Genomic DNA, 57,671 nt, shown 5'->3' with positions numbered 1-57,671 from the left:
CTACTAAGTCGGTTTGGTCGTACAGTATTGCTTTGGGAGGTAACTCGATGCGTCAAGAAAACCGATATGTGCAGACGGTGGCGCCACAATTGTTGATTCCGGGTATTTACAACTTTACCAATACTGCCGTAAATCTTCAGGTCGAACAGTTTAAATCAGAGAAGCGAATTAATTCTATCTACGGATTTAGCCAAATCGGCTTTAAGAATATACTATTCCTTGATCTGACAGGAAGAAATGACTGGTCCAGTACTTTGCCTGTTGATAACAATAGTTACTTCTATCCTTCGGCTACTTTAAGTGCCGTGATTTCGGATATGTTTGTACTGCCAAAAGCAATTTCTTTTGCAAAAGTTAGAGCAGCTTATGCCGAAGTAGGAAATGATACCAATCCCTATGCACTGACCAATGTTTTCAATTCAGGCGTTGCTTGGGGCGCCATTCAGACCAAAACAGAGTCCAATAGACTTTCCAATGCAGCATTGAAACCAGAGCGAACCGCATCGTTCGAGACAGGTCTGGATATCCGATTATTTGAAGGCAGACTTGGATTTGACTTCACCTACTTTGACAACAGAACAAGAAATCAGATCATCCCGATAGAATTGGATATTTCCACAGGGTTCGCCTCCAGAATCATCAATGCAGGTGAAATCCAAAATAAGGGAATCGAAATCGTATTAAGCGGGCGACCTGTTCAATCTCCTAACGGATTTACTTGGGACTTTATGGCCAATTTCACAAGAACAAGAGGGTATGTTCTGGAATTGACCGAAGGGTTGGATACTTACACCCTGACAGGAAGAAACGGTGCAAATATCCAAGCTAGAATTGGTGAGCGAATGGGAAATATCTACGGTGCAGGTTTTGCCCGAGTGGAAGATTCTGCTTCTCCTTACTTTGGACAAATCATACACAACACATCAGGAACACCGATTACCGACCCGAAACTGGTTAATCGAGGAAATTATAATCCTGATTGGATGCTGGGGTTACAGAATAATCTTAGCTACAAAGGCATTAACCTAGGTTTCTTATTTGACTTCAGATACGGTGGAATCGTGGTGTCTCGCACCAAAACTATCGGTTCTACATCAGGTCAACTTGAAGAGACACTATTCGGTCGTGAAAATGGCTATGACCTGACTGTAGAAGGAAATGGTATCGTATCGGAGGGTGTCATTAGAAATGCCGATGGATCATTTACTCCAAATACCATCAAAATCACTTCCAGAAACTGGCACAACCGATACTATGAGCGAAACAATGTGGAAGCCGCAATGTATGATGCCACTTTCCTAAAGCTAAGAGAAGTGACTATCGGATACACAATCCCAAGAAGTGTCTTAGGAAAAATGCCTATTCAGGATGTGAAGGTTTCGCTGGTAGCCAGAAATCTTGCCCTTTGGACAGAAAATCCACACTTCGATCCAGAAACCCTCGCAATGAGCGGAGCAACACTTATTCCAGGCGTAGAGGATATGGCCTTCCCATCTACCAGAAGCATAGGATTCAATATCAATGTTAAATTTTAATCGGCTGATTTTCAAACCATCATAAAAAAGAAATCATGCAATTCAATAGAAAATATTTTACAGTCTTCGCCCTCATTTTAGGGTTGGGAATGAGTAGCTGCGATAAAGATTTTGAAGAAATCAATGCCAATCCAAATAGTCCAGAGACCGTTTCCTCTGCTTTGCTTTTGCCTACTGTGATTCGTAGCACGACAAATCAGGTTGCTGATAATGCTTGGGGATACGGAAACGTAGTGATGCAGTACACTGCCAAAATCCAGTTTACAAATGAGGATCGCTACAACTGGGGCCCACAGGGTAATCCCTACAGCAACTTCTACAATGCAATGCGAGATATCAATAACGTCATTGAGATTTCAGGAGCGGCAAATCAGCAAAATTATGTCGGTATTGCTAAAGTACTTCGGGCGCATTTGTTCTCATACATGACAGATGCTTATGGTGAAATTCCTTATTCTGAAGCCTTGCAAGCAAAAGCCGGTGTTAATTATCCCAAGTTTGACTCACAGGAGTCAATCTATGCAGGAATCCTTGCAGAACTTGCGGAGGCAAATACCCTTTTGGGAACTACAGCTGAGCGTGTAGACGGCGATATCTTATTCAATGGAAATGTAATCCGTTGGAAAAAGTTTGCCAATTCACTTCGGTTAAGAATCCTGATGAGACTCTCCGACCGTCAGAATCCTTCTGCAGCAATGCAGGCCATTTTGAATAATCCGTCTCAGTCTCCGATTTTCGAGGGAACAAATGAAGAAGCAGCCTTGCAATATTTGGCAGATGTGCCAAATCAACATCCACTTTACACTACTAGATCAGGTTCCTTCGATGAGTACCGATTGAGTGTGAAAATGGAAAGCACACTGAAAGGTCTAAACGATCCTCGATTGTTTGCTTTTGCGCAGCCTACAAATGCTTCCGCTGCGGGAGTTGTTGGTGCAGTGACAGCTTATTCTGGAGTACCAAATGGATTGGGGGATGAAGAAGCACTTCAGTTTTCTCCATCAGGAGATCCTGCAAAGGGTGGATCAAACTATCTATCAAGAGTTGGATTGTTATGGGCTTGTTCAGCTTGTACTTCTTTGGCAAATCCTACCGGATATCAAGCGATTTTGATGAGTTATTCAGAACTGCAATTTATCTTGGCAGAAGCCAGAGAAAGAGGTTTCATCACCTCAGGTTCTGCTGAGGATTTTTATAAAAAAGGGATCAATGCCTCAGTTAATTATTACAGAGCTAGATATACACTGATCAATCAACCGAATATTGCGAGCAGATTAGTGTTGGATGACGCTTATTTTACTCAGGCAGGAGTAGCTTATTCTGGTACGACTCAAGAGAAACTTTCCAAGATTGGAACCCAGAAATGGCTAGCGTTATTCTTCACCGGGATGGAGGCTTGGCATGACTGGAAGCGAACTGGCTATCCTGACATCAAGCCGGGACCAGCTGCATTTATCAATACTGTTCCGGTGAGATTTATGTATCCTGGAAGTGCTCAGGCCTTGAATGAAGATAACTATAAAGCAGCTATATCAAGACAAGGTCCTGATGCAATTACCACAAGAGTGTGGTGGGATGTGAAGTAAATTCCTGTAAATTAATTCAATGATAGAGGCTGTCTCATAAGTACAGCATGTCACATTGAGCGAAGTCGAAATGTAGTGCTATTTCCTAAAAATGGCCTTCGTACTTCCCGACTCATGTCGGTAAGGTGCTCATACTGACACAGGAACTATTTTGAGACAGCCTCTTTTCATCTAAAAATCTACACCCAAATCAAAATGAAGCAATTCAATTTCCTCTTTCTGACATTGAGCTTTTTGGCTTTTCAATCGTCTTTTGCTCAAAAAACTTCCAAAACCGAGAATATTGTCCTGATATCCATAGACGGACTCAGGTGGCAAGAAGTCTTCAAAGGTGCTGATTCCTTGTTTATCGATGATACTGGACTAATCAAATCCGCCGGATCACTTTTGGATGATTTTTGGCATGAAGACCCTTTGGTTCGAAGAAAACTATTGATGCCTTTCGCATGGAGTACTATCGCATCACAAGGTCAAATCTATGGAAATCGGGCTTATGGAAATATGGCTAACAACGCCAATTCCTTCTGGTTTTCTTATCCCGGATACAATGAAATCCTGAGCGGGTTTGCTGATGACGAACGGATTAAATCCAATGCCAAAATCAATAACCCCAACGTAACTCTTCTTGAGTATTTGAACCAAAAATCGGAGTATAAAGGAAAAGTTTATGCGTTCGGCAGTTGGGATGTGTTTCCTTTTATCATCAATAAGGAGCGTAGTGGCGTGCCTGTTAATGCCGGTTTTGACAAGGCTGAGGGGGATGATTTGACTGACAAAGAGATCATGATCAATCGCATGCAGGACGAAATTCGCGGTCCATGGGATGGGGTAAGATTGGATGCTTTTACCCATCACTATGCGATGGAAACGATGAACAAATACAAGCCAAGGGTAACTTATATCGCTTATGGCGAGCCGGATGACTGGGCGCATGACAATGAATATGACCAATACATCTGGTCTATAAAACAACTGGACGCCTACATCGAAGAAATCTGGGAATTCATCCAGTCCGATCCTCAGTACAAGGATAAAACCACAATGATCATTACTACTGACCACGGCCGCGGTACCAACAAATCCTCTTGGAGAAGTCATGGTTCAAGTATCCCCATTGCTGGAGAAGTTTGGATGATGGCTATCGGACCGGATACTCCCGCTACTGGCGAAATGAAATCCAAAGGACAGTGGCAACCTGCCATGATAGCACGCACAATTTTCCAATTGCTCGGTATGGAATATCCTGATTCGAAAGCCTTTCCGGCAATCAAGGAGATGGTTCGGTAGTTGGTTTTGTTTTGTGAAAAGTAAAATGTAAGTGGTAAGTAGTGAGTGGTTTAGTGCACCCCCACAACTTACTGCTTACCATTTACAAATTCACTAGGATCTCAAATCTCCTTCCTATTCATAAAAGTTTCCCGCAGACCTGACTTCCGTCAGGCAAGTTTTGCACAGAAAAGGACACAGACCTGCCTGCCGCGGGCAGGTTTCCGCAGATTTTTTGAAACTCAAACTCATCGGGTTTGGAGAGAAGTAATTTCTTGGATGGATAAAATCCTTTTTACTGGACATGAAGGTGAGGTGTGAAAGGCTTTGTTTACCTATTCACAACTCACCTTTTACCATTTACAAATTCACAAGGATCTCAATCCTCTGTCCCTTTCTTGCCCATAAGGAGAAAGTCGCTGACGACGATCTCGGTCATGTAGCGCTTCTCACCATTCTTGTCGGTGTAGCTGCGGTTGGTAAGTTTACCTTCGATACCAACTTCCGAACCCTTGTCTGTGTACTTGGAAAGTGTCTCCGCCGGCTTGCCCCAGATGACGAGGTTGTGCCAGGTGGTTTCGGTGACTTTTTCGCCTTTTTGATTTTTGAAAGTTTCGTTGGTCGCCATGGTGACGTGGCCTACGACTTTGCCGGACTCTAGGGTTTTCAATTCTACTTTGGCACCCAGGTTACCGATGAGCTGAACTTTGTTTCTTAGCGTGTTCATGATTTTAAAATGTTAAATGTGAAAGATTTGATTAACAATTTCCGCTAGCCAATAACTGATGATCCAAAGTTGGGAGATGCCGCAAAAAGTAGTCGGTAGCTAGTCGTTTGTATTCGATTGTAGTCGTTTGTTGTCGGATAAAGTGGGTTTAGAGGGTGGAGTGGGCTTTTTTAAATGAGTGGGAATTGGTAGGTTGGGGAGGGAATAATTCTAAATAACCTGATCTAGCGGGTTTTTTGACGGGAAATCATCTTCGCAACTTGTAGAGCTAATTCCTTAGGATTTTCAAATAACTTATTTTTATCCAAGTCAGAATAGATGGGACAAATGAGATTATTAAATTTTGTAATTATCCTACTTAATAAAAAAAATGAAAAAGATTGTGAATTGGAAAAACTTCTCTAGATTTGTAGCGTCATTACAAAGAAATAAATTTGAAAAAGCTGTTTAACCAAATTACAAAGATCCAAACTGGACTCTTCGCCAAACCCTTAGGCGAAGGAGATGTAATTTATTTGCAGGTAAAACATTTTGACGAAAACGGCCAATTGCAAAGTGCTCTCCACGGAGATTTGCTGTCAGATTATATAAGTGAAAAGCATCTCTTAAAGAATGGCGATGTTCTTTTCGCTGCGAAAGGATCAAAAAACTTTGCAACTGTTTTCGAGGATCACAACAAACCTGCCGTTGCCTCTACTTCCTTTTTTGTAATTAGACCAACGAATAAAAAAGTATTACCGCAATATCTGGCCTGGTTTCTCAACAGTCATTCAACTTTGACATTATTGAAGAGTCAAGCAATCGGAAGCTCCATTCCTTCTATTTCAAAGCAAGTTTTGGAGAATCTGGAAGTAGCTGTTCCAAGTATTGAAATCCAAAAGACGATTTTGGAAATCGCAAAGCTTCGAATCATCGAACAAAAACTGAAGCAAGAGATTGAAGCGCTTCGTGAAAAACAAATTCAGCAACAAATAATCAACGCATTACAATAGTTATCATGGCCAAAATTACCCAAAAAGACATCAATGACGCAGTCTGGAAAGCTTGCGACACCTTTAGAGGAAGCATCGACCCAAGTGTGTACAAGGACTATGTGCTTACCATGCTCTTTCTCAAATACCTCAGTGATGTCCATGACGACAAGTACGAGGCGCATCTCAAAAAGTACAGTGGAGATAAGGAACGCGCACACAGAGCGATGAAACATGAGCGCTTTGTGGTGCCTGCACACAGCCACTTCAAATTCCTTTACGAATCGCGAAATGAAGGCAATATCGGTGAACTCATCAATATAGCCCTGACTGACCTAGAAGAAGCAAACCGTGAGAAACTATACAGTGAAGACGGTGCAGGGATTTTCCAAAATATTGACTTCAATACCAGTAAACTCGGTGAACCCAAAGACAAAAACACCCGATTGAAAAACCTTTTGTTGGACTTCAATAAAGAAGCTCTTGACTTACGTCCTTCACATCTTGAAGGCAATGATATAATAGGCGGTGCTTACATGTTTCTGATTGAAAATTTTGCCAGTGATGCAGGGAAAAAAGCAGGAGAATTTTTCACGCCAAAAGAGGTATCCACACTTATTGCAAAACTCACTAAATCTAAACCCGGATCACGGATTTGTGACCCTACTTGTGGATCAGGTTCTTTGCTGATCAAAGCATGCGAAGAAGTAGGTTCTGATAACTTCTCCCTTTACGGACAGGAAGCCAATGGCAGTACTTGGGCTTTGGCGGTGATGAATATGTTCCTGCATGGCTTTGACAATGCCACCATTCGTTGGGGCGATACGATCCGTAATCCTAAGCTGAAAGAAGGTGACATGCTGATGAAGTTTGATACTGTAGTGGCGAACCCGCCATTTTCATTAGACAAATGGGGAAAGGTAGAAGATAAGGAAGGAGACAAAACCACCATTAGCTATGATCCTGAAACCGACAAGTACAACCGCTTCTGGAGAGGTGTTCCCCCAAAAAGCAAAGGCGATTGGGCATTCATTTCCCACATGATCGAAACGCTGAACGAACAGGGCAAAGCCGGTGTAGTCGTGCCGCATGGCGTATTGTTCCGTGGTAGCAGTGAAGGACGCATTCGGCAACGCACAATCGAAGAAAACCTGCTCGAAGCGGTGATCGGCTTACCTGCCAACCTGTTTTTCGGTACAGGGATTCCGGCTGCCATTCTGATTTTTAACAAAGCAAAAGGTGTCAGTTCGAGCGCCAGCCTGTCCTGTAGGCAGGGAGTCGAGAACAGGAACTTCCTGTTTATCGATGCAAGCAAGCATTATGAATCTGCCAAAAACCAAAACAAACTCCGCCAAAGCGATATCGAGAAAATTGTGACCACTTATCGGGATTTTGCGGCAGGCAAGCTTCAGCCCGGGGTGGTTGAAGACAAATTCAGCTATGTGTCTACTGCAGATGAAATAAAAGAAAACGACTACAACCTAAATATCCCCCGCTATGTGGACACCTTCGAAGAAGAAGCCGAAGTTGACATTGCTGCGGTGCAAAAGGAGATAGAAAAATTGGAAGATGAATTGGTGAAAGTGCAGAAAGAAATCGACCAATATTTAAACCAATTGGTGAAATGATGGCTGAAACAAAAAACACCAAAGCGTTTTACAATACTGAAATTCCAATTGATTGGGAGATTAAGAAACTTGGAGAATGTTGTTTGGTAAAAGGGGAGTATGGAATAAATGCCCCAGCAGTTGATTTCTCAGAAGTTTTACCTACATACTTGCGGATAACAGATATTGACGATGCGGGGAAATATTCTTTGGATAAAAAAGCTTCCGTGGATGACCCGAATTATAAGCAGTTTATTTTAAATGATGGAGATATTGTTTTTGCAAGAACTGGAGCTACAGTTGGGAAAACATATTTATATGATCCTAAAGATGGAACTCTTGTATTTGCTGGCTTCTTAATTCGTTTCAGACCTATTGAAAAATTTTTGACTTCTGTACATCTTAAATATTTCACGGAAACAAAACACTATTGGGATTGGGTTAAAACTACATCAATGCGAAGTGGGCAACCTGGAATTAATGCAGAAGAATATGCCTCATTAAAAATCCCCCTTCCCCCACTCCCCGAGCAAAAAGCCATCGCGCAAATCTTAAGCACTGCAGATGCCTCCATACACACCACCTCCGCACTCATCGCCCAAAAAGAACTCCGCAAAAAATGGCTGATGCAGCAATTGCTAACGGGGAAGAAAAGGTTGAAGGGCTTTAATGAGGAGAAGTACAAAAAAGTAATTTTAGAAGAGATTTTAAGCCCAATCCGTAATCCACTTGTGCCTGAAGAAAAAACTCTTTACCAACAAATAGGCATTAGATCTCATGGAAAAGGCATTTTTTATAAAGATAAAGTTTCAGGAAAAGAACTAGGCAATAAGAGAGTATTCTGGATTGAACCGAGTTGCTTGGTTTTAAATATTGTATTTGCATGGGAGCAGGCAATTGCTAAAACAACAGATTCAGAAATTGGTATGATAGCATCTCATAGATTCCCGATGTTTAAACCCAAGGAAGGGAAACTCAATTTAGATTTTATCTTATATTATTTTAAATCACCAAGAGGCAAGCAGTTACTGGAAAATGCCTCACCTGGTGGAGCAGGAAGAAACAAGACCTTAGGTCAAGGTGAATTTATTAATCAAATTATTTCACTTCCATCATTCGAAGAACAAACCGCCATTGCCCAAGTGCTGAAAGCGGCAGATAAAGAAATCAGCCTGCTCAAAGCCAAAGCGGAGAAGTTGAGAGAACAGAAGAAGGGGTTGATGCAGGTGTTATTGACGGGGAAGGTGAGGTTGAAAGAAGAATTTTTTCAAAAAAATAATTTTTGAGATTTTATAAGTATTTATAGAAAACTAAGAAGAATATGAAACATGAATTAAATGAAAGAATCTCAGCAATCAACACCATCAAGTGTGGCAAAACACTTTCAGATGAAATCGTAAAAAAATTCCAGAAAAGACTTTCAATATTGAAATTCAACTTGAATCATCAAGAAACTCCAAACATAGAATGGGTATCTAAAGAAATTAGTGATTGGCAATTAGAATATCCTGCGGTTTCTAACGATGAGGTATTAAATGTCCTCCAAAATTGAAATAAAATCAGGCCTAATTCCATAAAAACCGCAGGGCTCGATACATATCGTGATGTATCGAGCCCCGAAACTCCTTTTTCCAATGGTAAAATAAGCAGAGCAAAAGTACAAGATATATTGATTTTAGAAAAAATGATAGTGACGAAGTTGTTATTGACTAGGAAGGTAAGGTTAAATAAAAATTCCATTTAAAAATGAATACATCCGAGATATTTTATGAATTCCTAGACAATATCAAAATTCGCGAAGAAAAAGCTGAAGATATTTCGTACCGCTATGGTCGGATTACTAAGGCTTTGAACCAGGAATTTCGAGATACAGATTCACAAACTGCGAATAATTTACAAGTCGGCTCTTATGGTAGGTATACAGGAATCAAAGGTATTTCAGACTTAGACATGCTGTATATTATGCCAGCTTCCAAATGGATTGAGTACAATAAATCAGGTGGGCAAACCAAATTATTGAGAGATATAAAGGCAGCAATCTCAAATACATACTCTAGTTCTGAAATAAAAGTGGATAGGTGCGTGGTTACTGTAACTTTTAATGATTCTCATATTGATGTACAACCGGTATTTGAATTAGAAGAAAAAGATTATAGGTACCCGGACACTTATGGTGATGGGTCTTGGAAAATCACCAAGCCAAGAAAGGAAATGGATGCCATGGTGGAATTTGAAACCAATAAAAATAGGAATCTGAGGCGCCTTTGTAAAATGGCAAGGTCATGGAAAAACAAGCATGGCGTATGCATGGGGGGACTTTTGATAGATACACTTGCATACAATTTCCTAAAGTCAACTGATTATTATGACAAAAGGAGTTTTGCTTATTACGATGAAATGTGCAGAGACTTTTTTGAGTACTTATACAATCAGCCAAAGGATCAAGCAGAATATGGTGCTTTGGGTAGTAAGCAAAGAGTGAGAGTCAAAAAATCATTTAAAAGGAAGGCTAAAAAAGCTTTTGATTTAGCATTGGAAGCGATTGATGCATCTTCTGATAAAAGACAACACAATAAATGGAGAGATATTTTTGGAAATGATTTCCCTAAATATGCGAGTGAAGAGAAGGAAGCTCGGGCTATTAATGAAAGTTATAGTAATACTGAAGAATTCATTGAATCGAAGTACCAAGTAGAAATAGCGTATGACTTAAAAATAGACTGCGAGGTTAAGCAAAATGGATTTAGGGAAGGGTCACTTCGAGACTATCTTCTTAGGAAAATTAAGTTGAGCCCTAACAAGTCATTAAGGTTTTACATAGAAAGAATAGATGTGCCTGCGCCATATTCTGTGAAATGGAAAGTCACCAATAGAGGCGAACAAGCTATAAAAAGAGATTGCATCCGAGGTCAAATCATTGATGATTCTGGGTTTCTTGAAAGAAAAGAAAATACAAATTTTAAAGGAAGTCATTTTGTTGAGTGTTATATCATCAAAAATAATATTGTAGTTGCAATGGATTCCATTGATGTTCCAATTTCAGAATAACTAATTTATGACAGAGCAAAGAAGTTTTCTTGAATCACAAATACGAGAAATTTATGGGAGAGTGGTCTACACTCACAAAACCCATGAAAAGTGTGCTGATCTTCTGAAAGAGCGGAGTGATTACCTGAAGTTTATAGAAATATTCCTTTCAGCTTTAACTACTACAAGTATCCTTGTTGTGGTTTTTGGAGATGGAGAAATTTTCCAGTTTATAGCAGCACTTTGTTCAACTTTAATGCTTGCTCTAACACTTTATTCCAAGGACTTTAATTTATTGGCTATTGCTGAAAAGCATAAACAAGCAGCATTAGACATTCTTGAAGTTAGGGAAGAATTTTTATCGTTGCTTGTTGACATACGAATTGGAAATAAAGATGTCGAGTTACTTCAATTGACAAGAGATGAATTGAACGAGAAACTTATAAACACTTATAGAGGCGCACCTAAGACAATTAATAAAGCCTATTCAATGGCTTCGAAGGCATTGAAAGAAAATGAAGAGTTTACTTTCACTGATGCGGAAATTGATAAATTTTTACCTGAAAATTTAAGAAGAACTTAATAACTCTAAAATCATTCAAACTTCAATACGTTTCCAGCGAGACCTGCACAATAAAGTGGACGGCTTTATTATGCAAAACGACAAATCCAATCGCCAATGACCAATTCAGAATTAAAAGACATCCTTCTATCACTTCGCAATCTCACTGCAGAGAATGAAATTGTGGAGTTTAAGGAAGCTAAAAATGGATATGACTTTACGAAACTGGGTAAATACTTTTCTGCTTTGAGCAATGAGGCCAACCTGAAAGGCAAGACTTATGCCTGGCTGGTGTTTGGGGTAGAGAATAAGAAGCACGACATTGTGGGCACTCAGTACCGCCCACAACGAAAGGACTTGGATAAACTGAAAAGTGAAATTGGAGATAAAACAACAAACCGGATCACGTTTATTGAGATTTACGAGTTGAAAGTGCCGGAAGGTCGTGTGGTGATGTTTCAGATACCAGCTGCTCCAAAAGGTTTCCCTATTGCATTTGATGGACATTATTATGGCAGGGATAATGAGGCACTTTCTCCGCTGAACTTGGAAGAAATAGAACGCATCCGTGCACAAGCTACTACCGAAGACTGGAGTGCCGCAATTGTTTCCGGCGCTACTTTGGATGATTTGGACGAAGAGGCAATTGCCTTGGCTAGAAAGAACTTTAAAAATAAATTTCCTGAGAAAGCGACTGATGTGGATACGTGGGATGAAATCACTTTTTTGAATAAGGCAAAGATTACCATCAAAGGAAAAATCACCCGAACTGCCATTATCCTCTTGGGCAGAGAGGAATCAGAACACTTTATCAATCCGGCCGAAGCAAAAGTAAGATGGCTGTTGAAAGATGCACTGGGCAATGATAAGGACTATGCCATCTTCGGTTGCCCAATGATATTGGCTGTTGACAAAGTGTATGCGAAAATTCGCAATCTGAAATACCGGTACATCAAAGAAGGTACTTTATTCCCCGACGAAATAAACCAATATGAACCTTACTCTATTCGTGAGGCCCTAAACAACTGCATAGCTCATCAGGATTACACCAAGCATGGGCGAATCAATGTAGTGGAAATGGATGACCAACTGATTTTTACCAACCTTGGTTCGTTCATCCCTGGTAGTGTGGAAAAAGTGGTAAAGGAAGATGCTCCTGAAGAGCATTACCGCAACCGATTTTTGGCAGCAGCCATGTTCAACCTCAAAATGGTCGATACTGCCGGAGGTGGAATCAAAAAGATTTTCAATTATCAGCGGGAGCGCTTCTTCCCAATGCCAGACTATGACCTTTCTGATGGCAAAGTGAAAGTCACCATTTCAGGAAAGATTTTGGACATAGAATATGCCAGACTTTTGGCACAGCACAGAGACCTGACTTTGGATGAAATCATCATGCTTGACAAGGTGCAGAAGAAGAAGCCTCTATCAGAGTTTGAGGAGAAACATCTCCGGGACAAAAAATTGATTGAAGGGCGAAAGCCAAATTATTTCATTGGAATAAAAGTAGCAGCAAAAACTGGTCAGAAAGCTGCTTATTCCAAAAATAAAGCTTTTGATAAGACCTACTATCTGGATTTGATAGAGAAGGCAATTAAGGAACATAAAAGTTTAGAAAGAAGTGATATAGATGAATTGCTCTGGAAGAAGTTGCCGGATTGGATGGATGAAATACAGAAAAAGAATAAAGTGAAAAATCTGTTGTTTGAACTGAAGCAATCCAATAGAATAAAGAATGTGGGAACATTTAAGAATTCAATTTGGGTGCAGAATCAAAAAGAAAATTAGAAGAAGAGTTAGAAGAAGATTTAGAAGAAGAATTAGAAGAAGATTTTCTCCATAATGATCAAAAGGCTGTAGAAGAAGCGATTCTCCATATTGAGCGATAAATTCTCTATAACAGGCTTCAATCAGTTAGAGATGTGCTAGGCAGATGAATTGTCAAAGAAAATGGAGCAAATGCCAATAAAAGAATTCTCCATAACGGGCGATGAATTCTCTGTAATTTATAAGAAACACTCACTGGAGGTTAGAATCGGGGTTTTTGATTAGGGACAATTCTCCATAACAGCTTAAAAATTCTCCATAAACTTTACAAAATGGTTGAACTAACCGGAGAACCTGTTAGAGATTGTGTTAGAGAACCTGTTAGAGATTGTGTTAGAGAACACAAGAGTTTAGCGCGAAGAAATACAGGGGATTGGCGTGGAAGGCATACTGGATTGGATGAATGTAAATCAGGAAAGAGTTAGAAGAAGAAATAGAAGAAGAGTTAGAAGAAGAACCAATAATAAATTGAGTTATGCATTGAAAAACAATGACTTATTAAAGGAATTGGAGAGTAAGGACAACTTTTAGAAGAAGTCTTAGGGAATTTATTAGAGGTAATGAAGTGGATATTTTCCAAAGAAACCCAACCTGTATAGAAAGCCGCAATTTCTATACATGACACAAATGAAAAGAGAACGTAATGGATGCGCCAAGTTTTAAAGAAGACCATATCAGTCTAAGAATTAGAAAATTAACTAATGGCTAGAGAGAATACACTGGATAATATTTTTACTGACTACGATGAGTCCATCTTTAGTGATGGATCTATTGACCCAATGGGCCTTAGAATTATATGGACTTCTATTGGAAGTAAAATATTTCATAATAAACTCAACACAATTAGTACCGATATTAAACTCTATACCCTCAACCTGTTTCATCATTACCTGCTTCAAAAATGTGCCAGTGAAGAAGAGGATGGTGTTAATAAGCTGATTCGTAAAAAACCCTATTTCAACAAATCAGATTTGTTTGAGGGAATGGTAATCTTTCTTGAAAATCTGTTGATTAATGCCACGTATAATCTGGGAGATAGTTCATTGGTTGTTCCCGGTAAGAATAAATTAAGCAATCTTAAAAACAATGAATCGAAAAGAAATACAATAGAGAAAATATCGGTCAACAGAGATAAAGGCATTCTGGTTCGTCAGTATTTATTGGGTATCCATGGCAGACATAAAGGTCCTTTTCTGCAAATGGGTGTATTTAAGCAAAACGAAGAGGATATCTACAATAACCCAGAGGTATGGAAAGAAGCATCTGAAATATTTAAAAGTTCCCCTTGGAAGGAAGCAGAAATTGTGCTTACAGAATTAATAAAAAACAAACTCTTAAACTTTACTATTAAAGCGAATGCATTTATTGAGTATAAAGTAGAAGATGTACTTACAAAGAGTATTGAAGAAAAATATGTGGCTCTATTAAAAAAAGATATCTACGTAGACGAAGCCATCAGGTCATTTTGGCTGAATCGATTAGGATTAAAAGAAGATACAGCCGGCATTTTGTACAAGGCATATTTAAAGCAAAAAGTCAAGGGTCTCAATTTTCAAAAGATCATAGTTAGTGCATACAGCGAAAGCAATGATCCTTATTTGGGTGCTATCAATGCCATTGAACCCTTGCTTACCCTCATTGATAAATGCATTAATAGAATATTAAGCTCTGCTACTTCCAAAATAGATGATGATTTAAAAGAGTTTATCGATCATTGGTTAAAAAACAATGAAGTAGATCCCGGTAAAATAACAGCCTATTTGTCTGTTGACTATATTAATCAGGAAGCCATAAACAGGCTGCAGAAATTATTGGACATTTATATCAATGCCTCGCAATCGGATAAATCTGCAGAGAATTTTATCATCAACCTGATAAAGTACCATGAGGATATCATGAAAACCCGTGGCAATTTAAATTGGGTGAGCATTGGTGCCGATAATAAAATATTCGTGCACAGATCAATTTATATATCAGACCCACACCTTACTTATTTAAAATCAATGACTTGGGTGAATTCTTATTATTTACCAACTGTAGACAGTTTGCATAAAGGATTGACTAATGAAGCTGCTTGAAACATTTAAACATATTGTCAATGATATAGCTCCAGAGCTATGTTGGTTTACTACGTTCAATCTCAATATTGAATTGCTTGAAAAATATGTACTGACTGCAATAGTTGGCAAAGAGCCAAGTGAATTAAAACGTGCTGAGGATTATGAAGCATTGAATTTAGAGTTAAGTAAATTCAAGATAAAAATCTGGTACGATTACAGAGCTTTGGATTTAAAACAAGGCAAAAGAACTAGTATTGACTTATACCCTGTTCAGGCATCTGTTGTTTTAAATTCAACTACACAAGAGCCAATCTTTCATCCTAAGGTGATTTTCTTAAAAGGAGCTCATACTGCTTATTTAATTACGGGATCATTCAACCTGACTATTGCAGGTTGGAGCAGTAACAGAGAGTGTATAGTGGTAAAAGAAATAAAGAATAAAGAAAACGCATTACAAGTAGTTGATTTTTTTGCAAGACTTAATCCTGCTCTGCCAGAATTAAAAACATTGGAAAAATGGGCTAATCAGCTGTCTGATGAAAAAGCTAACTGGAAATTTGCACACAACTTTAATACAGCTAACATTCTAGATGAAATTAAGGGCAAAGAACTGAATATCTGGTCTCCGTATTTTTCAAAAAGTACAGCAGTTTTAATGGGCGATATTAAAAAATATGGTTTCAGCAAAATCAATCTGATACCAGATATTAGCCCTTCACAAAAAGTAAAAATCATTCCAACAGAGTTAATAAAATTACAACAAGATGGAGACATACAAATTCAAATAGACAAGAATATAAATAAAGTAAAGCAAACGCTTTTCCATGCCAAAGTTTGGCTCACTGAAAATAAAATTGCTATAGGCTCCTGGAATTGCTCTTACCGCGCATTGGGAATAAAAACAGCAGCCAACGAAAAAAATATTGAAGCAGGTATCATTCAACCCATAAGCCCAAAACACCGCACAGCATTATTACAAAACCTCAAGCTAATACTCGGAAACACAATTTCTGGAACAGATGAAGTGGATATGGATAATGAGTGGAAGGAAGTACTGAAAGCCTTTTCAATTAGTTGTGACATTATCGCAAATTGGGATACATTTCAATACCAACTGGAATGGGATAATACTGATAAGAATTTCACAGTGGCTCTGCCTCATGAACCGAACAAACGTTACCCATTGCTTGCTATTAACGGCCTCAGCTTTTTAAATGGCTTTAACCGAATGTTGAAAAACAAACTGTTTACTGTTTATAATTCCCAAAACGAAGTTGTATTTGTAGGCTATTTGAATGAAGCAGGTAAGCAAAAACGCCCAATTGAAGGGTATGTTTCTTTCTACGATTTATTTGAATCCCTTACCATTAACCCTTTAGGAACTACTACTAAATCAAGAGTTAAATATCAGTTTGATGAAGAGGACAACAAAGGTTCTGAAAAAGAAGAGCTGCCATTCTTTGCCTACAGTGGTCACGAATCCTATTACTTGATGTTTGTAGCCTTTCAAAAATTAGCAGATACCTTAAATGAGAATCAAAACATTAAGCAAAAAATGGAAGAATTGGGCTACAGGCTCCCGGGTAGTTTAATCAATATTAAGTCGCTTTTCAAAACTTCCTTTCAAAAAGTATTAGAAGAAAAGAGGGAAGACGATCTGTTGTTTCATTATTTTATGGCAATGGAAATAAATGAATGTGTTCAACTATTTAATCTATATTCAGAAAAACCAATTGAAACAATATCAATAGTACAGTTTGAACAGCTATTAAAATTGGATAGGAAGGATTTGAAATTTATAAAAAAAGCTATGACCATAAAATGAAATTGATCACACCTGAACACATCAGCAATTATATTTCTTTTCAGTATGGTAAGACTGAATGGCAGTATGATGCCAAGAGCAAAAAGGATATTCCTAAGATACAGGCAGAAGGTTCAGCCAAACTCTGGAATATACTACAACAAAAAAATGTGGCATTATTGGCAGATGAAGTGGGTATGGGAAAAACCTACCAGGCATTGGCAATCATGATCACGTTGTGGTTGCAAAAACCAAATGCCAAAATATTATTATACGCACCTAATAAAACAGTTTCCGACCAATGGATTAACGAGTATGAAACCTTTATAAGGTATCATTATAAGTTTAATGATGATATCATCAAATCGTCTATCAACGGGCAACCATTGAGGCAAGCTATTTATTGCGAAAATCAATTGGAATTGTTGAATTATGTAAATCAGGGATGGCCTTCTTTATATGTCTGTAAAACATCTTCCTTAAGCAATTTTCTTTCTAAAAAAATCACCCAACAGGAATTAGATAAACTGCACATCAATATCATCAAAAATATAGATGAAAAATCCTGTGATGAAGAAAAAGCAAACTGGATGTACCGCTTCGCAAAAAAATGCAACGATTTTATTTATAAAAAACTGGCGATAGGTGATAATACTCCATTCGATTTAATTGTATTTGACGAAGCACATTATTTACGTAATGCCCATGCTGATACCAATAGAAGTTTGGTAGCTCATGCTTTTTTTGCAAAAAGAGACGTCAAGAATTACGAGGGGCAAAATGATCCAATGGCTTTCTTATCTGAAAAAGCTTTATTACTAACGGCTACTCCTAATCACTCCAGTTCAAAAAATATTGAAAGCATTGTCTCTATTTTTAATAACAATTTTAAAGGAATAGCTCCTGCCGAAATTCTCGACAAGATATGTGTCAGGCGATTTCGCAGGCTACACAATAAAACCAAGCACCAGTACCGTAAAGAACTAGATGAACCGGTAGAAATGATTAGCATTAAGGAAAAATTATTTTTTGCGATGTACCAACGATCATTGGTAAAACACAAAGCAGAGCAGTTTAAAAAACATAAGGACACTTCAAAAAGACAAAACCCCTATAAATTACTCTACGGCTACCTGGAAGGGTTTGAATTTTTACCTACCCGCAAAACTGAAACCGTTACCCCATCCAATGTTGAAAGCAAATCTACCGACTTTGATGAACGAGATGATAAGCATGTTATTCAGGAATTAGCCGAAGCTCATTACAGGGTGTATAAAAAATATCCGGTACATCCTAAGTATAACAAAACAGTGGATAATCTTTCACCTGACGATAACCACAGTTTGCACCCTAATAAGAAAGTGGTTTTTGTCCGCAGAATTCCTTCGGTATTTGAATTGAGCAGAAGAGTAATTGAGGCATACGACCATCAGTTCACCACATTGTTGTTAGATGCGAAAGCATTGGATGTTCCGAAAGATTTTAAATATTGGAATGAATTCAGGCTTAGAAAATATTTTGCCACCGAAGCGAAAAGTACGTTTGAAGACTCCGAAGAAATAGAAGACGCCAATACCGATTCCGGCGAAATTTCAGTGGATGATTCATATAATGTTTCATCAAAATACTATTCGCTTTTTACCATAAAAAAGGAAGGTAAATTTAAAACAACCGACTGCTCCAACTTCAGGAACCGGTTTCTGAAAGAGCTTCAACTGTATTCTGTATTTATGCATCCCGGTGCCGATTACATGGGGGTACCTTATACCTTCCATGATTATCAATACCAGGGCGAAAAAAGAAACTATGCTGTTACGGCCCGTAAGCTTCGCTTTCATGGGTTGAGTAAAGAAAAGCAGGATTACCTTTTTAATTACATCAGTTTTCCCGCTGATTTAATTGTAAAGAAGATTGCTCCTCAAACCTTTCCAACTTTATTTACTATTTGGGTGAATACGGCTCAACAATCAGATAATGAACTTTTGCGTGAAGGCTTAAACGATTACATTAAGTTTACAGAAATAGAGAAGGAAGCTTTTGCTAATTACCTTACCAAAGGATTATTTTTTGCAAGCAGTTACTTAATTGTGTTTTATGCCAGCTTCAAAAATATCAGTAAAAAGCAAAACATAAAACCTGATGAACTCTACGTGTCATTTTGCAAATCTGTCGAAAAAGATATGCTACAAAAAGGCCTGGCATTTTTAATAGCCAAAGCCGTTTCTACCTTCCAGATATTTTATAAAAAGGAATTAAACCTAACTGAGGAAAGTTTATTAACTGAAAAATGGACTTTCTTAAATAATACATCCCCTGTGTTTCCTGTTTGTGCCGATACCAACAGGAGCAGTATTTTAAAAGCCTTCAACACCCCTTTTTACCCAAATGTGCTTGTAGCTACTTCTGTATTGCAGGAAGGCGTTAACCTTCATTACCATTGTAACGAAGTAATTCACTATGGATTAGCCTGGACACAGGGTGATAACGAACAAAGGGTTGGCAGGGTAGACAGACTAAACGGAAAAATGGAAAACCAACTGCGCAAATCTGAAACCGCCGTTTTACCTATTCACTACCCCTACCTGAAAAACACCATTGACCAAGACCAGACAGCCCGTTTTATCTTAAGAAAAAAAGAAGCTGATAAATTGATTGATCAGTTTATCCAGATCGAACAGAGCAATGAGATAAATTATTTAGAACGGATGGACGAAAGCATCTGGAAAAAAAGCTTCAATAATCCGGCAGTGGCAGCTTACGAAAACAAAGATCCGTTTCCGGTGCTGTATGAAAACGATTTCAAAAATATAGAGGCGACTGCTCTGCAAGGACAACACTCTACTTCTAGTAAAACCATTTTAGAACCCGTACTAAGTGCCTTGGCAAAACATTATAAAACTGAGTTTTATATATATGATAATAACCTGCAATCAGCAGACAATAAAGTATTCGCCATTAAACATATACGAGCCAATAAACGCCATCAGCCGGTAATAGCAGAGTTTAACTATTATGAACCCGGACTGCACATTCTAAGCAAACCTGTATTCTATCTCAGAATTAAAACACCCATTTACCGCAGAGGTTTCAAATACGATAATCTTGCGCGGTTTGGCAAACAGAAAGAAATTTATGCCGCTAACCCTATATTGAAAATTGGTTTTGACAACAATCGCAGGGATGAGTTTAAATATTTTATTTGTGCCGATTTGCCTGTATTTTATACTGAAAATAAGCAACTTAATATTAGTGAGCGGGAACTTCTCAAGGTTGTGCATGATCTAATAGCATTTGCCGATGATTTGGAAGCCACATATATGCAGAATATGGATATCAGTAATGAGAGCATTATTGAATATAATTTACCAAAGTGGCTTAAGAAGACCACAAAATTAAGCAATAACAGAGGTAACAACGCAGACAGTAGATGGAAATCTATTAATTCATTTTTAATTCGGGAGAAGCCATGCGATTTTAAGGCAGAATTATTTAACCATTTATATTATATGAATAAGAATGAACCTTTTGTAAAATACTATCGCAAAATTGACGTAGACTTTCGTTGTGTAGGCTTTTACAAAAACGATGCACTTTCAGAAGAAACAAAATTATATAACTACATTTTTGAAAACGAGGAAATAAGAAATTAAAATGAATATGGATACGCCAAGTTTTAAAGAAGACCATATCAGTCAGATTCCTGCATTGAAGATGTTGGTGAATTTGGGCTATACCTATTTAAGTCCGTCAGAAGCTGAGCGTCTGAGAGGTGGGAAAACTTCAAATGTTTTACTGGAAGACGTGTTGCGAAAGCAGCTGAAGGAGATCAACAGCATCCGGGTGAGCGCTACCAAAACCAGCATTTTCACAGATGAAAATATAGAGCGGGGTATTTTGACTTTGAAAAACCTGCCCATGAATGAGGGCTACATTGCCGCCTGCGAAAAAACCTACAACCTGATCACTTTGGGTCATGCTTTAGAACAAAGCGTGGATGGAGATAAAAAGAGCTTCTCTCTACAATACATAGATTGGAAAAACATCAGCAATAATGTGTTTCATGTGACGGAGGAATTCGGCGTCATGCGAAGCACAAGCAAAGAGCATTACCGGCCGGATTTGGTCTTGTTCATAAATGGAATTCCGCTTTGCAATATTGAATGCAAGCGACCGGACATGAAAGATCCATTGAAACAAGCCATCAGCCAACAATTAAGAAGTCAACAGGAAGATGGAATCCGCAGCTTATATGTCTATTCCCAACTTTTACTTTCGATAAGTTGCAATGAGGCCTTATATGCCACGAATGCCACACCCGAAAAATTCTGGGCCAAGTGGCAGGAGAAATTTGAAAGTGATGAGGATGAGCGGAATTATAAAAACACCTTACTGAAACTTAAAAACCAACCGCTCTCAACCTCAGCTAAAGAGCAATTATTTTCGGATCGGTTTAAATACGTTCGCCAATACTTTGATGCTTTAGAGCAGGAGGAAATTTTACCCACTGTTCAAGATGAATACCTATTTGGTTTGTGCCGTCCGGAGCGATTCATCGATTTGATTTTCAATTACATTCTATTTGACAATGGAGATAAAAAGGTAGCGCGGTACCAGCAGTTTTTCGCCATCAAAAAATCGATAGAAAGAATAAAGATTCTTCAACCCTCCTCCAACTCCTCCCAGAGGGAGGAGAGAACTTATAGGGGAAACCTACAATTTACTGGGCTATTGAATGAGGCGAGGGAGCTTCGAAAAAATCAAACTCCTGCTGAAGAAATTCTTTGGCAACTTCTGCGAAACAGAAAGCTTAACAGCCTCAAATTTAGAAGACAGCATCAGATAGGCCATTACATTGTCGACTTTTATTGCCATGAAAAAAAGCTAATTGTTGAATTGGATGGAGAAGTGCATAATAATCTTGAAAGACAAAAACATGATTTAATAAGAGATAAATATTTGACCTCCTCAGGGTTCAACATAATTAGATTTAGAAATGAAAAGGTGTTCAGCAATATTGAGGATGTTTTAAGAAGGATTGATATCTACAATTTCCCCTCTCCAACAGGGAGAGGGGCAGGGGGTGAGGGTAACTTTTCCCGAAAGGGAGGAGTTATCTGGCATACACAAGGAAGTGGTAAATCTTTAACCATGGTCATGTTGGCACAAGCCATTGCTATGGAACCAAGCATTCGAAATCCCAAAATCGTATTGGTTACCGACCGAACCGATTTGGATAATCAGATCACAAACACGTTTCGCAAGTGCGGCAAGTTTGTAGAAAATGCCAGTACTGGACAGCGGTTGGTTGAATTGCTGGAAAGCAACAGCGATGCAGTCGTAACTACCATTATCAATAAGTTTGTCGCAGCAGTAAAGAAAATCGGCAAGCCCTTAGAGAACCATGATATTTTCGTTTTAGTGGATGAAGGCCACAGAACTCAGCATGGCACCTTTAATATTGACATGCAAAAGACATTGCCAAATGCGTGTTTCATAGCCCTGACCGGAACCCCACTTTTCAAAAAAGACAAGAGTACAGCAGAGAAATTTGGAGGATTAATCGATGCCTACACGGTTGACCAGGCTGTTAGGGATAAGGCTGTTGTCCCTCTGCTGTATGAAGGGAGGCTGGCATTTCAGAATGTGAATGCAAGTCCAATAGACACCTTTTTTGGAATGGTTTCGGAGCCACTTAGCGAATATCAAAAAGCAGATATCAAAAAGAAGTTTGCCAGATACGACCATTTGAATTCGGCAGAGCAAAAAATGCGCATGATAGCATGGGACATCAGCTATCATTTTCGGGATAATTGGCAAGGTAGAACACCTTTCAAAGGTCAATTGGTTTGCGACAAAAAAGTGAATGCAATTAGATATAAAGAATACTTAGATGAAATTGGAATTGTAAGTTCTGAAGTATTGGTTTCATCGATAGATGAACGAGAAGGCGAAGAAAGTGCCTATGCAAAATCAACCGAGAAGGAAAATCAATTTTGGAAAAAGATGATGGATGAACATGGCAATTCAAAAAGCTATGAGAAAAATATCATCAATCGATTCAAAAATCAGAATGAACCAGAAATCATCATAGTAGTTGATAAGCTCCTGACGGGATTTGACGAGCCAAAAAATACAGTTTTATATCTCACCAGAAATCTCCAAGGCCATAAACTTCTACAAGCCATCGCCAGGGTTAATCGCATTTATCCTGACAAGGAATTTGGTTATATCATTGATTATTATGGGGTAATTGAGAATCTGGACGATGCCCTACTGATGTATTCGACCTTCGAAGATTTTGATGAGGAGGATTTGGAAGGAACACTTACCAATATATCTGAGGAGATCAAAAAACTACCTCAGAAGCATTCAGAACTCTGGGATATTTTCAAAACGATTACAAATAAAAGAGATGCGGAAGCCTATCAACAATTATTGAAGGATGAGGCGATAAGAGTATTGTTTTACGATAAGTTGGCCTCTTTTGCGAAGTGTTTGAAATTGGCTCTTTCTTCTATGCAGTTCCATAAAGAAGCTGAAGAAAAAACCATCAATCGCTACAAAGAAGATTTGACCATGTTCCTAAAACTGCGTTTGGCGGTAGTGGAGCGATATAGTGATGTGATTGACTACAAACAATATGAAGGACAGATTCAAAAACTGATAGACACTCACATTACTACTGAGAAAATTGAGACCATTACAGAATTGGTGAATATTTTCGATAAGGACAAATTCCAACAGGAAGTAGAAAATACCACAGGAAAGGCAGCCAAAGCAGATAAGATCGCTAGTAGAACAGCTAAGCATATTGCAGAAAAAATGGATGAAGATCCAGCATTCTACAAGAAATTCTCCCAAATGTTGAAAGAGACTATTGCTGATTATGAAGCTAAACGAATAAATGAAGCACAATATCTAAAGAGAGTTCAGGAGATAATGGACAATGTATTGGCTCACACAGACACAGACATTCCCGAGCAATTCAATGAAAGAAATGTGGCAAAAGCATTTTATGGATTGACAATTGAAGCTCTTTCAAATAAAATTCAGGACATCATGGTTAGGAAAGAAGTTTCGACCCAAACCGCCTTGCACATTGATGACCTCATTCAGGCCTTAGTTCTCGACCATGGTAAACCTATCATTGATTGGCAATTCAAAACCAATATTACAGGGAAATTATTGATTGAAATTGGCGACTACTTGATTGATGAGGTAAGAGATAAATACCATTTGGAATTGTCATTCAAAGAGATGGACAAGATTGCAGAAGACTGTATTGAAGTTGCCAAAATCCGATACAGATAATGCAAGAAGCCATACAATTTGGCAGTAGAACTATTGATTTTCGATTGGAATATTCGGATCGGAAATCATTGGGAATAACTGTGACTCCGGAAATGGAAGTGTTGGTAAAAGCACCAATTGACACTTCTATTGAAAAGATTAAAGAGAAAATCAGAAAAAAAGCTCCTTGGATTATCAAGCAGCAAAGCTTTTTTCTATCCTTTCAACCAAAAACACCAAAACGCAAATACATAAGTGGCGAAACCCATTTGTATTTAGGAAGGCAATACCGATTGCAAATTCAAATTGGAAATGAAGAATCAGTCAAACTGAAAGGAAAATTCATTGAAGTCACAACCAATGAGAAGTCAAAAGCTAAGGACTTGTTGATTGACTGGTACTTACAGCATGCACGCTCCAAGTTCCATACTATAGCTCAACCGCTGATTGAAAAATTTAAAAGGCATAAAGTTGAGCCCAGTTCTATAGTGTTAAGAGAAATGCCAACACGCTGGGGAAGCTGTACGCCTAAAGGAAAAATCATTTTAAATCCGGAGTTGATTAAAGCTCCAAAAGGGTGTATCGAGTATGTTATCGTTCATGAACTTTGCCATTTAATCCATCATGACCACACGCAAAGATTTATGGATTTGCAGACCAAGGAAATGAAAGATTGGGAAAAGTGGAAAATGAAATTGGAGATGTTATTAGCATGAGGAGGTTACATAAAGTGTTGATTCAATTTATCGAAAAAGTGAATCAGGAGTTTCAGTTAAAATCAAAGGAAATTATTAGTTTGGGTTTAATTGCTCAACATACTTCCCTTACCGCTTTGGAGTTTAGCAGCATTTTGGGACTGGAAGAGAAGGAAGCGATAAGGACTTGGATGGGCAGGTTGGTAAATTTGAAGTTGGTAAAATCGAGAGGGAAAACTAAAGGGACTACCTACTTGGTTGAACCAGGGATTTTGAAAAAGCACAATTTTAAAGGTCAGACCAACTTAAAAAATATACAGCCATACAGGTTGGATGCTCTTATAATCGAGAATCTAAATAAAATCGAAAAAAGTGCAATAAGTGATATACAATAGCGCATTGGAAAAGAGATTCCACTGCGTATACTACGGTACCAGACAAATCAATTGATTGATAAACAGGAGGTTAAAAAGGAGAGGGGAGCGAAGAGATACCCGATATTTTATTGACAAATAACTGCGAAAAAAACATGCTTTTGTCAATAAATTGTCAATAACTATGTCTATTTATACCTTGGATTAAGGAGGTATTATTTCAAAACCAAATCTGTTATTTTTTTATAAATATGCAAGAAGAGGTATTGGGCAAGGATGATCTTATTCAATTCCCTTTTGACCAATTGGTAAATTTCCGAAATTAGGTTCTTTACCAACTACCTAACCCCATGAACCTCACCGAAAAACAAATCGCGGAAATTGCAGAATGGTTGGATTGCGGAATGACCTGTTACTTTCATAGACCTACCGGAGAGATCGAATGGCATCCTAGTCAGGAAGATCACATGTTTGATCCTGAACCTTGGGAGGAATTGATCGAGAAAATCGAAAATGACTGGGGGAATTATGAGCGATTTGAAAAATTGGACTCAAGAGAAGGCTTTGAAGTAATGGAAAACTTTGCTCATTTCATTTCTGACTTGAAGTTCAGAGAACGGATTTTAGACCGACTTTCCAATCGAAAGCCTTTTCAGAATTTCAAAATTCTAATTGACTCCTCAGCATATCGACAAGATTGGTTCGACTTCAAAAAGGAGGCCTACATCCAATATGTAAAAAGAATAATCGAGGAACGAGAATAAAAAGTCTGCGTAAAAAAAATAGGTCTAATCAAAAACCATTACAACTCAATACCAAACTCACCATGGGAAAACTGGCAGAAATAAAGACAAAAGAAAACGAGGCAAGTGTAGAGGACTTCATCAATTCGGTGACGAATGAACAGCAGCGAAAGGATAGTTTTGCAATACTCCAATTGATGGAAAAGTTGAGTCAGGAGAAGCCGAAAATGTGGGGTGCTTCGATGATTGGATTTGGCTTAAAAAGATATAAAAGTCCAAGTACAGGACGCGAGGTGGACTGGTTCAAAATCGGTTTTTCTCCCCGCAAAGCAAACCTCTCGCTTCATCTAGTTTTTGATGTGAATGCTCAGGCGGATGCACTTGGGAAATTGGGAAAACACAAAACCGGTGCTGGTTGCCTCTATATTAATAAACTGGAAGATATTAACGTTAACATTTTGGAGAAATTGATTGTTTCAGCCCTGAAAGAAAAGAGTTAAAGTCAATCCTCCGAATTTTATAAATGATCCAAACAGACAATTTCCTCAAAGTTGAAGTTTCCTCGAGTACTGAGTTGAGAGCTTGGCTGGAGAAAAATCATGGACAGATGGAGAGTGTTTGGCTGATAACTTTTTTGAAAATCGTCCCTGAAAAGTACCTTTCCCCTACTGAGGTTTTGGACGAACTCATCTGTTTTGGTTGGATCGATGGCATCAGAAGAAAGCTGGATGATTCACGGACGATGCAGTTGATTTCTCCTCGTCGAGTGCAGCATTGGGCGAAAACCTATAAAGATCGTGCAGCCAAACTGATCGAGGAAGGCAAAATGCATGAGGCGGGTTATCGATCTATTGAATTATCAAAGCAATCCGGTTTGTGGGATTTTATGGATGATGTGGATCAACTGATCGTGCCTCAGGATCTACAAGATGAACTTGAGAAGCATGCCGGAGCGAAAGAATTTTTCTATGCAATCAATGATTCCAGCAAGCGATTTGTCCTGCGTTGGCTGAAACTGGCCAAAACCGAAAAAACCAGAAATGCTCGAATTTTGCAATTGGCTGAGCTTTCCGCCAAGGGAGAGAAATTGAAAGGGAGTTAAGTTTTTTCGGGTATTTTTATTTGTAAAAGCTGATTTTTATAAGTGGTATTAGCCAATTTAATTAGAATGGATTGTTATGGATAATTTTCTTCTTTACAAAACTCAAACCGAGGAAGTGAGGGTCGAAGTGCTTTTAAAAGATGAAACGCTCTGGCTAACTCAAAAATCGATTGGAGTACTGTTTGGTGTTGAAGCAAACACGATCACCTATCATATCAAGGAGATTTATAAAAGTGGGGAGTTGTTGCCCGACTCAACTACTCGAAAAATTCGAGCAGTTCAAAAAGAAGGAAATCGTGAGGTGGAGAGAAGTCTGGATTTTTATAACCTTGATGTGATAATATCAGTGGGTTATCGGGTTAATTCAATCCAGGCCACACAATTCAGGATTTGGGCTACAAAAACACTAAAGGAATACATAATCAAAGGCTTTGTGTTGGACGATCAGCGCCTAAAGCAAGGAAAGCAGATTTTTGGAAAAGATTATTTTGATGAATTACTTGAGCGCATTCGAGAGATCAGATCTAGCGAGAGAAGGTTTTATCAAAAAATCACCGATATCTATGCACTGGCCTCAGATTATGAAAAAGATGCTCCAGATACCAAGGATTTTTTCGTAGCTGTTCAGAATACTTTGCAGTGGGCAATTTCCGGTAAAACAGCGGCAGAAATAATTTATACAGAAGCAGATGCGGCCAAAATTTACATGGGTTTAAAAACTTGGAAACATGCGCCTGAAGGGAAAATTCTAAAGTCGGATGTAAGTATTGCCAAAAACTACCTCAATGAACAACATATTGGAGAACTAAATAGAATAGTCTCTGCTTATCTGGATTTGGCGGAAAATAACGCGGTAAGGGGAATAGTCATGCGCATGAAAGATTGGAGAACTTTTTTGGAGAATTTCTTGAAACTCTCTAACTACCCCATTTTAACTAATAAAGGAAAAGTAAGTGCCATCGAAGCGAAGCTAAAGGCAGAAGGAGAGTTTGAGAAATATCGAACAATCCAGGATAAATCCTATGAATCTGATTTCGACAGGGAAATCAAGCGATTAAAAGGTAAATGACCTTACTGGCAAAAGATTGCTAATAAGACCTGTACTTGTTCAACAACCTGTTGCACAAATGGATACTAGGACTTCTGTCCTCAGGCAGTTTGTGGTATAGATTTGGTTTATGTTGATAAGTAAAATTCACCTATTTTCCCTTTCAATTCCAATTCCAAAACCCAATGCGCCTTTTAACCCTTTTCCTTTCCCTCCTTTCGTTTTCACTTAGCGCACAAACCGTCTGTTCTTTGGAAAGTCGGGAGCGATTGGATGCAGTTTTGACCGACCTTTCTCAGAAAGACCTTTCTGGGAAATCGATTCAGGAAATGACTTTGGAAATCGGTCAGAGTTTTCTTGGAACTCCATACGTTGAAAAGACGCTAGAACTACCCGGAGAAGAGAAGTTGGTGATCAATCTGACCGGCTTGGATTGCACGACTTATCTGGAAACGGTGGTGACTTTGGCTCGGATTGCCATGTTAGGGGATTTGAGTTTTAAGGGCTTTGAGCAGGAATTGGAGCGAATCAGATATCAGGATGGAGTGAGAAAAGATTACTCCTCCCGACTTCATTACTTCTCAGATTGGATCTATCAAAATCAGGAAAAAGGCATTATCCGGGATATTACAAAAGAAATCGGTGGGACTATATATCCGAATCAGCCAACTTTTATGTCTGAAAATCCGCAGTTCTATACCCAGCTTAGTAATTCTGATTTTTTGAAATCCATCAAGACTGATGAAGCTGAGATTGCCAAACGGACCTACCATTTTATCCCAAAGGCTGAGATCGAAAGTCTTGAGAAAAACATTCAATCCGGAGACCTGATTGCCATCACCACTTCCATGAAAAATCTGGATATCGTTCATGTGGGTTTTGCCATTGAAAAAGAAGGAAGAATCCACCTGATGCATGCGGGAACAGGAAATATGCAAGTTGAAATCTCTGCAAAACCACTCAGCGAATATTTAAAAGGCAGTAAATCCCAATCGGGTATTATGGTTTGTAGGCTTTTGGAGAATAAAATGCCAATCCCATACTCGAGTTAAAACATTTTGAACCATTAAGAAAATGAAGGGAATTAAGATCTTGTGGCAAATCAAAATCTGCTATCGGGGAAATAATTTTTGATTGGAAACCCTTAATTTTCTTAACTCTCTTAATGGTAAAAAAAAACTTTTTTGCCAATCCCATTCTTGGGTCAAAGCATTTTGAAGCATTAAGAAAATGAAGGGAATTAAGATATTGTTGCAACTCAAAAGCATTTAAGTGGAATTTGAGGATGGATTTGAAGTTCAACCTGAATTCCTTGGGAAGTGATATTTGGTTTATGGTTGTTGGATCAAAAAGCCTAATTTAAAAGCTCTTAGAAATCACAAGAATTCAAACCTGAAGCATTACGATAATTAATCTCATAAAATTACCCATTGACATCTAACTCCACCATGAATAAAATCCTACGCCCCTTACTTTTCGCTTGCTTCCTTGTAACTCATAGCCCTTCATTACTCGCCCAAGTCAAACCGATCTTCGAAAACGGAGAAGCTCAAATCCTGCCTGAATTGAAGGATTCTTCCAACTGGATTCGACATGATCTCTGGGTTGAAACGGAGTTTGACACGGATGGCGATGGGAAGTTGGATCGAATGCATGTAGATGTGACTCGTCCTAGGCAGACGGAGACAGAAGGACTTAAGCTTCCGGTCATTTATGCCAGCAGCCCATACTATGCAGGAACAGCTGGCAATGCGCCTGGGCTATTTTGGGATGTCAGACATGAGCTAGGTGCCACAGCTCCTCCTCGAACTCACGTAGAAGTGCAGCGAAGAGGTAAGCGTCCGATCATCTCCAATGACGAAATCATGGCTTGGGTTCCTCGTGGATATATTGTCGTTCATTCCTCTTCTCCCGGCACAGGTTTCTCTCAGGGTTCGCCGACTGTGGGTGGAGAAAATGAATCACTCGCGCCGAAAGCGGTAATCGAATGGCTAACCGGTAAAGAAAACGGATACACCACTCCGGATGGAAATGAAAAAGTGATGGCCTTTTGGTCGACTGGGAAAGTTGGGATGACCGGAACTTCCTATAATGGAACTTTGCCTTTGGCCGCTGCGACTACGGGAGTGAAAGGTCTTGAAGCCATTATCCCTATTGCACCAAATACATCCTACTATCACTATTACCGCTCAAACGGATTGGTTCGCTCGCCGGGAGGCTATCTAGGTGAAGACATTGATGTGTTGTATGATTTCATCCACAGTGGTGACGAGTCGAAAAGACCCTACAACAACAAAACTGTCCGCGATACCGAAATGGCGCAAGGAATGGATCGGGCCACAGGTGATTACAATGATTTCTGGGCTGGACGGGATTACCTGAATCAGATGGGGCCGATGAAAGCCGCCTTGCTCATGTCGCACGGTTTCAACGATTGGAACGTCATGCCTGAGCATAGTTACCGGATATACAACGCAGCGCGAGCAAAAGGACTTCCATCCATGATCTATTACCATCAAAATGGGCATGGTGGTCCACCGCCATTTTCGATGATGAATCGTTGGTTTACCCGCTATCTACATGGGGTTGAAAACGGAGTGGAAAAAGAACCAAAAGCTTGGATCGTTCGCGAGCAGGATGAGAGAAGCAATCCAACCGCCTATGCTGACTTTCCGAATCCGGAAGCATCAAATGTGAGTTTTTACCTTAAGCCTGGGGCACCGGCTGTGGGTTCGCTGGCGCTGGAAAAGGTAACTTCTAATGAAAGAGAAACCTTAGTAGACAACTATTCATTTCCCGGGTCGGTATTGGCGCAGGCTGAGTATTCCGAGCATCGACTTCTTTACCTTAGTCCGGTGCTCAAGGAAGCCCTGCACATTTCGGGAATTCCGAGAATCACCGTTAAACTTGCTTCCACTAAGCCCGCTGCCAACCTTTCGGTTTGGTTGGTTTCCCTGCCGTGGACTGAAGGCCGCAATTCCAAAATCACTGACAACATTATCACTCGAGGTTGGGCCGATCCACAAAACCATGCTTCTATAAGGGAATCAGAACCTTTGTTGCCTGGAAAATTCTACGAGGTCAGTTTCGATCTCCAACCGGATGATCAGATCATTCCAGCGGGTCAGCAGATTGGGTTGATGATTTTCTCTTCGGATAAAGAATTTACCATTTTACCAAAACCGGGAACCGAACTTACCATCAATTTGGACGGGACGGTGCTGACACTTCCGATAGTGGGTGGGAAAAATGGGTTGGAGAAAGCGGTGAAGTAGGGGTTTATAAATTGGAATGTGGCTTTAGCTCATTCTTATTGGAATTGAAATATCATTGAGCCTCTAGCCGAATTTTGACAAGTAAGCGATGAATGATTTGGCTAAAGCCGGGAATCATTAAGCGATTATTTTGGTCTCCAGCTGAAGCTGGAGGGAATTGATGTGGGTAATGCAATTGGATTCCTTCCCATATTTTGAACATCAGCTAGCTTTTATACGATTTATAGGAACCCATCCCGATCCGATAGAAGCAATCAAAATCAGAATGGAAGAAATGCAGCTCAAACAAGTTGATTTGATTTCTGAAATTGGAGGGAAAAGTCAAGTTTCAGAGATTTTAAATCGTATAAGAAGACTCACAGTCGACATGATCCGGAAATTTGCAGTTAGATTGAATTTATCTGCAAACCTCTTGATTCAAGATTATCAACTTGTTTGGTAACTATAGAAATCCAAGAGGGACGTTGAGGAAGTCCGTCGAAGTAGATTTAGAACTTCCAAAGTCTAGATATTTTTTACATAACTGTTTCCCAAAACCCTCTCTGCCATTTTCCGAAATTTCCCTAAGTCAGGAAGCGAAACAAACTCCAACTTCGCTGCTTCATCCCAAATTCTCATTTTCAGCGATGCCTCAAAAAGTGGGTCTGTTTCAAAATCAGCAGCTTCCAATTCCGTCATGGGTCCAGCTTGGTAGGCAAGGGTTTGACGGCTTGCTTCAGAGAGTTTTTCTAAATATTCAGGATATCTAAAAGTCAGGTAGCGCTTCGCTTGCACATGGTTTTCCACCAGTTTGGCGATTTTTTCAGGGAAACCCAGCTTTCGTAGATAGTCTGCGCCGATCTTTTCGTGTCGTTTGGTGCCAAATCCTCCCATCGATTCGGTGGCTTGTAAGTGCGAAAACAAATGGCCGATATCATGGAGAAATGCCGCAAGAACTACTTCCTCATCGAAACCTTCCTTTTCTGCCAATTCAGCCGACTGACACATGTGCTCGATTTGTGAAACCGGCTCGCCGATGTAGTCTTCCATACCGTATTTTTCATGTGTTTATAATTTGATTTTTATAGGCCACACCTGCCTGCCGGCAGGCAGGTGGAATCTTCGCATGGATTATAAACATCCCTCTGTGTGTCGCTTTGGGTCATGCTCGATTTCATACAAGCCAAATATCAAATCCAGTTTTTCGGAAGTGCTGAGCAGATTTAAGTCCATTTGCATTTTTGTTTACAAATACTAAATTCAAGAACTCAGCCCTATTTTTCAATGATCTTAAATTAAGTTTTTGTAAATCTTCAAAAAGCCTATCATTTCTTAAAAAATCATGTTTTTCGCTAAAGCTTCATACTTTTGGAAAACTTTTCTAAACAAACACTTAACAAAACCATAATCGGATAAATTGAAGTAATTGTAAACAACAGTCTAAGTTTGTCAACAGTAATTGAGTTGGTTTTGCACGATCAAGGGGGAGCGTGTTATGCACAAATCCTCCTTTTCGTACCGCCAAAAACCTGAAATAAAAACAATGTCTCAGATCAAACTTGCCATTTTTGATATGGCTGGCACGACGATCCACGATGAAAACAGCGTGGCAAAGGCCTTCCAAAAAGCCCTAAATAAACATGGATATCCTTCCGTGACTTTACAGGAAGCCAACGAAAAAATGGGGTATTCCAAGCCTCAAGCTATCCGAGAACTTTTAGAAATCCACGAGCCCGATAGCTCAAAAATCACGGAAGGCTTTATTGAGCAAATTCACGGTGCATTTGTGCAAGGAATGTTGGATTACTACGAAAATGATCCTTCCATTCGTGCGATAGCTGATGCAGAGGAGGTTTTTTCTGCCCTACATGATATAGGGATCAAGGTTGGGCTGGACACTGGTTTCAGCCGCGATATCACCGATATCATCCTGAAGCGTGTGGGTTGGGATAGTGGAAAGCACATTGATGCCAGTGCAGCAAGTGACGAGGTGGAGCGGGGGAGACCTTTTCCCTTCATGATTCAAAAGATCATGGGCGAACTTGGAATCACCGATCCAAAAACCGTGATCAAAATCGGCGATACCGAGGTTGATGTCAATGAAGGTCATAATGCGGGCTGCCTGATGAGTATTGGAATTACTTCAGGAGTTTTCACGGAAGAGGAATTGATTCCACATAAACCTACCCATCTTGCAAAATCCCTGACTGAAGTGTTGGAGATCGTGAGAGCTTTTGAACTCGCACAGCAAGCGTAACTATGTATCGGTTTCCTGCTTTTTCATCTAAATTATCCCAAGTCGGTTCCTTTAAAATGAGTGTTTTTGCGGCTCTAATGGGTTTTTTGGTTTACAGCAGCATGTATGCTTTTCGGAAACCTTTTGCGGCAGCGACTTTTGACGGGGAAAGTTTTTTAGGATTGGACTTGAAAGTTTGGCTGATTTTGGCGCAGACTCTAGGCTACATGGCGAGCAAGTTTTATGGGATCAAGATGATCTCCGAACTTAAGGACAAAGGTAGAGCTTGGCTGATTGTCGGTTTAATCGCTGTTTCTTGGTTTGCGCTACTCGGTTTTGCCGTTTTGCCTGCACCATTCAATATCCTTTGTTTTATGATCAATGGCTTTCCCTTGGGCTTGATTTGGGGGATAGTTTTTCATTACATGGAAGGTCGAAAATTCACTGAGATGATGGGAAGCATGCTCGCAGCGAGTTTTGTCTTTTCCTCGGGATTTGTAAAGTCAATAGGTACTTTTCTAAATCAAAATCTTGGTGTTAATGAATTTTGGATGCCTTTTACTACTGGAGCATTCTTCTTTCCGCTGCTTTTGGTTGGAGTTTTTCTTTTGAATCATATTCCTTATCCTTCAGCAGAAGACAGTCTGATGCGTAGTCCAAGACCGCCTATGAATAAAGCTGAGCGGAAGAAGTTTTTTAGGGAATTCAGACCAGGGATCATCATTTTGATTCTTGTTTACATGATGCTAACGGGTCTTCGAGATTTGCGGGACAATTTTGTGGTGGAAATCTGGCAAGGACTAAATATCTCCGTGCCACCTGAACTGCTTACTCAGACAGAAATTCCAATTACCCTTTTCCTTCTGATTCTGATGTCCTGTTTGGTTTTGGTGAAAAGTAATAAAACCGCCTTTTTTCTTAATCATTGGATGATTTTAACTGGTTTTGCAATCGCAATTTTGGCGACACTTGGAATTCAGGCCGGAATGGTATCTCCATTTAGTTGGATGATTTTGGTTGGGACAGGAGTTTACATGGCATATATTCCATTCAATAGCTTACTTTTTGACCGCTTGATCGCCACGTTCAAGCATGCCGGAAATGTTGGGTTTTTGATGTATCTCGTGGATAGTTTTGGTTACCTTGGCAGCAGCATGATTATGGTTTTCAAGCAGTTTGGAGGTATGGGAAATATCAGTTGGCTGAACTTTTACATTTCTGCGATTTTAATCTTCCTCAGTCTTTCACTGGTACTAATGACTGGCTCATTTATTTATTTCCAACGAAAATTAAGGCGACAGGAAAAAAATTCTTCATTTAAACTTTCGATTACTAATTCGATATGAACCAACCTTCTGCTATCGTGGTCGGTGCCGGAATTGTCGGCATGGCCATCACTCGCGCACTTCATGCCAAGGACTGGAAAGTCACCGTTATCGAGCGTCATCCGAAAGCTCAGGGAGCTTCAGTTCGTAACTTTGGGATGGTTTGGCCAGTGGGTCAGCCACAAGGTGTTGCATTTGATCGGGCCATGCGATCTCGGAAAATCTGGTTGGAGATGAGTGAGAAAGCGGAGTTTTTTGTAGAAAAGACCGGTTCGCTACACTTGGCTTACACAGATTTGGAAATGCAGGTTGTGGAGGAGTATGTCACAGCTATGCAGGGAATCAAATCTGCGGAAGTTCTCAATCCCGAGCAAACCAGACAGAAAAGTCATGCTGCCAAACCTGATGGACTCAAGGGTGCACTTTGGACAGCTGATGAGGTGATTGTGGATCCCATAGAGGCGATATACAAAACAGGAAAATACTTGGAAAGCCTCCCGGGAATTGAGTTTGAATGGAATCGGGCGGTCTCAAGAATTGAGGGAAACACAGTTTACTCAGGTCAAAAAAGCTGGTCAGCAGATCGGGTTTTTGTTTGTTCTGGAGCTGATTTTGAGACGCTTTACCCTGAGCTTTTTGCAGCTACATCCATCACCAAGTGCAAACTTCAGATGATGCGACTGGTTCAGCAGCCTGAAAACTGGAGGATTGGACCTCCGCTTTGTGCCGGTTTGAGTTTTATTCATTATAAGGGTTTCCAAGTGGCTCCTTCTTTGGAGAAATTGAAGGAAGTCTACCAAGATCAATATCCCGAACTGATCGAATGGGGAATTCACGTGATGGTTTCCCAAAATGGCTTGGGTGAATTGACCATCGGAGACAGTCACGAGTATGGCATTGATCTTTCCCCTTTTGACCGGACAGATGTCAATGATATGATTTTGGACTTTTTGAAAGGTTTTGCTCAGTTTAAAGACTGGAGAATCGGCTCCACTTGGCACGGGATCTATCCTAAAATGACCAATGGGGCAACCGAATTCATCCATCATGTCGACGATATTGTCACGATTGTCAATGGACTAGGAGGAAATGGAATGACGCTTTCCTTTGGATTGGGAGAGGAAATTGTCTCGGGTTTATAGATGGATTAGTTGAAACTAGCAAAAAATTCGATTGAATTAAGGATAAAATACTGTCGAAATACAATTGAAATATTGTGGAAATACTGTTGAAATACAATTGAAAAACACCCTCCTTCGTCGGGTGAAATAAGTGGGGCTGAATGTGCAAATTGGATTTTCTAAACAGATCCAACACCCAGTGAATACTTTTTTTGAATTGCTCGCCAAATCTCATGAGCTGCTAAACGATGTTTAAAGCCCACTTATCTCACGACCGCAGGGAGCTTATTTCACAGAGTATATTTCGCGTAGCGTATTTCACGAAGTATATCTCCCGAAGTATGTTTTGCGTAGCATATCTCCCGAAGTTTATTTCGAGACCGAAGGGAGCTTATCTCGCGTAGCATATCTCACGAAGTATATCTCACCAAGTATATCTCACCAAGTATATCTCCCGACCATAAGAAGCTTTATCTCATTTTTTATTAGTTTCCTTTTTCAAATCGCCCAATAAACTCTCCATGGAACAGGAAGTGATAGTACAAATCAGTAACAAGCTGAGAAGCATCCGAAAAGAAAAAAATCTCACGCTACAAGATATCGCAGACCGCGCTGGAGTGACCAAAGGTCTGATTTCCCAGATTGAAAACAGCCGTACCATTCCTTCACTTTTGGTTTTGATCCAGATTGTCAAAGCCTTGGAAGTAGGTTTGGATGACTTTTTTAATGATTTGAGTTTCTATGGAAAAGAAGGTAAAATCCTTATTCAGCGGAAAGCTGATTACCAAAAGTTTGAGAAGGAACCTGCATCAGGCTATGAGTATTCTCGCATTTTCACAAAAAAAGTAAATCAATGCACGATAGATATTGTCGTGCTGGAGATTCAACCGGGTTCAGTCCGTGATTTTGTCCAAACAGATGCATTTGAATACAAATTCATTATTTCCGGTTCGGTTCGCTACATTTTCCGCGATCAGGAGATCGAAATGAACGAAGGCGATTCCATGCTTTTTGATGGCATGCTGGAGCATAATCCGGTTAATTCGGGGCAAACCCCCGTCAAGATGCTAGTGGTTTACTTCTTTGAAAACAAATGATTTGAAGCATTTCCTAAATGGAAGTTGGTACGAGAAGGTCACCTCAACCTTGAGGATATCTGAAAGACTGTCTCGCAAGTAATTTCCAAGCTCCTTTTTCTTTCACCCAAATCATCATCAGGCCCATATTGAGATTATTTGTTGTCCCGTTAGTCAGTGATAGTATTTCTGCCAGAATATTTTGTCTGACTATGGCCAATTTTTTTCCATGGAATGAAATCGTTTGATCGCTTACCTCCCAGGTTTTATAATCGGATCTTTTGGAAGTAAATACTTCTACAAACTCGGCCTGACTCTCGATTACTCCACCAGAATGACCATAGCTAAGATTCGCTGAGGTAAGGCTTTTAAGCGCATTGGCATCTTCAGCAAGCAAAGCTGTTCGAAACTTCTGCACGGCATCTTCCACTTCTTTTTCAGATTGAGAAAAGGCCAAAGTAAGCGTCATGGCAAAGAATAAAGTAAGGGCGATTTTCATGTGTTTTTAATTTGATTTTGAATTGTCACATGGAATGCCCTGAATAATCATCCCCCTGGGTGAGAAGTATTTATCATGGGCATTTCATGATAATTAATGTTTGATTTGAATTTAAGTGATTCTATGTCAATTTAAAAAGGCTTTGGATTATCGGAATAATCGCTGACAATCTTACGGATCGGTTGATCGATGTCGGTCATTTGCCAAGTGCCGAGAGAAATCGGAATTCCACCGATAGCGTTGAGCTGATCAAAAAAGTCTTTCATCTGGAATTCAACCCCTTTGGCTTCATGGAGTCTGGAAAATTCTGCCATAGCATTTTCCAAAAGGTATTTTCCGGTAATGTAGCTGGTACCATATCCCGGCTGACGGAGGTAAAGGTGCTGCTCGAAGATCAAAAGTTCCTTTTCAGTTTTCATCCAGCCTCTAGGCGTGTATTCAGAATGAATTCCTCCTGCTTCTTCCATGCTCATCTCATTGGCATGGGCATAGAGCGAACCCAATCCCCTTGCCGCTCTTTGAGCGATCATGATGTAGACAATTTCTCTGCTTCTGGGACTGTCATCGTAGAGGCCTGCATTCATCCACATTTCTTCCACAGCAGTGGCTGTTCCCTCATTTCTGGAATCAAAAATATTGTAGAGTAATGGTCCCCTCCGAATTTCGGAGGGGTGGGGATTATTGTCCATTATAGCCAACTCAAACCAATGGTAGAAGTGCGAGTAAAGTGGTCTCGGATCCAAATGAGCACCGATCCAAAAGAAATTTCGTTTTTCCTCCTGTACGAAACCGCCCAAATGGTTCCTCAGAGCAGGATCGAAATAATCTTTGACCGTTACGATTTCCTGCTCTTCAAGAAATTTCATCAAACTTTGAGCGCCTAGTTCTGCCTGAGCCATGTAAGCCTCAGGCGAATCAGCTGCTTTGAGTACTGGGAGATTTCGGTTTCTGTGTTCTTCTAGTTTAAGTGTAGACCATGCTCGAGCAAGTTCCCGCTTCAGAATCATGACTTCGTCCTCCCATGTAAGTGGAATCAGATGGACATTTTGTAGGTACCAAGTATAGTTTTCTTTGCCTATTCCCGATGGACCGTTTTTGGAAGATGCCTGATCTTTGAGCCAGGAGACCAATTCAGAAGTGGAGTTTTTTGCAGCTTGAATAGCAGAACTTAGCTCGGAGTCTTGGTATACTCCAGGGAGATCCAAAATTGCATCCAAGTCCTTAATTTGAAATTCTATGTCTCTTATTCCAGCTACCCAGAGGTCTTTTGCATTTCCGGTAAGGTTCAGTTTGGCTTGTTCGTTCAGCCTGGGGATGAGGCTTAAGTCTTTCAGGAATTTAGCTTTTTCTTCAACAGAAAGCGGGAATGAGTAGGCCCAAACTTCTGTAATCCCATGGTGAGTCGGGCCTTCGTGTGCTGGGACATCGCTTCTTTCCATCCAGATGGATTTGTAGTAAGTCGGATCCCTTTCCCAAGGTTTCAAAACCCTAAAATTGAACTCAAATCCATTCATCTCCGCCCAGACAATATGCCAATCTACTTGCTGATCTACAGGCCAGTTTTTGAAGTCGATAGCATTCAGTTTACGCTGCAGATTCTGGAATTGAGGATACCTTTTTTGAAAGGTTTCGGTGGTATAGTCAGGAGCTCCTTCTCGCAGAGGGGGAGTTTCAAAAGTTCTCCACTCTTTGAATAGGCTAACCAAATCCGCATAGCTTTCAGTTTTGGAAATTTCCGGTGAAGATGATTCTGTCTTACAGCTGACAAGTAGAATAATTCCGAGACAAATCAGATAGTGGCGCATGAGATCTTTTAATGAGGATAAAAAGATAGGAAATTGAAAGGAAAATGTTTTCCTCGATTTAATTTCTGAGCTAGACGTTTGTTCCGCTTGATTTTTTCACCAATTTAATTTGTCTATTGCCAGAGCTTATTATGCTTGTGACTGGATTCACGATAAACCCATTTTATTATGCTGACCTCGGATCTAATTGCGGACTATCATTGCGATGGATATATTATTTATCAGGGACTTTTTAACCCTGAGGAAATCGCATTACTTCATTCGGTAGCCACAGACGAAACTGTGACTTCAAATTCATTTGATCTCAATGATCAGGATGGGAAAAAGACCAAATTGACGCTTTGGTTTACAGCGGGCGATGATTCCTTTGGGCTGATGTCTCGCTGCAAGCGGATGGTAGAGTCTGTTCAACAGCTCTTAGGTCCCGGAGAGGTTTGCCATTTTCACTCCAAGATTATGCAAAAGCAACCTAAAGTCGGTGGTGCTTGGGAATGGCATCAGGATTATGGGTACTGGTATAAAAATGGATTTCTTTTCCCCGAAGCAATGATTTCCGTGATGCTTGCCTTAACAGATGCCAATAAAGAAAATGGCTGCCTTCAAGTCTTGAAGGGGACTCATAAGATGCAGCGAATGGAACATTCCTTTATCGGTGAACAGCAGGGTGCAGATCCGGATTTTGTGGCAGAGGCTGAGAAAATCTCCGAACTGGTGTATTGCGAATTGAAAGCTGGTGATGTGCTTTTTTTTCATCCTAATATTCTTCACCGCTCTGAAGCAATTCTATCTGAAATGCCACGTTGGTCGGTAATTTCGGCTTACAATCTCTCTTACAACAAGCCTTTTAGAGAAAAACACACCTCTTGCATTACTCCAGTTTCAGTAGTAATGGATGAGGCGATTTTGGCCAGCGGCCAAAAGAAAGTGTCCGGTGCAGACTTCTTAGTCAAAGAGAAAGAGATCACGCTAAACGTAAAATAAGTGAAAGACCAGGCAGGTTTTTAAAACCTGCCTGGTCTCCAATAAATCCCAAATAATCATGGTGAAAATTTGCATCCTCGGAGGAGGCTTTATCGGTCGTTTCTATGCGGAATCTTTGATTGGAAGAAGAGGTCGAGATGAGGTAAGAATGATCTATGCGAGGAGGGAGGAAACTGCTCAGCGGTTTGCTAGCGATTACTCAGTTCCAAATTTTTCTACTGATATGGAAGCGGCAATCGCTCATCCTGATTCGGACGTGGTGATCATTGCCCTTCCCAATTATGTGCACGAAGAAGCAGTGATGCTTTGTGTAAAACATAAGAAACCTGTCTTGTGCACAAAGCCCCTGGGACGAACTGCCGAAGAAGCACTGAGGATGACATTGGCTTGCGAGGAGGCTGGAGTTTTTGCAGGCTATCTGGAAGATCTTTGCTATACGCCTAAGTTCCTGAAATCTGTAAAAAGCGTGGAATCCGGAGCCATCGGAAGAGTGCTTTGGGCCAAATCTCGCGAAACTCATCCGGGTCCTCACTCAGATTGGTTCTGGGATATTGAAAAAGCCGGGGGTGGAGCAATCCTTGATTTAGGCTGTCACTGCGTAGAGATTTCTAGAAATTTCATCGGGAAAGACGTGCTACCTGTCGAAGTGATGTGTTGGGCCGATACTCAGGTGAAGCCGATTGATGCGGAAGATCATGCCATTGGGCTGGTCAAATATGAAAATGGAGCGATTGGACAATTTGAAGTTTCCTGGACCTTCAGAGGTGGAATGGACCTCCGAGATGAGGTGATGGGGACGGAAGGTACGATCTGGATTAATTCATTTCTACGCACGGGGTTCGAAATGTTTTCCAGTGGAAATGGAGGAGATTATGTAGCCGAAAAGGCCGAAACTTCATCCGGCTGGTTATTTCCGGTAGGCGATGAAGCGCATGAATTGGGCTACCCGAATATGTTCGTGGATATGTTTGATGCCTTCGAGAAAGGGACGCAACCCCGAGAGACTTTTTATGACGGCTATGTGGTCAATGCAATTATTGATGCGGCCTATAAATCTGCCAAAACCAAGCTTTGGGAACCTGTTCAGCTACCGATTTGGCGAGGAAAGAGAGGACTTACAAAACCATCAGTTTATCAGGAATTTGATGAAAACTATTGGTTGATAAAAAAGGAAATCTTACCCAACGGTGACCTAAAAGCCATTCTGAAAAATAAAAAAACCGGAGAAATTACTTCTCTTTAATGTTGAGTGAAAGTTTGCTACTTGAACGATCCAAATTTTTTAACCATTAAGGCAATTTAGAAAATTAAGAGATAGGTAATTTTGTATGGAGAGTTCTTCTTACCGATATGGAATTTTTGTTTTTTAAAGCTGAATTGTTCTCAAAAACTTAATAACCTTCATTTTCTTAATGGTTTAAATTATAATTTAATTTAAAGTGCGAGGTGAAGGAGCGTATAATTAGCCTTTTTTTACTTTTAAGAGCATTTAGGACATTAAGTGCTGATATTTGAGCGGTTGTAACCTTCCATTTCTGTTATTTTTATTGGAATGTTAGTTTTTATGCTCTCCAAAACTTAATGTCCTTCATTCTCTAAATGTTTTAAATTATTTGAACTTCATAGCCTGTTGATCTCCTTTCGAGTCAAATTTTTTATTTCGCAATAATTTTGATCAAAGTTCCTTTTTCCAGTTGATCAGTCATGAGCATTCCGTTTAGAATAGCTATTTCATCAAAACGTTCTGTGGGCATTTTAGCATTCTGCAAAGCAGCTTCAAGACTCATTCGCTGCGGAACTGTATGTAGTCGAACGACATCTGGCTTGCGGCCGAGCTTTTCAGCATCTTTCAATTCTTTGAAATTCCTTGCGGTAAATAGGAACACTGGCTGATATTGAGGGAAGTTTGCTAGCGTTGTAACACCTAAAATATGGTAGGTATTTCCTCCAAACTCGATCAAAGTGGATTGAACCCGAATAGTACCCTGCTCTTGTTTTTGATCCGCAACCGTTAGTAATGCAGGTAAGCCATTTATGGTTTCTCTTTTGGATTCAACTCGTTCCAATTTGAATTGCGTCAGTATTTTCTGGGCAATCTCTTCCAATGTACCAGTCCCAGCAAAAGAGAAAGAAAGTAGGGCATCACCGGCTTTTGGACCCATTTGTACTTGCTGTGGAGAGTTTTGGAAGTTCCAGTCCTGGGGAGTAGGGAACTGGAATTTCAACACAGGATGGTAGAAAATATTGTTTTCTACAAATCCTTGTTTTGGATCTTCACCGATTACAATTCCTTCAATCAATTTCAAATAGGAATCTCTATTGACGGCGGGATTAGTCAACTTTAATTTCGTTTTCCACTGCTCTGCTAATTTTGCAACGGTAGCATTCCGCTCTGCGGGTGAGGGGTGAGTAGACAGAAATTCAGGGATATCGCTACCGCCTTGTTTTGCACCTTGTCTTTCGAGTGTGTTGAAAAATCCGGCCATCTCGGTAGCATCGTACCCAATTCGAGAAGAATATTCCACACCTAGTTCATCGGATTGCCGCTCAGCATCTCTGCCAAAACTCAAAAGTGCTACTTGCATTCCTTGAGATAGAGGTTCGGCGAAATTGGCCAATTCAGGTACGAGTACCATTCCTGCGATCATTCCTATCTGTCCCAGCATTTGATTTCTTTGCTGAATGACCGAGTGGCGTGCTGTGACGTGGCCAATCTCGTGACCCAAAACTCCGGCAAATTCTGCCTCATTGTTGAAGTGAGCCATGATGCCGCGGGTAAAATAGACATAGCCACCAGGTACAGCAAAAGCATTGATTACGGGTGAATCCACCACTTTGAATTGGTAGTCGAGTTTAGGCCGATGGGAAACGGCGGCCATTTCAAGCCCTTTTTCGGTGATGAATTTTTGAATTGCCGGGTCTTCATAGACTCCGAAAAATGCGGTGATTTCAGGGTCAGACTGCTTTCCCATTCCAATTTCTTGGTTTTCGGACATCAGTACAATCTGCTTTTTTCCTGAGACAGGATTGACGGCACAACTGGTAGTAAGTGCGAATAAGGCAGCCAAGCAAAGCTGTCCGAATAAGGGTATTTTTTTCATGTGTTTATAATTGATTTTTAGAAGCCATATGGAATGCCCAAAATTATCATTTCCCTGTGTGAGAACCTTTTCTCATGGACATTTCATGTGTTTATAATTTGTTTTTTAATGGCCATACCTGCCTGCCGGCAGGCAGGTGGAATCTCGCATGGATTCCCCGATAATTATCGGAGCATCCCTCTGTGTGTCGCTTTTGGTCATACCTGTCTACCTCAGGCAGGCTCGATTTCATGTTTTGGCAGTTGATTGGTTTGGTATACTTTATAAGATTTCACTATCTCAAAAAATCAGCCTAGAATCAGAATTCTATCAAATGAGTTGATTTGGGACTCGTTTGGATGCAAATGTATACGCATGCTTTTTATCTACCAGATTCTAGCAGATAGTGAGTAAATCTGAAAGAAATGATTTTTCGGTCTCGGTGCTTCCTTTCAGGGCTTTTTCTTACCGGAGAAAGTTCCCGTAGCCATATCTGCCAAATTCACTTTTCCGCTCATTTCTGTAGAGGATGTTACCGTGCCATCATATTTGATGAGGTTTCCCTGTATAGAGAATTCGAGATGAATTACATTTCCTTTTAGGGTTCCGGTGACAGCTGAATCTCCGAGTTGACCTGTGTAGGTTCCTGTGATTTTTTCAGCATCCTGTTTCAAGACAAAAGTGGGAGAACCACTTCCTGCATCAGTCTGAACATTCATGATCCAAGTTCCGGAAATATTGATTCCTTCTTGAGCTTTTGCGGAAAATCCTATAAATAGGAGGAGAACCAGTGTTGAAAGTAAAGTTTTCATGATGGATTTTGATTAACATTTATTAAGGTATTGAAAATTGGGCAATTCGATCAAAAATTCTAATTCTTAAGTCCAAGTTTTTTTTGTCTTTCTTCGGCAACGCATGGATCTTTCGATCAATCAGGACACAAAAGAAAATTCATTTACTTGTAGCATGCCGCTAACCAAAAAAATATGATTAGGGATGATCTTTATCAGGATATTTCCAAGATTATATGTCCTATTTTGAGGAGAATTACTTCTTCGTACCTAAGTTATTTACTAGCCAACTATGACTAATGCCATTTATCTCACCACTACTGAGCCTTTCTCCGGAAAATCCATCTATGCACTCGGTTTGGTAAATCTACTTGCCTGCAAAACAGACAAGATTTCTTACTTCAAGCCGATCATAACTGTTGGTAAAAAAGAGAAGGATCGGCGTCTTACACTCATCAAGGAGCACTTCAAACTTGCCCAGCCTTATGAGGACATGTATTCTTTCACGATTCAAAAAGCCTTTAAGGAAATCAATCGTAAAAATGAAGCCTTTCTCCTAGATACAATTATCGAGAAATTTAAGCGACTTCAGGAGAATTCTGATTTTGTGGTGGTTGAGGGGACAGATTTTGCAGGAATGAGTACTAATGTGGAGTTCAATGGCAATGTGTCCATCGCAAAAAACCTGGGAATTCCTGCGGCAATCATTTTGAATTGTGCCCACAAATCAGATAGTCAAATTATCGAGCAAGCAATTTCTACAACTAATGCATTTTTATCTAACGGGGTTCAGGTTCTGACGCTAGTTGCCAATAAGGTTGTAATTGGAAAAGAAACCGAGCTGACAAGAAAACTAGTTCAGGCTCTTCCAAAAGAAATTTTGATCAGTGCTATACCTGTTCATTTGGAACTGAGTAATCCAACGATGGAGGAAATCCGTGACTCAATGGGAGCCAAGGTCTTTTTTGGGGAAAACCTTCTCACGAATCGGGTAGATCATGTGATTGTGGGAGCCATGCAATTGCGAAATTTTCTCCAACGCGTTCAAAACAATACGTTAGTAATCACTCCGGGAGACCGAGGTGATATCATTATTGGCGCTTTGCAGGCAAATATTTCAAAGAATTTTGGAAAAATTGCAGGTATGGTCCTTTCAGGAGGAATGCTTCCAGAGGATTCTATCGTGCAATTGGTGGAGGGTTTGGAAACAGTGGTGCCGATACTTCAGGTGGAGGAAGCGACTTTTGAGGTGGTCACGAAAATCAATGATATCAAAGCGAGAATTTCTGCAGATGATAAGGAGAAAATAGCATTAGCAGTCAGACTTTTTGAGCAGGCAGTGGATGAAAAAGCCCTTACTGACAGGATCGTAGCATTTCACTCCGAAGTGCTCACACCAAGAATGTTCCAATACCAACTTGTAAAACGTGCCAAATCGAGTAAAAAGCATATCGTTTTACCGGAGGGAGAAGATGATCGGATTTTAATTGCAGCTGATCAGCTAATCAAGCAGGATGTAGTTGCGTTGACGATCTTGGGCAACAAAGAGTCGATCGAACTTGCCATCAAGCGTCTCAATCTTTCTTTGAATTTGGAATCTGTCACTATAGAAGCTCCAGTAAGTTCACTGCGATTTGAGGAATACTCTCAGACCCTCTTTGAGCTGCGCAAAAGCAAGGGATTAACCATTGCAATGGCAAGAGATCTGATGATGGATGTTTCCTATTTTGGAACGATGATGGTATTCAAAGGTCATGCGGATGGAATGGTCAGCGGTGCAGTTCATACCACTCAGCATACAATTAGACCAGCGCTTCAGTTTGTCAAAACCCGCCCGGGAGTCGCTACTGTTTCCTCCGTTTTCTTTATGTGCCTGCCCAATCGAGTATCAGTATTTGGCGACTGTGCGGTAGTCCCAAATCCCACTTCGGAGCAGTTGGCAGATATCGCAATTTCTTCTGCGGAATCAGCCATGATGCTCGGAATTGAACCTAAAATCGCTATGCTATCCTATTCTTCCGGTTCGTCAGGTGAAGGTGAAGAAGTGGAAAAAGTCCGAAATGCAACTGTCATGATCAAAGCTCGACGACCCGATTTGAAAGTTGAAGGCCCAATCCAATACGATGCGGCAGTTGATCCGGAAGTGGGTCGAAAGAAATTGCCCAATTCGGAAGTTGCAGGTCAGGCGAGTGTTTTGATTTTCCCGGATCTCAATACCGGTAACAATACTTGTAAAGCTGTTCAGCGGGAAACAGGCGCGATCGCCATCGGTCCGATGCTCCAAGGCCTCAATAAGCCTGTTAATGATTTAAGCAGAGGCTGCACTGTGGTCGACGTGTTTAATACGGTGGTGATTACGGCTATTCAAGCGCAAGAAAATTGATTTTCGATTTATGATTTACGGTTTACGAGATCTTGGAGTTATTTTAACCTTAAATCAAGATCAGGCACGGCTATCTGGTTTTTAAAAAACCAATACAACATATTTAAATCGACCAGACAGCACACATAGGTCATCGGTTATCCGACATCGGTCTTTTGATTTACGATTTAAGAATTACGATTTACGAGATTTCTCATAACTTTTTAGCCTCAATCCAAATCAGCGCTTAGTTTTCGGTTTACCGAAACTAAATAAGATATATAGAAAACGAACCACACATCGGTCATCGGTCATCCGACATCGGTCTTTTGGTTTACGATTTACGATTTACGAGGGACATTTCTTCGTAATTCTTCATTCAGCATTCGATATTCATTATTTCATTAAATTTCGAATGTCGAACATCCAATGTTGAAGTATGAAGAAAGTCCAACTTCCAAACTTCCCAACATCCCAACCTCCAACTTCCAATGAACATCTTCGTTATCAACTCCGGCTCCAGCTCGATCAAATACCAACTCATTTCCATGCCGGATGCAAAAGTCATTTGCACCGGAATGGTAGATCGGATCGGTTTGGAAAGTTCCAAAATAGAATACAAGGCATTTCTTGAATCCGGTGAAGTCAAACGAACTGAGATAAAATCTTTACCAGATCACGCATCAGGATTGAAAGCAGTTGCTGATTTCTTGACCGATTCAGAAGTAGGAGTCATTTCTGATCCCGATCAGGTTCATGTCGTCGGACATCGGGTGGTACATGGAGGTGAGCGATTCTCCAAAACTCAACTCATCACGGAAGAAGCCAAAGCCAAAATCATGGAGCTTTTTCCTTTGGCACCGCTTCACAATCCTGCGAATTACCTCGGGATTGAGGTTGCTGAGACCATTTTTAGAAAAGTCAAACAAGTCGCTGTCTTTGACACAGCTTTTCATCAGACCATGCCAGAAGTAGCCTTCAGAATGGCGATTCCCAATGAATTCTATGATAAACATGGAATTCGAGCCTATGGCTTTCATGGGACAAGTCATAAGTATGTTTCTGAGCAGGCGATTGAGTTTTTAGGGAAAAAAGATTCCAAAATCATCACCATTCATTTGGGAAACGGCTGTAGTATGGCTGCGATTAAGAATGGAAAATGCATTGATTCCAGCATGGGTTTGGGTCCGATGAATGGCTTGATCATGGGAACTCGAACAGGTGACTTAGATCAGTCGGTTATTTTCCATTTTGTCAATCAGCTAGGCTATTCTTTGGACGAAGTCAATACCATTCTCAACAAGAAAAGCGGAATGCTTGGATTGACGGGTTTCAGTGATATGCGGGACATCCGCAAGCTGTATAACGCAGGCGAAAAAGCGGCAATTCTAGCTTATGATATGTATGCGTATCATATTAGGAAATTCATCGGTTCTTTTGCGGCTGTGCTCAATGGCTTGGATGCCATTGTCTTTACCGCAGGAGTAGGGGAGAATGATGATTTGACGCGAAAGCTGGTTTGCCAGAACATGGATTTTCTTGGGATCCGACTGGATGAAGCGAAAAATGAAACTCGCCAAAAAGGAATTCAGGAAATCAATTCAACCGATTCCCCGGTCAAGGTTTTGGTAATACCTACTAATGAAGAATTGGAGATTGCCAGGCAGTGTTTTGGGTTGGTAAATGTCTATTGAATAAGAAGATATGAGATTGTAATTTGGTACAAAAATGTAGTTGAATAATTTATAGGATTGTCGGTAAAATCACAGGTTGCGGAATTTCATTTTGACTACACCTCGACTTCCCACCACGGCGGGCAAGCTGCTCGGTGTCCGTTGGTTTTGTATTAGCGGGAGGGGAGGAAAATGCTGCTGTGCCGCATTTTCCTCCCCTCCCTTGTTATAATCAAAATTCGGTGGCCGAGCGAAGTCGAGGCCATTTTGTTAAAAAGAGTTAGTTGAAGAAAAGTGGATGTACTTATAAATCAAACCTCATTCCCCATTTTCAAGGTTATATCACCAATATTATAAGCGTACACAGCTGCTGGTATGAAAGTGAACTTGATTGAATCCACTTCTTTTACACCTGACTGATCAAGTGAAGTTACCAGTGCTTTCTGAATGTTATTTGCCTTGCAAAACTGAAACAAGCTTTTTAATTCAGTGGGCTTATCAAAATACCGGTTACTCCATTTGATTTCGACACCCCAGATAGGTTTGAAATTTTTCTCATCCACCAGGACTAAATCAACTTCTCCTTCATTTCTGCCATCTCTCCATCTGGCATAGGTTAAGTCAAGTTTTTCTCGATGCATCCATTGTGAAAGAATTGCAGTTTCCACCATATTCCCCATTTCATTGTCAGTTTCAGCTATGGGTGAAAATAAGGCAGTTCGCAACGAAGGATTAGTTAAATAGACCTTAAAACTGGTTATGCGTTTTAGTCTTTTGGCATTTACATCTACCTTATTGAGAACTTTAATCAAAAAAGCAGCTTCCAGATATTCAAGATATCTTTTCAAGGTTTCCTTTAAAATTCCACTTTCCCTAGACATGGTTTCATAAGAAAATTCATTCCCTGAATTATAAGCGAGGTAGGTGAAAAAGCGATTCAACTCCTGAACATCTTTAATTCCATATAGGCTAGGCAAATCTCTCAATAGCACTTTGTCAACAATATCGCAATTAATATAACGGCCCACATCGCTCTGGATTTTTTCGGAAAACACCACTTCAGGGTATCCACCAAAATTCAGGTAATGCAAAAATTCAGTGTTAAGGGCCCTGATATCGTGGGTTAAGCAGTATGAAATGGCTTGATTGCCATATTCAATGCTTCCATTATAAATCAAATGATCCAGCTTTTTAAGGTGAATATATTCTTGGAAAGTAAGGGGCGGTAACATGAAATCCGTAAATCGACCGGCACCACTTTCGGTGCTATGCCATTTAAGGGCAGCAGCTGCCGAGCCGGAAGCAACAAATTTGGTATCGGGATACGAATCCACTAATACCTTTAAATGACGCTCCCAATCTTTCAAATACTGGATTTCATCAAAAAAAACATAGCAGTCTTTGAAATGGTCAAGCTTGAGGGCTTCCTTACATAGCATCATGATATCTTCCAATCCTAAATGCACATAAATAGGATTATCAATCCCAATGAAAAATATTTTTTGAGGATTTACTTCTTCCTCAAGTAACTCATTGATAGCATGAAAAATCATGACCGTTTTTCCTACTCGTCTTGGCCCCATCAGTACCACAGCTCTGCGGATATGATTTTCCTTGACATAGGGATAAAACATATCAAAATACAATCGTTTCGACAGGCTACTGTAGGAAACAGGTATTTGACGAGAAACCCACCATGGATTTTCATACCGTAGCCGCTCAATAATTTTTTCTGAAGGAATAAGGAATGAATTATTCATAATTCCGTTTATTTGATACAAATATGTAAAAATAAGTATTGTTAAACAAGTCTATTTTGACATATTATGCATAAATAAGAAGAATTTCTACTTAAAATAAGCTTATTTATACAGAGCTTAAGATGTTAATAAGAATTGGAAATTGAGAAGAAGTGCTTCGGTTCGATGGAAAAGTAAACAAAGGATTAATTGGTCATTTTCTAATTTCCTTTTTGACGAGACTTGGAGAGAATACCTTTTGAACCTATTTTTCAGTCCTAACTCATCACAGATTGAATATCCACACTAGAGCGTTCCTGACTTCAGCTGTTTTATTGTCCATTGGCTTGGTTTATTCGATTTCCGGCCAGCTTCATACCCTCACTGGAATATTAACTGTCGCCTTCCTTTTATTGCTCAGCATCTATTTTCAGAAAGTTAAAAGCCTAAAGGGCTACAGCTTTCCAATTGTGATTTTCGGTATGGTTGCGCTTGGGATGTTTTTTCCAAGTTATTTCCAGGAATACAATGGATACAAATTCTCCAACCTGATCACTCCATTGATCCAAGTGATCATGTTCGGGATGGGGGCGACATTGAGTTTGAAGGACTTTGCAGCAGTGGTCAAAAGTCCAAAATCAGTGGGGATAGGAATTGCAGCTCAATTTTCCATTATGCCTTTGATCGGGTTTGGATTGGCAAAGTTTAGTGGTTTGGAACCTGAAATCGCCGCCGGAATTATCTTGTTGGGTTGCTCACCAAGTGGGACAGCATCCAATGTGATGGCGTTTCTGGCCAAGGCCAATGTTGCACTTTCGGTGACCTTGACTTCTATTACGACCTTACTTGCTCCACTGCTTACTCCGCTATTAATGAAGTTGCTGGCAGGACAATTTATCGAGATCGATTTGGTGAAGATGATGTGGGATATATTTAAGATTATCCTGTTGCCGGTAGGAGCAGGATTGATTGTACATCGGCTTTTGGGTAAAAACACCAAATGGCTGGACAATTTACTCCCATTGATTTCCATGTTGGGAATTGCCTTGATTATCTTGGTGATCACCGCAGCAGGACGGGATAGCCTGTTGGAAATCGGTCCACTGTTGATTCTGCTGGTCTTGATTCACAATATGGCTGGCTATGGCGTGGGCTATGGTTTTTCCAAACTGGTCGGAATGAATGAGCAGGATTCCAGAACCTTAGCGATCGAAGTTGGGATGCAAAATGCAGGTTTGGCTTCCGGCCTTGCCAATATGCTCGGCAAAATCGCAACTGTAGGCCTTGCTCCAGCAGTTTTTGGCCCAATTCAAAATATCACCGGATCGATCTTGGCGACGATTTGGAGTAGAAAAGAGCCGGGAGGGAAGGTTGATAGCCATGGCTAGTTCGGGGATTAAAAATCCCTAAACAGGGCTTCAGAATTTCAAATTCTGAAGAACTGACTTTGTCCAATTGCTCCCGATAATGATCGGGATGGTAATTATAGGAGGGTGTAATGCTCCCGATAACTATCGCGGATTTCACCCAGCGTCCATTGGAACTTCAAAGAATCAAATCAGATTCTACGCCCATGAGGAGTTTTAAATAACTAATAATCATATCACTAATGGTGGAATAATTATTTGACTTAAACAATCGTTCAAGCTTTTTTTTAGAGCCAATTCCTCTTTATTCTCCCATAAGAAATTCTTATATTGTTTTAAATTAGGAAGTTTTATTAGGCTTAAAAGTTATCGTAACCATTTTATTAATCAATAATGTTAGATATGAAAAACTTAACCGGAAAACTGATTTTGAGCTGCCTGATTCTATTTTCAGGTGCTTTGTTTAGTGATCTTCAGGCACAAAGACCTGCAAGAGTTCAGCCAGACCAAGCAACTATTAAACCCTTGGATGCTAATGATCTGAAATTGAGTCCAGCAGCGACCGCCACACTAAAGTTGTGGATGACAACTAAGCACATGATGCTTAAACCAGATGGAAATTTTGTTCCAATGTCCAGAAATATTCCTGGTGGGGGGAAGGGACCAACCAGCTTTGCTGACGCAGAGATCAATTGTGCAAAGATTAAATGTCCAGATGTTTTTGGACCAGATGTCACTTGCTGGGAATGCCATTAATTAAGGTGAAAATTTCTTTAGTTATTTTTAATATTGAAGAAATTTTATGGGTATAATTTTTTTTGGATGGACTACTCGATAGACCATTCATTTTTGTTTTAGTTCGTGCCTATCGTGACTACCAATTAATTCGTTTAATGTGCTTTGTTTTAGGAATAATATCATTATTTCACTGAAAGGCACAAAGACAGATAGTCTCTTAAACCATCAATATCTTTCCGTATTCTGGATGAATACAAGTTCTTTTGAATCGTTCTTCTGGTAGTTTTTGAATATGGTTATACGCTTTCCTTTCGGTATGTTTTTTTATTGCAGGTAAGAGATGAAATTAAGATGGCCAAAGAGTGCTTGAATTTTAGAATTTCAATCAGTTTCTAGAACCTGATTTATATGCTTTCAAAGTAGTTAAATTGGTTTAACCATTTGATTCCAAACTATTATACATCCTTTATATCAATTAAGTACTAAAAAACTTTGCTCTCGTCCTAAATTTCAAATTACTTATCCATCTCCCGATATATATCTACCTTTGTAAAAATTATAAAGCGGTATCAATGAAGCGGATTAACGAATACAAGAAACTTTTTAATGTGGAAGGTCCTATTGATCTTAAGCAACTGAAAACCACCTACCGAACGCTGGTAAAGGAATGGCATCCGGATAAATTCCAAGCTGGTGATGAAAAAGCATTGGAAGCTGAAGAGAAAAGCACCAAAATCATTGATGGATATCACTTTTTGGTAAGTATCGCTCCGGAAACCGCCGAAGCCAATCTCGAGGAATACACCAAGACAATCACTCAATCGGGTATCGGAGACTTTCATTATAAGAATCAGGTCCTTGAGATCACCTTCTTGGATGGAAGTACTTACGAATACTTTGGAGTGTCAAAGAATATCTACACCAAGTTCCTCAATGCTGACAATGCCTATCGCTTTGCCAGAAGGAATATCCTAAGTGATCACCTGTATCGAAAGTCGAAGAAGACTTTGGAGACGGCGTAAGATTTCAAACTGAAATAGAATAAAAGGGCTGAGGGATATATCCTTCAGTCCTTTTTGGTTTCTGAATCTGCCTTTTATTTTTACTCCAATTTTTATTGGCTAAGTGTTTTTTGGAAATTCGATTTTCTGGCAATTAAAATTTCAAAATCAAAAAGCAGAAATATCAAGGAGTAATCCGTCGCGCCAGACATCCAGTTTAATCCCTGGTGAATTTGGGCTAAACCATCAATTCAAGCCGCGCTCTTTCAGCACTTCTTCCAAGTCCTTGTTTTGCTTCGGGTCTTTCATCATTCGGTAGATCATCACCACGGGTATGATCATGGGAATCAGAAATCCCATCTTTCTGTCAGGAGAGAGTATCCATGCCACCACTCCAAACAAGAGTATTCCTCCGAGAAATCCAATTAAAGTAGCATGCATGATTTTGGAATTCTTCAACTTCTTTTTTTCGAGCAAAAGCTCCTGTTCAGTAAGCAGGTTAAGATCCTTTTTTTCCATGTGAATTGGGCAGAGTTAGTTTGGAGTTATGAGTTAAGAGGGATTTTTAGGGGGGATGAGGGAAAGGTATAAAACAGTTTTCATCTTTTAAGCCACCAAATCCTGATGCAAATACTGCTAAAATTCAATAAACTGCTTTCTGAAATCTCTTTTTTTTTCAGCTTTTTTGGTTTTCGCTTTTTATTAAACCGAAAATCAACTCGGCTCAATATGAATCAGCACATGTCCAAGTTGTGGGATTTCTTTGCGCAGCGTGTCTTTAAGCTTATGGGCGATGTCATGTCCTTCCGTTACGGTCAAATCTCCTCTGACATGCGCATGTAAATCGACGTGATAAGTCATTCCTGCTTTGCGAATAAAGCACTTTTCTGTCCCCTCAATTCCCTCGACACTCAGCGAAATTTCCCGAATCTCTTGAGTGAGTTCGCTGAAGTTATTTTCATCCATTACTTCTCCAAGTGCAGGTCTGAATATTCCATAACAGTTGTAAAGAATAAATCCACAAGCCACCAAAGCAGCATAATCGTCTGCTGCCTCAAATCCCTCTCCTCCAAAAATAGCAATGGAAATACCGATAAAGGCCGCGACCGAAGTGATGGCGTCTGCTCGATGATGCCAGGCTTCCGCTTTCAATGAAGAGCTTTTGAGCTTTTTGCTTCGACTCATGACCACCTGATAGGAGATTTCTTTCCATAAAATAATTCCCGCTAACGCATACAAAGTCCAAGATGCAGGAAGTGCGTGCGGAGTTTGAATATTTTTGATTGCTTGCCAAGCAATCGTAAATGCTGAAATAATCAGAAAAGCGACCACTACAAAAGTGATTAAAGGTTCGGCTTTTCCATGACCATAAGGATGATTCTCATCCGCCGGCCGCTCGGCATATTTCAAACCGACAAGTACCAAAAAGGAGGAGAAGATATCTACTGTGGACTCGATTCCATCCGCAATCAGTGCATAGGAATTCCCAAAAATCCCAGCAAGAAATTTGATCACCGCCAGAAAAGCATTTGTGAAAATGCTGAAGATGACTGTACGGATGGCAAGGGTTTGCTTTGGCATGGGTCAAAAGTATGAAATCTAAAATTAGAAGGCTGAAATGAAAAGGATGAAAGCTAAAGTTTGAAGTCTGAAAAATCTAGATGTTCGATTTAGAACTGGGTGCATTTTCTTAAGAAAAATTGAATATCGAACATCGAATTTTGAATGATGAATGTCGAAATTGAAAAATCCGAGATCCGAAATCCGAAATCCGAAATCAAGCCCTTCCCTTTCTCCCCAGCCAATACAAGCCCGAACCTATCGCAATAAACAAAGCCGTCATCCAAATCGAGCGCTCACTGACTTGCATCATTAGCCACAGGCAAGCTAAAATTCCTAAAACAGGAACGGTATAACCACCTTTTAGAATGAATCGACCTTGTCCGATAAACTGGGAACGGAGCTTCGGAATCGCTGCACAGCTCATGATATAGAGAAAGAGTCTGGACAAAACGGTCATTGCGGCAAGGACTGTGAACGAACCGAAGGCGGAAAGCAAAAAGGCCGATATTCCAAAGAAAATTACCGAATTTGCAGGAGTGAGGAACTTGGGATGAACTTCACCAAACCACTTGGGAAGGGATTTTTCCAAGGAAAGTGCATAAGTCAAACGGGTGGATGAAAACATCGATCCCAGCAAATTTGCAATCACCGAGGCCGCTACACCGATCATCAGAATCACGGCTCCCGCATTTCCAAAAAGTGATGCGGAGGCATCCAAAAGTGGAGTTTTAGAATCCGCCAAATTCGGAACAGCAGCTTGTGTGACCAATTGAATCAGCATGTAAAGTACCGCAACAACGGCAAGGCCAAGCAGCAAGCCTAAAGGCATATCCCGCTCGGGCCGCTTAGCTTCCCCAGCTGGAACTACCGCTCCTTCAAATCCCACAAAGGCATAAATCAATAGCAAAGCCGCACTTCCCAAATCTGAAAATGGTGGAATAGGGGAGCTAAAACTCGGGATCACATCCGCTCCCAAAAGAATAAATCCTCCTATCGGAAGCAGGATCAGCACGGTGAATTTGATGATGGTAAAAACCGTCATAGATCGGATCGATTCCACGGAACCGAGAACATTTACCAAGCTCAATGAGATGCAAATCACAGCAAGCGAAATGAGCCTGCCCAAGCTTTCAGCGGCAGCCGGAATAAAATAGGCGATGCTATCAGTCAATAAAACTGTGTTGGCTGAGAATGAAATCAAACGAGCCAGATAATACAACCAACCTCCCTGGAAACCGATGAAAGACCCAAAAGCCAAGGACCCATATCTTACAGGTCCGCCTGTACCGCGGAAATAGCTTCCCAGTTCGGCAAAGCACAAAATCACTGGCAGAATCAACAAAGCGCAGAATGCATAAATCAAAATGCTGTATTCACCGGCTAAAGCCGCAGCTCCGCTTGGAAGCCCAAAGATTCCAGCTCCAATCAAGCCATTAACAACTAGCATCCAAATTCCCCAAAGCCCTAGATTTCTGGGTAGTTTTTCTTGGGTATTTTCTATCGAAGGAATTTGCTTCATGAATGCGATTCGGAAAAATCAAATGGATTGATTCGGAAAAATATAAAAATTAGCTCAAGACCAAGTATTTATTCTGAGGAGAAGCAAGAGTATTTCGCTAATGGAAAACTCACCCTATTTGGGGAACTGTATTGAGTTCTTTTGAAGGCTCGGCTTTTGTAAGAAGATAGTTGTAAATGTATGTCACGAGTAAGACCATCAATCCTGCGATAACGGCTAAGAGAACATTGTAATAAGCAGGAGCAGACAAAGTCAGGCGTAAGAAAATAGTAGCCAACGCAAAGGAAGAATACCGAAAAAGGTTGAAGTATTTGGTGGTATAGCGCAGCGAAAAAAGCAAAATAAACACATCTGTAAAGATCAAGAGATTGTAAAAGAGCTTGACACTGGAGTTGAATGTTTGACTTTCATAAGCTCTGAAGAGATCATTCAGTCCAATGATAATGAAGAAAAATACCAGATAAATGGATAGAAGTTTTTTGATTTTGATGAAGCCAGACTGCTCTTCATAGTTGCGAGTAATCCGAAAATGCCGTTGAGCGCGGTAAAAAAGACCGGTGATCAGGAATACCAAAATTGCCCCAAAGGCATCCGATATGATTGGGGTCATTTCCACTAGAAAATCCGTACTCCATTCCAGATCGCCCAAATAGTGCCCAAACTCCTTGAATGCATCCCGAAGTAAAATCAGTGATATGATTTCAAACTGTTTGCCAACAGAGTCCGCCACAGAGTTTGGGAAGAGGAAAATCAAACTCATCGCCTCAAAAATCAACAGCACATTGAAAGCCAATTCAATAGAAAAGAAAATATTGATTTGCATACCTGTAGGCAGCAGGTTGAAATGGGACAATAACGCGACTAACAGCCCGATCAAAAACGAGATAACAACAATATTGCTAATGAGTTTGCTGGCCTTCGGGCTTTCCCATAGCAGGTGAAACTTGTCGTAGGAATTGATCTGGAACTGGAAAAACCTTTTCATGAACGAATTGATGCGGTTGGATTTGAATTACAGGATCAACTACTCGTTCAAAAGGATTGTTAAAATGGGCACTTACACCAGACTCAGATTTTGATAAGCATCTATGCCTCCCTTGAAATCTTTGAGCAAAAAAAAGTTTCTCACAGATTACTCAGATAAGCACAGATTTTATTTTCAAAAGCATCTAAGTACAAAAAATGAGTTCTCACAGATTTCTCAGATTAGTGCAGATTTTATTTCAAACACATCTGTGGCCATCCGGTGCGCCACGAGGCGTGTGTGTTATAAATTAACTTAAAAACCTAGGAAGATGAAAGTTCTTTCCAGCCAAA

46 protein-coding genes (1 of these 46 running past the window's edge) are annotated in these 57,671 nt (G+C 40.1%); 35 read left to right on the top strand and 11 right to left on the bottom strand.

Annotated elements, in window-relative coordinates:
* From ACK4HU_RS12400 to ACK4HU_RS12390, 3 genes are all read left to right on the top strand, one after another.
* Positions 1–1,535: the 3' portion of a SusC/RagA family TonB-linked outer membrane protein gene (locus ACK4HU_RS12400; RefSeq protein ID WP_409807194.1), read on the top strand. 1,681 nt of this gene lie to the left of the window's left edge; the window shows 1,535 of its 3,216 coding nt (coding positions 1,682–3,216); the start codon falls outside the window, past its left edge; it ends in the stop codon at positions 1,533–1,535.
* Positions 1,536–1,570: 35 nt separating this feature from the next.
* Complete coding sequence (locus ACK4HU_RS12395; RefSeq protein ID WP_409807192.1) at positions 1,571–3,121, top strand: SusD/RagB family nutrient-binding outer membrane lipoprotein; 1,551 nt, start codon at positions 1,571–1,573, stop codon at positions 3,119–3,121.
* A 195-nt stretch (positions 3,122–3,316) separates the two neighbouring features.
* Positions 3,317–4,408, top strand: coding sequence for an alkaline phosphatase family protein (locus ACK4HU_RS12390; protein ID WP_409807190.1), 1,092 nt, complete (start codon positions 3,317–3,319; stop codon positions 4,406–4,408).
* 358 nt (positions 4,409–4,766) lie between these two features.
* On the opposite strand, the gene ACK4HU_RS12385 is transcribed toward ACK4HU_RS12390, so the two are convergent.
* Complete coding sequence (locus tag ACK4HU_RS12385) at positions 4,767–5,114, bottom strand: single-stranded DNA-binding protein (protein ID WP_409807189.1); 348 nt, start codon at positions 5,112–5,114, stop codon at positions 4,767–4,769.
* 434 nt (positions 5,115–5,548) lie between these two features.
* On the opposite strand from ACK4HU_RS12385, the gene ACK4HU_RS12380 reads away from it, so the two are divergent.
* From ACK4HU_RS12380 to ACK4HU_RS12280, 21 genes are all read left to right on the top strand, one after another.
* Positions 5,549–6,106: a restriction endonuclease subunit S gene (locus ACK4HU_RS12380; protein WP_409807187.1), complete on the top strand. Its 558-nt coding sequence runs from the start codon at positions 5,549–5,551 to the stop codon at positions 6,104–6,106.
* A 5-nt stretch (positions 6,107–6,111) separates the two neighbouring features.
* On the top strand, positions 6,112–7,713 hold the full coding sequence (locus ACK4HU_RS12375) for a type I restriction-modification system subunit M (protein ID WP_409807186.1): 1,602 nt from the start codon (positions 6,112–6,114) through the stop codon (positions 7,711–7,713).
* The gene (locus tag ACK4HU_RS12370; protein ID WP_409807184.1) at positions 7,710–8,978 is read left to right on the top strand and encodes a restriction endonuclease subunit S; all 1,269 of its coding nucleotides are present in this window, start codon (positions 7,710–7,712) and stop codon (positions 8,976–8,978) included. The genes ACK4HU_RS12375 and ACK4HU_RS12370 overlap by 4 nt, the downstream gene beginning before the upstream one ends.
* A gap of 35 nt (positions 8,979–9,013) precedes the next feature.
* Entirely contained in the window at positions 9,014–9,244 is a 231-nt protein-coding gene (locus tag ACK4HU_RS12365; protein WP_409807182.1) for a hypothetical protein, read from the top strand.
* A 194-nt stretch (positions 9,245–9,438) separates the two neighbouring features.
* Positions 9,439–10,740 carry a nucleotide-binding domain-containing protein gene (locus tag ACK4HU_RS12360; protein ID WP_409807180.1) on the top strand — a complete coding sequence of 434 codons (1,302 nt, stop codon included), beginning with the start codon at positions 9,439–9,441 and terminating at the stop codon, positions 10,738–10,740.
* 7 nt (positions 10,741–10,747) lie between these two features.
* On the top strand, positions 10,748–11,302 hold the full coding sequence (locus ACK4HU_RS12355; RefSeq protein ID WP_409807178.1) for an SLATT domain-containing protein: 555 nt from the start codon (positions 10,748–10,750) through the stop codon (positions 11,300–11,302).
* 96 nt (positions 11,303–11,398) lie between these two features.
* Positions 11,399–13,069: an RNA-binding domain-containing protein gene (locus tag ACK4HU_RS12350; protein ID WP_409807176.1), complete on the top strand. Its 1,671-nt coding sequence runs from the start codon at positions 11,399–11,401 to the stop codon at positions 13,067–13,069.
* Positions 13,042–13,170, top strand: a complete 129-nt coding sequence (locus ACK4HU_RS12345; RefSeq protein ID WP_409807174.1) for a hypothetical protein — start codon at positions 13,042–13,044, stop codon at positions 13,168–13,170. Before ACK4HU_RS12350 ends, ACK4HU_RS12345 begins: the two co-directional genes overlap by 28 nt.
* Before the next feature lie 639 nt (positions 13,171–13,809).
* The gene (locus ACK4HU_RS12340) at positions 13,810–15,186 is read left to right on the top strand and encodes a hypothetical protein (protein ID WP_409807172.1); all 1,377 of its coding nucleotides are present in this window, start codon (positions 13,810–13,812) and stop codon (positions 15,184–15,186) included.
* Positions 15,173–16,993, top strand: coding sequence for a phospholipase D-like domain-containing protein (locus tag ACK4HU_RS12335; protein WP_409807171.1), 1,821 nt, complete (start codon positions 15,173–15,175; stop codon positions 16,991–16,993). The genes ACK4HU_RS12340 and ACK4HU_RS12335 overlap by 14 nt, the downstream gene beginning before the upstream one ends.
* Positions 16,990–20,622, top strand: a complete 3,633-nt coding sequence (locus tag ACK4HU_RS12330) for a DEAD/DEAH box helicase family protein (RefSeq protein WP_409807170.1) — start codon at positions 16,990–16,992, stop codon at positions 20,620–20,622. Before ACK4HU_RS12335 ends, ACK4HU_RS12330 begins: the two co-directional genes overlap by 4 nt.
* 7 nt (positions 20,623–20,629) lie before the next feature.
* Entirely contained in the window at positions 20,630–24,283 is a 3,654-nt protein-coding gene (locus ACK4HU_RS12325) for an HsdR family type I site-specific deoxyribonuclease (RefSeq protein WP_409807168.1), read from the top strand.
* The gene (locus ACK4HU_RS12320) at positions 24,283–24,978 is read left to right on the top strand and encodes a M48 family metallopeptidase (RefSeq protein WP_409807167.1); all 696 of its coding nucleotides are present in this window, start codon (positions 24,283–24,285) and stop codon (positions 24,976–24,978) included. The genes ACK4HU_RS12325 and ACK4HU_RS12320 overlap by 1 nt, the downstream gene beginning before the upstream one ends.
* A complete protein-coding gene (locus ACK4HU_RS12315; RefSeq protein ID WP_409807165.1) occupies positions 24,975–25,352 on the top strand; it encodes a hypothetical protein in 378 nt (125 codons plus the stop codon). Before ACK4HU_RS12320 ends, ACK4HU_RS12315 begins: the two co-directional genes overlap by 4 nt.
* Positions 25,353–25,681: 329 nt before the next feature.
* On the top strand, positions 25,682–26,095 hold the full coding sequence (locus ACK4HU_RS12310) for a UPF0158 family protein (protein ID WP_409807163.1): 414 nt from the start codon (positions 25,682–25,684) through the stop codon (positions 26,093–26,095).
* A 62-nt stretch (positions 26,096–26,157) separates the two neighbouring features.
* Positions 26,158–26,574, top strand: coding sequence for a DUF1801 domain-containing protein (locus ACK4HU_RS12305; protein WP_409807161.1), 417 nt, complete (start codon positions 26,158–26,160; stop codon positions 26,572–26,574).
* A gap of 23 nt (positions 26,575–26,597) precedes the next feature.
* On the top strand, positions 26,598–27,176 hold the full coding sequence (locus tag ACK4HU_RS12300) for a YdeI/OmpD-associated family protein (protein WP_409807159.1): 579 nt from the start codon (positions 26,598–26,600) through the stop codon (positions 27,174–27,176).
* Positions 27,177–27,252: 76 nt separating this feature from the next.
* Positions 27,253–28,245 carry a virulence RhuM family protein gene (locus tag ACK4HU_RS12295; protein WP_409807157.1) on the top strand — a complete coding sequence of 331 codons (993 nt, stop codon included), beginning with the start codon at positions 27,253–27,255 and terminating at the stop codon, positions 28,243–28,245.
* A 164-nt stretch (positions 28,246–28,409) separates the two neighbouring features.
* Positions 28,410–29,276, top strand: coding sequence for an N-acetylmuramoyl-L-alanine amidase-like domain-containing protein (locus ACK4HU_RS12290; RefSeq protein WP_409807155.1), 867 nt, complete (start codon positions 28,410–28,412; stop codon positions 29,274–29,276).
* Positions 29,277–29,672: 396 nt separating this feature from the next.
* The gene (locus ACK4HU_RS12285; RefSeq protein WP_409807153.1) at positions 29,673–31,499 is read left to right on the top strand and encodes a Xaa-Pro dipeptidyl-peptidase; all 1,827 of its coding nucleotides are present in this window, start codon (positions 29,673–29,675) and stop codon (positions 31,497–31,499) included.
* A 169-nt stretch (positions 31,500–31,668) separates the two neighbouring features.
* Entirely contained in the window at positions 31,669–31,941 is a 273-nt protein-coding gene (locus ACK4HU_RS12280; protein WP_409807152.1) for a type II toxin-antitoxin system HigA family antitoxin, read from the top strand.
* Positions 31,942–32,003: 62 nt separating this feature from the next.
* On the opposite strand, the gene ACK4HU_RS12275 is transcribed toward ACK4HU_RS12280, so the two are convergent.
* Positions 32,004–32,528: an HD domain-containing protein gene (locus tag ACK4HU_RS12275; RefSeq protein WP_409807150.1), complete on the bottom strand. Its 525-nt coding sequence runs from the start codon at positions 32,526–32,528 to the stop codon at positions 32,004–32,006.
* A 493-nt stretch (positions 32,529–33,021) separates the two neighbouring features.
* On the opposite strand from ACK4HU_RS12275, the gene ACK4HU_RS12270 reads away from it, so the two are divergent.
* The 4 genes from ACK4HU_RS12270 to ACK4HU_RS12255 all read left to right on the top strand — a co-directional run bounded on the left by ACK4HU_RS12270 (position 33,022) and on the right by ACK4HU_RS12255 (position 37,257).
* On the top strand, positions 33,022–33,735 hold the full coding sequence (locus tag ACK4HU_RS12270) for an HAD hydrolase-like protein (protein WP_409807148.1): 714 nt from the start codon (positions 33,022–33,024) through the stop codon (positions 33,733–33,735).
* Positions 33,736–33,791: 56 nt separating this feature from the next.
* A complete protein-coding gene (locus tag ACK4HU_RS12265) occupies positions 33,792–35,060 on the top strand; it encodes a DUF5690 family protein (protein WP_409807146.1) in 1,269 nt (422 codons plus the stop codon).
* A complete protein-coding gene (locus ACK4HU_RS12260; protein ID WP_409807144.1) occupies positions 35,057–36,181 on the top strand; it encodes a TIGR03364 family FAD-dependent oxidoreductase in 1,125 nt (374 codons plus the stop codon). Before ACK4HU_RS12265 ends, ACK4HU_RS12260 begins: the two co-directional genes overlap by 4 nt.
* Before the next feature lie 500 nt (positions 36,182–36,681).
* Entirely contained in the window at positions 36,682–37,257 is a 576-nt protein-coding gene (locus ACK4HU_RS12255; RefSeq protein ID WP_409807142.1) for a helix-turn-helix domain-containing protein, read from the top strand.
* 43 nt (positions 37,258–37,300) lie between these two features.
* On the opposite strand, the gene ACK4HU_RS12250 is transcribed toward ACK4HU_RS12255, so the two are convergent.
* Together ACK4HU_RS12250 and ACK4HU_RS12245 are read right to left on the bottom strand one after the other, a co-directional pair.
* Positions 37,301–37,735, bottom strand: a complete 435-nt coding sequence (locus ACK4HU_RS12250; RefSeq protein WP_409807141.1) for a nuclear transport factor 2 family protein — start codon at positions 37,733–37,735, stop codon at positions 37,301–37,303.
* A gap of 131 nt (positions 37,736–37,866) precedes the next feature.
* Positions 37,867–39,540: a hypothetical protein gene (locus ACK4HU_RS12245; protein WP_409807139.1), complete on the bottom strand. Its 1,674-nt coding sequence runs from the start codon at positions 39,538–39,540 to the stop codon at positions 37,867–37,869.
* A 168-nt stretch (positions 39,541–39,708) separates the two neighbouring features.
* Between ACK4HU_RS12245 and ACK4HU_RS12240 the strand changes: the two genes are divergently transcribed.
* Both ACK4HU_RS12240 and ACK4HU_RS12235 read left to right on the top strand, forming a co-directional pair.
* Positions 39,709–40,521, top strand: a complete 813-nt coding sequence (locus ACK4HU_RS12240; protein WP_409807137.1) for a phytanoyl-CoA dioxygenase family protein — start codon at positions 39,709–39,711, stop codon at positions 40,519–40,521.
* 58 nt (positions 40,522–40,579) lie between these two features.
* A complete protein-coding gene (locus ACK4HU_RS12235; RefSeq protein ID WP_409807135.1) occupies positions 40,580–41,764 on the top strand; it encodes a Gfo/Idh/MocA family protein in 1,185 nt (394 codons plus the stop codon).
* A 412-nt stretch (positions 41,765–42,176) separates the two neighbouring features.
* Here ACK4HU_RS12235 and ACK4HU_RS12230 read toward each other — a convergent pair whose 3' ends face one another.
* Both ACK4HU_RS12230 and ACK4HU_RS12225 read right to left on the bottom strand, forming a co-directional pair.
* Positions 42,177–43,622 (bottom strand): M48 family metalloprotease, encoded by a 1,446-nt coding sequence (locus ACK4HU_RS12230; protein WP_409807134.1) that lies wholly within the window; start codon positions 43,620–43,622, stop codon positions 42,177–42,179.
* Between the two features lie 431 nt (positions 43,623–44,053).
* On the bottom strand, positions 44,054–44,413 hold the full coding sequence (locus tag ACK4HU_RS12225; protein WP_409807132.1) for a hypothetical protein: 360 nt from the start codon (positions 44,411–44,413) through the stop codon (positions 44,054–44,056).
* Positions 44,414–44,684: 271 nt separating this feature from the next.
* On the opposite strand from ACK4HU_RS12225, the gene pta reads away from it, so the two are divergent.
* Both pta and ACK4HU_RS12215 read left to right on the top strand, forming a co-directional pair.
* On the top strand, positions 44,685–46,775 hold the full coding sequence (gene pta / locus ACK4HU_RS12220) for a phosphate acetyltransferase (RefSeq protein WP_409807130.1): 2,091 nt from the start codon (positions 44,685–44,687) through the stop codon (positions 46,773–46,775).
* 470 nt (positions 46,776–47,245) lie between these two features.
* On the top strand, positions 47,246–48,448 hold the full coding sequence (locus ACK4HU_RS12215) for an acetate/propionate family kinase (protein ID WP_409807129.1): 1,203 nt from the start codon (positions 47,246–47,248) through the stop codon (positions 48,446–48,448).
* A gap of 290 nt (positions 48,449–48,738) precedes the next feature.
* Here the strand turns inward: ACK4HU_RS12215 and ACK4HU_RS12210 are convergent, their stop codons facing one another.
* Positions 48,739–50,187, bottom strand: a complete 1,449-nt coding sequence (locus ACK4HU_RS12210) for an ATP-binding protein (RefSeq protein WP_409807127.1) — start codon at positions 50,185–50,187, stop codon at positions 48,739–48,741.
* A gap of 272 nt (positions 50,188–50,459) precedes the next feature.
* Here ACK4HU_RS12210 and ACK4HU_RS12205 point away from each other — a divergent pair, with 272 nt between their 5' ends.
* From ACK4HU_RS12205 to ACK4HU_RS12195, 3 genes are all read left to right on the top strand, one after another.
* Positions 50,460–51,554, top strand: coding sequence for a bile acid:sodium symporter family protein (locus ACK4HU_RS12205; protein WP_409807125.1), 1,095 nt, complete (start codon positions 50,460–50,462; stop codon positions 51,552–51,554).
* A gap of 381 nt (positions 51,555–51,935) precedes the next feature.
* Positions 51,936–52,289 carry a hypothetical protein gene (locus ACK4HU_RS12200; RefSeq protein ID WP_409807123.1) on the top strand — a complete coding sequence of 118 codons (354 nt, stop codon included), beginning with the start codon at positions 51,936–51,938 and terminating at the stop codon, positions 52,287–52,289.
* Positions 52,290–52,843: 554 nt separating this feature from the next.
* Complete coding sequence (locus ACK4HU_RS12195) at positions 52,844–53,293, top strand: KTSC domain-containing protein (RefSeq protein ID WP_409807121.1); 450 nt, start codon at positions 52,844–52,846, stop codon at positions 53,291–53,293.
* 225 nt (positions 53,294–53,518) lie between these two features.
* Here the strand turns inward: ACK4HU_RS12195 and ACK4HU_RS12190 are convergent, their stop codons facing one another.
* The 4 genes from ACK4HU_RS12190 to ACK4HU_RS12175 form a co-directional block, all read right to left on the bottom strand.
* Complete coding sequence (locus ACK4HU_RS12190; RefSeq protein WP_409807119.1) at positions 53,519–53,791, bottom strand: hypothetical protein; 273 nt, start codon at positions 53,789–53,791, stop codon at positions 53,519–53,521.
* 195 nt (positions 53,792–53,986) lie between these two features.
* The gene (locus tag ACK4HU_RS12185; protein ID WP_409807117.1) at positions 53,987–54,853 is read right to left on the bottom strand and encodes a cation diffusion facilitator family transporter; all 867 of its coding nucleotides are present in this window, start codon (positions 54,851–54,853) and stop codon (positions 53,987–53,989) included.
* A 196-nt stretch (positions 54,854–55,049) separates the two neighbouring features.
* Positions 55,050–56,354, bottom strand: coding sequence for an APC family permease (locus ACK4HU_RS12180; RefSeq protein ID WP_409807115.1), 1,305 nt, complete (start codon positions 56,352–56,354; stop codon positions 55,050–55,052).
* A gap of 109 nt (positions 56,355–56,463) precedes the next feature.
* The gene (locus ACK4HU_RS12175) at positions 56,464–57,339 is read right to left on the bottom strand and encodes a hypothetical protein (RefSeq protein WP_409807113.1); all 876 of its coding nucleotides are present in this window, start codon (positions 57,337–57,339) and stop codon (positions 56,464–56,466) included.
* Positions 57,340–57,671 lie beyond the last annotated feature (332 nt).

The sequence above is a fragment of the Algoriphagus sp. genome (assembly GCF_046296635.1).
GTDB lineage: Bacteria > Bacteroidota > Bacteroidia > Cytophagales > Cyclobacteriaceae > Algoriphagus.
This window is presented reverse-complemented; position numbering and strand designations above follow the sequence as displayed.

Coding starts and splice junctions, on each gene's coding strand:
- ACK4HU_RS12305 (WP_409807161.1), top strand. CDS start 26,158: ATGGGAAAACTGGCAGAAATAAAGACAAAAGAAAACGAGGCAAGTGTA.
- ACK4HU_RS12180 (WP_409807115.1), bottom strand. CDS start 56,354: ATGAAGCAAATTCCTTCGATAGAAAATACCCAAGAAAAACTACCCAGA.
- ACK4HU_RS12175 (WP_409807113.1), bottom strand. CDS start 57,339: ATGAAAAGGTTTTTCCAGTTCCAGATCAATTCCTACGACAAGTTTCAC.
- ACK4HU_RS12240 (WP_409807137.1), top strand. CDS start 39,709: ATGCTGACCTCGGATCTAATTGCGGACTATCATTGCGATGGATATATT.
- ACK4HU_RS12360 (WP_409807180.1), top strand. CDS start 9,439: ATGAATACATCCGAGATATTTTATGAATTCCTAGACAATATCAAAATT.
- ACK4HU_RS12330 (WP_409807170.1), top strand. CDS start 16,990: ATGAAATTGATCACACCTGAACACATCAGCAATTATATTTCTTTTCAG.
- ACK4HU_RS12260 (WP_409807144.1), top strand. CDS start 35,057: ATGAACCAACCTTCTGCTATCGTGGTCGGTGCCGGAATTGTCGGCATG.
- ACK4HU_RS12275 (WP_409807150.1), bottom strand. CDS start 32,528: ATGGAAGACTACATCGGCGAGCCGGTTTCACAAATCGAGCACATGTGT.
- ACK4HU_RS12185 (WP_409807117.1), bottom strand. CDS start 54,853: ATGCCAAAGCAAACCCTTGCCATCCGTACAGTCATCTTCAGCATTTTC.
- ACK4HU_RS12355 (WP_409807178.1), top strand. CDS start 10,748: ATGACAGAGCAAAGAAGTTTTCTTGAATCACAAATACGAGAAATTTAT.
- ACK4HU_RS12300 (WP_409807159.1), top strand. CDS start 26,598: ATGATCCAAACAGACAATTTCCTCAAAGTTGAAGTTTCCTCGAGTACT.
- ACK4HU_RS12335 (WP_409807171.1), top strand. CDS start 15,173: ATGAAGCTGCTTGAAACATTTAAACATATTGTCAATGATATAGCTCCA.
- ACK4HU_RS12315 (WP_409807165.1), top strand. CDS start 24,975: ATGAGGAGGTTACATAAAGTGTTGATTCAATTTATCGAAAAAGTGAAT.
- ACK4HU_RS12250 (WP_409807141.1), bottom strand. CDS start 37,735: ATGAAAATCGCCCTTACTTTATTCTTTGCCATGACGCTTACTTTGGCC.
- ACK4HU_RS12290 (WP_409807155.1), top strand. CDS start 28,410: ATGCGCCTTTTAACCCTTTTCCTTTCCCTCCTTTCGTTTTCACTTAGC.
- ACK4HU_RS12280 (WP_409807152.1), top strand. CDS start 31,669: ATGCAATTGGATTCCTTCCCATATTTTGAACATCAGCTAGCTTTTATA.
- ACK4HU_RS12310 (WP_409807163.1), top strand. CDS start 25,682: ATGAACCTCACCGAAAAACAAATCGCGGAAATTGCAGAATGGTTGGAT.
- ACK4HU_RS12210 (WP_409807127.1), bottom strand. CDS start 50,187: ATGAATAATTCATTCCTTATTCCTTCAGAAAAAATTATTGAGCGGCTA.
- ACK4HU_RS12235 (WP_409807135.1), top strand. CDS start 40,580: ATGGTGAAAATTTGCATCCTCGGAGGAGGCTTTATCGGTCGTTTCTAT.
- ACK4HU_RS12230 (WP_409807134.1), bottom strand. CDS start 43,622: ATGAAAAAAATACCCTTATTCGGACAGCTTTGCTTGGCTGCCTTATTC.
- ACK4HU_RS12200 (WP_409807123.1), top strand. CDS start 51,936: ATGAAAAACTTAACCGGAAAACTGATTTTGAGCTGCCTGATTCTATTT.
- ACK4HU_RS12325 (WP_409807168.1), top strand. CDS start 20,630: ATGGATACGCCAAGTTTTAAAGAAGACCATATCAGTCAGATTCCTGCA.
- ACK4HU_RS12320 (WP_409807167.1), top strand. CDS start 24,283: ATGCAAGAAGCCATACAATTTGGCAGTAGAACTATTGATTTTCGATTG.
- ACK4HU_RS12255 (WP_409807142.1), top strand. CDS start 36,682: ATGGAACAGGAAGTGATAGTACAAATCAGTAACAAGCTGAGAAGCATC.
- ACK4HU_RS12225 (WP_409807132.1), bottom strand. CDS start 44,413: ATGAAAACTTTACTTTCAACACTGGTTCTCCTCCTATTTATAGGATTT.
- ACK4HU_RS12395 (WP_409807192.1), top strand. CDS start 1,571: ATGCAATTCAATAGAAAATATTTTACAGTCTTCGCCCTCATTTTAGGG.
- ACK4HU_RS12295 (WP_409807157.1), top strand. CDS start 27,253: ATGGATAATTTTCTTCTTTACAAAACTCAAACCGAGGAAGTGAGGGTC.
- ACK4HU_RS12215 (WP_409807129.1), top strand. CDS start 47,246: ATGAACATCTTCGTTATCAACTCCGGCTCCAGCTCGATCAAATACCAA.
- ACK4HU_RS12285 (WP_409807153.1), top strand. CDS start 29,673: ATGAATAAAATCCTACGCCCCTTACTTTTCGCTTGCTTCCTTGTAACT.
- ACK4HU_RS12270 (WP_409807148.1), top strand. CDS start 33,022: ATGTCTCAGATCAAACTTGCCATTTTTGATATGGCTGGCACGACGATC.
- ACK4HU_RS12190 (WP_409807119.1), bottom strand. CDS start 53,791: ATGGAAAAAAAGGATCTTAACCTGCTTACTGAACAGGAGCTTTTGCTC.
- ACK4HU_RS12245 (WP_409807139.1), bottom strand. CDS start 39,540: ATGCGCCACTATCTGATTTGTCTCGGAATTATTCTACTTGTCAGCTGT.
- ACK4HU_RS12195 (WP_409807121.1), top strand. CDS start 52,844: ATGAAGCGGATTAACGAATACAAGAAACTTTTTAATGTGGAAGGTCCT.
- ACK4HU_RS12365 (WP_409807182.1), top strand. CDS start 9,014: ATGAAACATGAATTAAATGAAAGAATCTCAGCAATCAACACCATCAAG.
- ACK4HU_RS12340 (WP_409807172.1), top strand. CDS start 13,810: ATGGCTAGAGAGAATACACTGGATAATATTTTTACTGACTACGATGAG.
- pta (WP_409807130.1), top strand. CDS start 44,685: ATGACTAATGCCATTTATCTCACCACTACTGAGCCTTTCTCCGGAAAA.
- ACK4HU_RS12385 (WP_409807189.1), bottom strand. CDS start 5,114: ATGAACACGCTAAGAAACAAAGTTCAGCTCATCGGTAACCTGGGTGCC.
- ACK4HU_RS12370 (WP_409807184.1), top strand. CDS start 7,710: ATGATGGCTGAAACAAAAAACACCAAAGCGTTTTACAATACTGAAATT.
- ACK4HU_RS12390 (WP_409807190.1), top strand. CDS start 3,317: ATGAAGCAATTCAATTTCCTCTTTCTGACATTGAGCTTTTTGGCTTTT.
- ACK4HU_RS12265 (WP_409807146.1), top strand. CDS start 33,792: ATGAGTGTTTTTGCGGCTCTAATGGGTTTTTTGGTTTACAGCAGCATG.
- ACK4HU_RS12350 (WP_409807176.1), top strand. CDS start 11,399: ATGACCAATTCAGAATTAAAAGACATCCTTCTATCACTTCGCAATCTC.
- ACK4HU_RS12375 (WP_409807186.1), top strand. CDS start 6,112: ATGGCCAAAATTACCCAAAAAGACATCAATGACGCAGTCTGGAAAGCT.